Source organism: Aliagarivorans taiwanensis DSM 22990 (assembly GCF_000429505.1).
GTDB classification, from domain to species: Bacteria; Pseudomonadota; Gammaproteobacteria; order Enterobacterales; family Celerinatantimonadaceae; genus Aliagarivorans; species Aliagarivorans taiwanensis.
In genome coordinates, this window is the sequence record NZ_AUBZ01000013.1 from 1 (window position 1) to 57,671 (window position 57,671).

Genomic DNA, 57,671 nt, shown 5'->3' on the forward strand with positions numbered 1-57,671 from the left:
TTAGACACAGCGACTCCGGGTTGGCTGGCAAGTGAAGCAGCTAGCGATATAAGCCTTTGAGTACGTCTGGGGTCATTGAGCTCTGCCTGACTAAACTGCGCTTGTGCCCACTCCATTGGGTTTGAACTGTCCATCGTAACCATCTCATTGAGAAATCTAAATGATCTGATCACAAGGTGAGGATTGAGTTCAAAAAAAATCCCCGAACGATGTTCGGGGATTTGTGTATAAGAGACAGGCACAATGCAGCCTTTTTCCATGGTTGTTTGCGGCGTTACTTTGTTCAATTAGTTCGGTTTCATGAACATTGGTCATTGCAGCATCAAAAAAATGTATCTATATGATAAATTTAAGAATAATCCTGAACTCAGGTTTGTTTGCCATACCTACTTTCGATAGACTCGCCGCTGCAAAGCATTCATCTTGAACTATCGTGGTGAACGCATGATGAAAAGTAACTTAAGTAAGGAATATGCAATGAATTTGCTACGTTGGATTATGAGCTGTTGTTTGGTTGTCGTATTGAGTGCCTGTGGTGGTGGGCATGGTTATGAAGGCACCTATCAAAACAACATGCTGGGTATCGTCTCTGAGTTGGAGATCGGTAAAAATTATCTGATGTCCGACGGCGAAAAGCAAAAGGTGGACAAAATCTCAGTCGAGAAACGCGGCGGAGATGAGTACTTGGTTTTTGTTACCGACGGTCAGCGCGAAGAAATGCGCATTGCTGACAGGAATACCTTAGTGATTGATTTGGGTATTGTTGAGATGGTCTGGACGCGGACCAAGTAAAAAGCCTTGTTACTGCTCAGAATGATTGAAATAGCGCCACTTTAGAGTGGCGCTATTCTGTTCAAGGCGGCGGTCAATTGTTAAGCTATCAACGCATAACAAGGAGAGACTATGCAGCTTTACATTGGTAACCAGAACTATTCGACGTGGTCGCTGCGACCGTGGTTGGTGATCCAACACTTCGGTTTGGACGTGGAAACGGTCAAGCTCAAGCTGTTCAGCGAGCAGTTTTACGCCAAGCTTGCGGAGCTGGGCGCAGCCGCCAAAGTGCCAACCTTGGTGGACTATGACTTGGTGGTATGGGATTCGCTGGCGATCTGTGAATACCTTAACGAGACCTACCTTGAGGGCAAGGGCTGGCCAAGTGATCCGAAGGCCCGCGCCAAGGCGCGCTCGTTGGCCGCCGAGATGCACTCAGGCTTTGGCGCGCTGCGCAGCCAGATGCCGATGAACTGCCGCGCCCGCCGCTTTGTAAAGCGCACCGAGCTGCTTAACCTTGATATCACCCGCATCGAGCAGATCTGGGCCGAGCAGATGGAGCTCTACCCCGGTCGCTGGCTGTTCGGCGAATGGTCGATTGTCGATGCGATGTTTGCCCCAGTGGTACTGCGCTTTATGACCTACCAAGTCGAGCTAAACTCCTACGCCCGACTGTATATGGAAAAGACCCTGTCTTCCCCGCATATCCAGCAGTGGCTGGCGGAAGCGGCCATGGAAACCGATGTGGTTGATGAGGCAGAGGTAGGCGAGCAACTCTAGCTCGCCTGCTATCGCGATATCTTAAGGCGGCCCAAGCGCCGCCTAGCGAATCAATCCCTCTTGATACAAGTGCTCGAACAGCTGCTTCACCACCAACGAGCAGCGTGGCAGATCGTCATAGCCCAACCAAGCCAACTCTTCGATCTCTGAATCCACCGCCAGCTCGCCTTGGTAATCCGCTTGATAGCAGGTGATCTGCACTTGGGTACCATCGTCTTTGCCGTCGGCTTGGTCGATAAAGGTGCCAAACAGCGCCAGTGATGTTGGCTCCAATGCTACGCTCAGTTCTTCTTGGATCTCCCGGCACAGCGCCTGCTGGTCACTCTCGCCGGGGTCGCGCTTGCCGCCGGGGATGTAAAACAGCTGCTTGCCTTTGGAGCGCACGCAAAGCACCTTGTGGTCTTCGATGCGCAGCCACGCTAGTTTGTCGATGAATTTGCTCATGGTTGTTACCTTGTTCGGTGTAGCCGCTTATTCCGCTGCTTTATAAGCACTTGACCTAAAACAGTATTAAAGAGACTCGCAATTGATACGGTGGTTGAAGTGTGACAATTACAATCGAAACCGGGGAGGGACACAATGCTAATCAACCACCGCGACGGCGAAATCTCGCCGGCCAATGCTGAAGGCTGTCAACTAGACAGCCGCATTGGTGTGTTTACCCTTACCGAGTTGCTGGCCAGAGGTAAGTCGGCCTACTCCTATCTGGCGGAAGGGCCGGAGGGGAGTGCCGTGGTCAAGCTGATGCATCACGAGCCGTGCCCGTACTATGATTTTGGCGACAACAACAAGGTGGATCTAGAAGTCGCCGCCTACCAGCGCTTGCAGCAGTTAGGGATCGCGGTACCCGAGTTGTTGACCCACGACCGTGAACATGGCTATTTAATCAAAACCTTCCTTGATGGCCCAACAGTGAGCGAGCTGGTGATTGCCCAAGCGTTGAACGAGGCCTGCGTTGCCCAAGTCTTCACCATGGCCAACAGCCTGAAATCGGCGGGATTAAACATCGACTACTTCCCCGATAACTTCGTTTGGCTGCAGGGGCGCTTGTTTTACGTTGATTACGAGCACAACCCCTATGACAGCCACTGGGATCTGCGCAACTGGGGGCTTTACTACTGGGCCAACAGCGAGGGCATGAAGCGCTTTAAGCAAAACGGTCAGGTCGATGCGATTAACATCGCCATAAATAGCGGCGAGCCGATTAAAGCACCGTTTGAGGCGCAGGTAGCTGCTTGGGCTAGCAAGTATGAGTAGTGGCCGGTATAGGAGTTATGTGTGGCTGTCGGCTTAAAGTGGTTCTTGTAATCACCACCCAACAGCCTATCAGCTAAAAGAAAACCCGCTTGCGCGGGTTTTTTCTTACTTACGTGATTCGCAATCCCTCGCGACCCAATTCACAGTGTTTTAATCGCGTTTAAGGGCGCTCGCCTGCGGCGATACGGCGCTCGATATCGGCCACCACTTCTGGGAAGTCGGCGATGGTATCAATCATATAATGCGGCTTGCTGGCAGAGAGTTTTTCGCGAGCGGTGGCGCGGGCTACGTCCAGTGCGGCTGGTGCGGCGTTTTGGTACTGCTCGAAGGTAAGGCCCGCTTCGTTGCCGGAGAGTAGCAAGGCGACAGTCCACATGCCGGCGTTGTGGCCTTCGGTAATGCCCGGGGCGGCGTCATCTACCTTGATGCAGCGGCGCACGTCGCTGACTTGTAGCTCGAGCAGGTTTTTCAGCGCCATATGCGCTGCCGGGCGGCCGCCTTGGGGCAGGTCGTCGGTGGCCACTACACAATCTGGCTGGTAGCCGTAGTCACGGGCAGCGGGGATCAGCACGTCCATTACCTCGCGCGGGTAGCCCGAACACGAGCCAATCTTAATGCCCTTGGCTTTCAGCCCATCCACCACCTCGATGGTGTTAAGGATCGGCGCCGCATGGTCGGCCACCTTGGCCTTTTGCAGCGGCATAAAGGCGGCGTAGATGGCGTCGATATCCGCCTCGTTCATAGCGCGGCCAAACTGGGCCTGCCAGCGTGCATCCACCGAGGGCAGCTTACCCACCGCTTGAATATGGTCCCACTTGCCAAGGCCCATCGGGGCGCGGGCTTCTTCAAGGTTTATGTCGAAGTCGAAGCCTTGTTTAAACGCTTCAACAAAGATGCTGGTGGGGGCGAAGGAGCCGAAATCGACAATGGTGCCGGCCCAATCGAAGATAACCGCTTGTACAGAAGAAGACGTGGTCATGCTTTTACCTCGTAGTTGTAATCGTGACTGACCTGAGCGATGGCGCGCTCAAAGATATCCAGCGCTTCGCAAAGCTGCTGGCGGGAAATAATCAGCGGCGGACTGAGCTGGATTACGTTGCCCTGCGACACCTTAAAGCTCAGCCCGTCGTTGAGGCATTGGTAGAGCACCGCTTCGGCTTCATCCAGCGCGCGCTGTTTGGTGTCTTGGTCAGTGACCAGCTCCACGCCCCACAGCAGGCCGATGCCGCGCACATCGCCGATAAGCGGGTAGCGGGCCTGCATGGCGTGCAAGCGTTCGGCCACATAGCGGCTGTCATCGCGGGTTTTCGCTAGCAGGTTTTCTTGCTCAATCGCTTCGATGGTGCCGAGTGCTGCGGCACAGCCTAGTGGGCTTTTCTCGTGGGTGTAGTGGCCCAGCGAGACCTGTGCCGCGCTGTTGTACTTGTCTTTGGTGACCATGGCGGCAATCGGCACTAAGCCGCCGCCCAGGCCCTTGCCGATGCACAGGATGTCGGGCTCGATATCGTAGGCTTGGTAGGTAAACCATTCGCCGCTGCGGCCCAGGCCGTTGGGGATGTCGTCGATAATCAGCAGCACATTGTGCTTGTCGCAGATCTCGCGGATGCGTTTCCAGTAGGCCTTGCTTGGCACTTGCACGTCGGTGTTGCGCACGCTCTCGGCGATAAAGGCGCCGATACCGCCTTCTTTCTCAATCACGTATTCCAGATAGTCGGCGTAGTGCAGGTCGCTGCCATCGGGCGAGGGCAGGGCGCCACGGTAGCTCACCGCCGGTGGAATCCGCTCGACCCCGGCCATCAGCGGGCCCATGCCTTCACGGAAGCAGGCTTCGCCGCCCACCGAGATGGCATCGAGCGATGCGCCATGGAAGGAGTCCCACAATGAGACCACCTTGTAGTTGTTGGTAATAAAGCGAGCCAGCTTAAGCGCCATGCCCACCACCGAGGTCCCGCCGGGGGCGAACAGTACCCGGTTTAGCTCGCCGCCGCAGATCTCGCTCAGCTTCTCGGCGCAATCGATGGCGACCTCGTTGGTAAAGCGGCGCGGTGAAAACGGCAGGCTGGCCATCTGCTCACTCACTCGCTTGACTACCTGAGGGTGGCCATAGCCAAGCTGGTGCACGTTGTTGCCGTGAAAGTCCATATAGCGCTTGCCGGCGCTATCGACGATGTAGATCCCTTCGGCGGCCTGCAGGCTATCCAAACAAGGCGTCGACATCGCTTGATGTAAGAAGATGTTGGCATCACGCTCCAGCAAGGCTTGGGTCTTGGGGTGCTGGATATTGCTGTTCCACTGCTGGCGGGCGGCGGTGGTGTTCACGTCGCCTTCGCTGCGTAGGTGCTGCTCACTGTTGGCTTTAGTGCTGCTTAGCTTATTGCTGTCCACGCTTAGGCCTCCCAGTACATGCTTTGCTGCACGGCGGCAATCAGCCGCTCGATATCAGCCGGGTAGACTTCGCCAATGTTACCGATGCGGAAGCAATCGGCGTTGGACACCTTACCCGGGTAGATCACAAAGCCGCGCTGCTTAAGGTTGAGATAGAAGCGCTTGAAGTCGTAATCGCTGTGCTCGGGCGAGTAGAATGAGGTGATAATCGGTGAGTGAAGCGACTCATCCAACAGCGGGGTGAAGCCCAGCGAGCGCATGCCCTGCACCAAGACCTTTTGGTTCTCTTTGTAGCGCTTGTGGCGGGCGGCAATCCCCCCTTCAGCTTCCAGCTCAAGCAGCGCTTGGTAGAAGGCACGTACGGTATGCGTGGGGGAGGTAAAGCGCCACTTGCCGTGATTCACTTCCATGCAATGCCATTGGTCATACAGGTCGAGGCTGAGCGAACGCGCCTGCCCCTTGCATTTATCCAACTCACTTTGCTTGGCAATCACAAAGCCAAAGCCCGGTACACCCTGAATACACTTGTTGGCCGAGCTAATCAGAAAATCGATACCCAGCTCGCCCACGTCCATTGGGATACCGCCGAAGCTCGACATGGCATCGACGATCATGGTCTTGCCATGGTCCTTGGCCAGCTTACAGATGGCCTCGATGGGGTTGAGTATGCCGGTGGTGGTTTCGCAATGCACCGTTGCCACATGGGTGATGCTGTCATCCTGTTTAAGGTGTTGGGCAATGGCGTCCAGCGATGGTTGGGCCGTCTCGCCCGGTGCGACCACTTTACAAGGGATGTTGAGGTAGCTGGCAATCTGGGCGATACGTGCGCCATAAGCGCCATTGTTGACCACCAATAGTTTGCCCTGCGGGTCAATGGCGCTGCCGATGGTGGCTTCCACCGAGGCGGTGCCGCTGCCTTGCATCAGCACGCTGGTATAGCCGGGCTGGTTGGTAGCCAGTGCAACTAGTTTTCCGCGGATAACTTCGACGATGTCTTTGTTGTAATCATCGTCCCAGGTGCACCAGTCTTTTAGCATGGCGACCCGCACCGATTCCGAGGTAGAGAGCGGGCCGGGCGTGAGCAGTAGGTAATCGTTTTTCATATCAATCAATTTGGACTATACCAGAGTTGCTGCAGACTCTAACAACCCGCTATGGCGCGGTAAATAGCTCTCCAACCAGTGTCATAAAAGATTCACGGGTAGTTTTGCTCATCCATCGCAGACGAGCACGATTTAGAAAAACTGACATTTTTCGTTCATGCAAACGTCATATATCCCGCCTACCTTAAAAATCACCAAACTGGTACAGACCAAAAATCATGAATTTGGAGATAATCATGCAAAACCGTTTTGCTTTAGGAGCTCTGGCTGCCGCAGTCGCTTTGATGAGTAATGCCGCTGTGGCTGCTCAAGAGGTGACGGTTTACACTGCGTTTGAAACTGACATCCTGGCTAAATACAAGAATGCTTTTGAAGCTGAAAACCCAGGGATTACCATTAAGTGGGTACGCGACTCAACCGGCATCATGACCGCTAAGTTATTGGCAGAAAAAGCAAACCCACAAGCCGAAGTGGTTTGGGGCCTGGCGGGCTCTTCCATGGCGCTACTGAAAAACGAAGGCATTCTTCAGCCCTACACCCCGCAAGGTCTGGATCAGCTGCGCGCTAGCCTGAACGACCCACAACAGCAGCAAGCATGGTACGGCAACGACGCGTTCTTCAACGCAATCTGCTTTAACGAAGTCGTTGCGCAGCAGCATAACTTGTCTAAACCAGAGTCTTGGGAAGACCTGACCAAGCCCGAGTACCAAGGCCACATCGCCATGCCAAACCCTGCCTCTTCAGGCACCGGCTACATGCAGGTATCTGCGTGGCTGCAAAACATGGGCGACGAGCAAGGTTGGGACTACATGGCCCGCCTGGATGACAACATCGCTCACTACACCCACTCTGGCTCTAAGCCTTGTGTACAGGCTGCGATGGGCGAAGTGGCAATCGGTATCTCTATGGCTAGCCGCGGCGCCAAGCTGAAGACTCAAGGCGCACCGATTAAAGTGATTACCCCTGAAGGTATTGGCTGGGAATCTGAAGCGGTTGGCCTAGTTAAGTCATCTGAAGCCGCGCAGCGTGTGGTTGACTGGTCTATCTCAAAAGCGGCGAACGAGCTGTACGTTGAGATGTACCCAGTGGTTGGTCACGTTGATGTGAAAGCGGAAGTTGCTAACTTCCCAGATGTGGAAGCGAAAATGGCAGAGATGGACTTCGCGCGTATGGGCGATGAGCGTGCCGTTGTCCTAAAAGATTGGTCTGACCGCTTCGATGCGAAATCAGAGCCGAAGTCTTAATTCGCGATTTCTCTAGATAGCTCCGCTATCTAGCTACCTGAACGGCTGAAGCTTGGTATGTCATTGCTTCGGCCGTTTTTTTTTAGCTCTTCAGCACCTTTTTAATCTGAGCCTTAACCTATGAACGATCAACAAATCAGTCGCGAACAGGGCGATGTTAACCTGTCCGAGCAGCGTACGCAGTTCCAACAGCAACACCTCGACCCTCGCTCCCGCGAACTGGTGGAGAAAGACCAGCAGCTGTTTTTACACCAGAGCCTGAGCACACCGGTGCTGCATGCACTCAGTCATTCCGAAGGCGCTTACATTGTCGATATGGCGGGCAAGCGCTATCTGGACTGCCACGGCAACGGGGTACATGCCGCTGGCTTTAACAACGACTATGTGTGTGAAAAGGTGGTGGACGCACTGCGCAGCAAGAACACCTTTACCTCGCGCCGCTACACCAACTCCAACATTGTTGGCTTGGCGGAAAAGCTGATTGCGGTGACCCCTGAAGGGCTGGATCGGGTATCGTTCTGCCCGGGCGGCTCCGAGGCTATCGAGCTGGCGGTGTCGATCGCCAAGTCTTACACCAACAAATGGAAGACCATCTCGTTTTGGGACTCCTACCACGGCAATGGCTTTCAATCGGCCAGCCTGGGCGGCGAGCGCCTGTTTAAAAAACGCCTTGGGCCGATGGTGCCGGGCGCACTGCATGTGGACTTCCCCAACTACCAAAACAACCCTTGGGGCTTTACCGATCAGCGACAAGTCGATGATGAAATCCTTCGTCAGATGCGCACCTTGTTTGAAAAAGAAGGTGATATCGCCTGTGTGGTGGGCGAACCGATCAGTGCCACGCCGGTGATGCCGACGCGCTATTTCTGGCAGCAGGTGAAGCTGTTATGTGAAGAGCACGGGGCGCTGTTGATCTTTGATGAGATCATCGAGGGCTTCGGTCGCACCGGCAAGATGTTTGCCTGCGAGCACTATGTGACCCCCGATATCTTGGTGCTGGGCAAGTCGCTCGGCGGCGGGCTGATGCCGTTTGCAGGCGTAGTGGTTAACGAGAAGTACAACGTGTTGGAGACCCAGTCGGTGGGCCATTACACCCACGAGAAAAACGGGCTATGTGGCGCGGCAGGTCTGGCGATGATTGAGTATCTCGAGATGCATCAACTGGTGGAGAACTCCGCCAAGTTGGGTGAGTACTTGATGGAACGCTTCAAGCAGATGCAAACGAGCTACCCCATCGTTGGCAGTGTCGATGGCATCGGCCTGCATATCGGCCTTGAGATCCTAAGCGCTGATGGCAGCGGCCAGCGTGGGGTCGAAGAAGCGGAGCGGATCATGTACCAGTGCTTCGAGAACGGCTTGGCGTTTAAATTGATTGAGAGCAGCATTATTACCCTGCGCCCATCGCTGGTGATCACCTTGGAAGACGCCAAGTTTATCGCCGACACCATTGAGGCGGCGATTGTGGCATAGCTGGCGTAACGGCGCGGTGTCGTATTACCAGAGTCGCTGCTAGACGCGTTGCCAGAGAGGCATAGCAGTTTATAATCAAGCGATTAGTAAACTGCATGGTTATTCCTATGAGCCTGACCAGCCTCTCTCCTTTCCCCTTACTCTATCAACTCAACACCCGAGTCGAGCTGCGAAAGCTCAGCGAACAGCTCGGCCGAGCCGCTACCCTCGATGATATTGATGACGCCTTGTTAAAAGCACTTCGCGAGCAAGGCTTTCAGTGGCTATGGCTGCTGGGCGTGTGGCAGACCGGGCCGCTTGGTCAGCAGATCTCGCGCCAACACCCCAGCTGGCAGGAGGAGTTTCGCCACACGCTGCCGGATCTAAGCGATGACGATATCCCCGGCTCATGTTTTGCGGTGTATGACTATCAGGTGCATGGCGAACTCGGTGGCAATGCCGCGCTGCTAAGGCTTCGCAAACGGGCACATGCCGCGGGGCTGCGGGTGATGCTGGATTTTGTCCCCAACCATATGGCGCCGGACCACCCGTGGCTGGAGTCGCATCCGGACTACTTTATCCAAGGCGATCAGGCGCTGCTTGAAAGCCAGCCAGATAACTATTATTTGCTTGGTGAGAGTGCGCTAGGCGAGCCTGCGCGCATTGTCGCCCATGGCCGCGACCCTTATTTCCCCGGCTGGCCCGATACCGCTCAGCTTGATTACGCCAACCCCGAGTGTCATCAGGCGATGCTGCAACAGCTATTGCGGATCAGCGAGCTATGCGACGGGCTGCGCTGCGATATGGCGATGCTACTCGAGCCGCATATCTTTGAGCAGACCTGGGGGCGAGCGTGCGCGCCGTTCTGGCCAGAGGCGATTGCCCGGGTCAAACAGGCCCATCCCGCGTTTACCTTTATGGCCGAAGTGTATTGGGGGCGTGAGTGGGCGATGCAGCAACAAGGCTTTAATTTCGCCTACGACAAGGAGCTGCTGGATCGCTTGATTGCCGGCGACGCCGAACATATCACCGGCCACCTGCGGGCCGAACCTGACTACCAACATCGTCTGGCGCGCTTTTTAGAAAACCACGATGAGCAGCGCGCCGCCAAGGTGTTTTTTGATAAGCAGCATCAGGCAGCCGCCTTGCTGAGCTACCTAAGCCCCGGGCTACGCTTTTTCCAGCACGGCCAGCTTGAAGGTTGGCGTACCCATATTCCTCCGCACCTTAATCGCGGCCCGCAGGAGCAGACTAACCCTGAGCTTGCAGAATTTTATCGCGACCTGTTGGTGGTGCTCGGGCGCGAAGTGGTTCATCGCGGTCAGTGGTGCTTGCTCGACACCAAGTTGGCCGCGCCGTTAATCGGCATTCGCTGGAGAGGGGAAGGGCACCAGCCACTGCTAGTGGTGGTCAACTACAGTGCGCAATCGAGCGCTAGCGAGCTTGATGTCAGCGCTCTACTTGAGGCGTCTAAGCCGCGTGTGTTAATGCAACAGGGTGCTCAGCTCGCCTCTGATAAGTTTGAGAAGTTCACGTTAGGGCCTTGGGGCTATGTGATTGTGGAAGGGGAGTCGGTTCGCTAGCCACCGCGCTTACTCAAGGCACGAATATAGGCAAAGATATTCTCCGCATCTTGCGGGCTGAGGATCGTTTTAAATGCTGGCATCCCTTGTTCCGGCTTGCCGCTGAGCACCACTTGGTGGATCAGGTAGGTATCGTTGGTAAGCGGATTGCGTAGGGTTTGCACCAGGTTGGCCGGGGGGCTGAGTTGCTCGGTGGCTACCGGTCCCTTGCCTTGCGCATATTTGCCATGGCAGCGCATGCAGTATTCAAGGTACAAATCTTTGCCAAGGGTGGGATTGCCGCCTTTGGCATCGACCAAATTAATTGAGATAAACACAATGACCAGAATCGCAACGATGGTCATTAGCACGGTTGCAAAAGACTCTATCCCACTGTTCAAACAGACCTCCAGAGAGCGCTATGCTGCCTTTACGTCTGGCTTTGAGCGTAGACCAGTGGTGGCTGTTCTTCCTGACCTCAAGGCGTTTTCATGGCGCTGTTAACATTTCACGCCTGCGGAAAAAGGATCATTTGACGATCGCTCGCTGTTGGGCTTATCCACTGCAGCGCTAAACGTTCATCGACTGTCTTGTTCCACTATCGCTCGCTGCAGTTGGGGGCGATGAGATCTACACGTCGTCATCTTATTGCAATAGTTGCCCTCTACTCTTTGGACTATACCAATATTTAGGGCTGTTTCGCAGTTATGAGCACTTCTGAACATTATCTGGTGATTGACCGTCTGGCCAAGCAGTTTGGCCAGTTCACCGCACTCAAAGAGATTTCACTCCATATCGAGAAAGGCGAGTTTGTGTGCTTTCTTGGGCCATCGGGTTGCGGCAAAACCACCTTGCTGCGAGCGATAGCGGGTTTGGACCTGCCAAGTAGCGGCAAGATCACCCAGAACGGCGCGGATACCACCTTCCTGCCGCCGGAGAAACGTGACTTCGGGATTGTGTTCCAGTCTTACGCCCTGTTTCCCAACCTGACAGTGCAAGAGAACATCGCGCTGGGGCTGAAAAATCAGGGCATGTCGACCCAAGACGCCTTGGGCAAGGTTGATGAGTGGCTGGCGCTGATTGGCCTGCCGGGTTCGGGGCACAAGTTCCCGAATCAGCTCTCGGGTGGTCAGCAGCAGCGAGTGGCTTTGGCGCGTGCTTTGGCCTTGTCGCCGGGCTTGCTGCTGTTGGATGAGCCGCTTTCGGCGCTGGATGCCAAGGTGCGTACCCATCTGCGTGACGAGATCTGCCAGCTGCAACGCAAATTGGGCATCACCACCATTATGGTGACCCACGACCAAGACGAAGCGCTCACCATGGCGGATCGCATTGTGGTGATGAACCACGGCGTGATTGAGCAGGTGGGGACTCCGCAGGAGATCTACCAGCAGCCCGCCAGTCGTTTTGTGGCCGAGTTTGTCGGCAAGATGAACTTTATCGAGAGCTCGGTTGTGGCCAAGCGCCAACTAAGAGTCGCCGAGTCTATCTTCGATTCGCCGGAGCTGAGTAACCACCAACCCGAGGTGGGCGAGCTGCTATCACTGGCGGTGCGCCCTGAGCGCGTACGTTTTGTGGACGCGTCAGAGCAAAGCCTGCCAGTGAAGGTCTGCAGCCAGGAGTTTATGGGGGCCTTCTACCGCGTTGAGTGCGAGCTGCTAAACGATAGTGAGGCTGAGCTGGTGATCGCCGATATCGGCATTGAGGCGCACACCAAGCTGGCGTTGCAAGATGGTGATGTTCGCCATATCGATATCAGCAGCTGCGGCATGCTGGCCTATCCGTCGGCGCTAGCCAGCTAGGAGAGCACAATGACCACCTTAACCCTGTCCAATACCGGCGGCTCTTGGCTCGAACAGCTACTGCGCCGACGTGAACGCTTGAGTCGTGACAACCTGTTGCTCGGCGGCTTGCTGGTGTTGCTGTGCGGCTTTATGGCGATGTTTGTGGCGCTGCCGCTGTGGGCGATGTTCAGTAAAAGCTTGCAGAACCGTAGTGGCGAGTTTGTGGGTCTTGAAAACTTTGCCAACTACTTCGCCTCTCCGGCGCTGTGGCAGTCGCTGACCAACACCCTGACGCTGGGGCTGCTGGTGACTACGATTGTCACCACCTTAGCGTTTACCTACGCCTATGCGCTAACCCGCTCGTGCATGCCACTAAAAGGCCTGTTTCAGGTACTGGGCACTGCGCCGATTCTGGCGCCCTCGCTGCTACCGGCGATTAGCCTGATTTTCTTGTTCGGCAACCAAGGGGTGGCCCGTGAGCTACTTGGTGGCAACTCGGTCTACGGCTTGGTGGGCATCGCCATGGGCTTGGTGTTCTGGACCTTTCCCCATGCTCTGATGATCCTGAACACCTCGCTGCGCACCTCGGATGCACGCCTGTACGAGGCGGCCAAGGCGCTGAAAACTTCGCCCTTTAAAACCTTTATGATTGTCACGCTGCCAGCGGCCAAATACGGCCTGATCAGCACGCTGATCGTGGTGTTCACGCTAGTGGTCTGTGACTTTGGTGTGCCCAAGGTGATTGGTGGCAGCTACAACGTGCTGGCCACCGATATCTTCAAGCAGGTGGTGGGGCAGCAAAACTTCTCCATGGGCGCGGTGACCAGTATCTTGCTGTTGGTGCCTGCCTTGCTGGCCTTTGTGGCCGACCGCTGGGTGCAGAAAAAACAAAAGAGCCTGTTCGATACCCGTTCGGTGGCCTATCAACCAGAGCCCAACAAATTGCGCGATGGCCTGTGCCTGCTGTACTGTGGCGTGATTTCGCTAGCGGTATTAGTAGTGCTGGGCATGGCGGTGTATGGCTCCTTGGTCACCTTCTGGCCGTGGAACAAGGCACTGACCCTGAACAACTACAACTTCGCAGAGATGAGCACCTACGGCTGGTCGCCGTACTTTAACTCGCTACGCCTTGGTGGCTGGACCGCGCTGTTTGGCACCATCATTATCTTTATCGGTGCCTACGCGATTGAAAAAGGCCGCTCTTACGCGCCAATGCGTCAGGCGCTGCAGATGTTCTCGGTGGTGCCAATGGCGGTGCCGGGGATGGTGCTAGGCTTGGGCTATATCTTCTTCTTTAACGACCCGGCCAATCCGCTCAATGTGATGTATGGCACCATGGCGTTCTTGGTGGTCAATACGGTGGTGCACTACTACACCGTTGGACATATGACCGCGCTGGCCGCGCTAAAACAGTTGCCTGCGGAGATTGAGGCTACTGCCGCCTCGGTGAAACTGCCCCAGTACAAGCTGTTTTTTAAGGTGACGGTACCGGTGTGCCTGCCGGCGATTCTGGACATAGCCACCTACATGTTTGTCAATGCACTGACAACCACCTCAGCAGTTGTGTTTTTGTATGCAACCGATACTATTCCTGCTTCAGTGTCGGTGTTGAACATGGACGATGCCGGTCAAACCGGTGCTGCCGCCGCGATGGCGGTAATGATTATGCTCTCGGCGGCTGCGGCGAAACTGCTGCACATGCTGATAGCGAAGTTGCTGGAAGGCAAAACCCAAGGCTGGCGTAAGCGTTAATACAGGAAAGCACGTTGCAATATCTAAAAATCAAAGATGCCATTGTTGAGCAGATTGAAGACGGCATGCTCACCGCTCGCCAAAAGCTGCCCGCCGAACGTAAGTTGGCGGAGGCCTTCGATACCACCCGAGTCACCTTGCGTGAGGCCTTGTCGATGCTCGAAGCCGAAGGGCGGGTTTATCGGGAAGACCGTCGCGGTTGGTTTGTCTCACCCGAGCCGATGTCCTACGACCCAACCCAAACGCTCAACTTCACTAATATGGCCTTGGCGCAGCAGCGCCAGCCGCGCACCGAGCTGCTAGCCGCCAAGCAGGTATTGGCGAGCAAGCATGCAGCCAAGAAGCTCGAGCTGCCGCCGTTTTCCGATATCTACCGGATTGACCGGGTGCGTTACCTCGAAGAGCGGCCGGTGCTGTATGTGACCAACTTTATCCGCGCTGAGCTATTCCCCGATCTGCTGGAGCGCGATTGCTCACAAAACTCGCTGACCGATATCTATCGCGAGCACTATGGCGTGGAATACCAGCGCATCCGCTATCGCATTACCACCAGCTCCTTGCAGGGCGAGATCGCACAGGTGCTGCGGGCCACCGCTGGCACGCCGGCAATGGTAGTGGAGCGTATTAACTACAGCCAAACCGGCGAGCTGATCGATTGCGATATCGAATACTGGCGTCACGATGCCATCTCCATCGACTCCATTGCTGAGTTAAGCGTTTAAGGTTTTCTTTCTCTGATGGGCCCAGCCGGGCCCATGTGGTACCGCTATGTCTTTTTTTGCCGCTGCCTTAGTGGTGTTCTCCGCGTTATTGCATGCCGGATGGAACCTGCTGGGCAAATCCAATCAAGGTGGGGTGATCGCTTACGCCCTGTTAGCCGCTCTCGCCGGCTTTGCCTTATTGAGCCCCTTTATCGCGTGGTATCTATTGGTGCTGGATATCACTGCCGTGCCGATGACCTTTTGGGCCTTAATTGGCGTAAGTGGCCTGTCGCAGGCTATCTATATTGCCGGTTTGGGCATGGCCTACAAGCAGGCTGACATTGGTTTAGTCTATCCAGTGGCGCGCGCCATGCCGGTGCTGCTGGTGGGCATGGTTACCGTATTGCTGGGGCAGCATCTAAGCAGCGCAGCGTGGTTGGGCTTTGGGCTGATTACCGCGGGCTGCGTACTGGTACCGCTGCAGCGTTTTAGCCAGATCAGGCTCTCCGCCTACCTGAACGGTGGCATGCTTTGGGCGATTGTTGCTGCGCTGGGCACGGTCGGCTACTCAGTGGCAGATAAGCAGGCGCTGGATGTGCTCGGTGGGCTGCCTGACAGCCACTTTGCTGATTGGCAGCATGCCCTGTTCTACGTGGGCATCCAGTTTGGGGCGATGGCTCTGCCGCTGGCGATAATGCTGGCATGCTTGCGTACTGATAACGGCTTTGTCGCTGCTTGGCGCTGTCGCCGAGCCGCAGCATTGACCGGATGGATGATGGCCGCCACTTATGGCATCGTGCTGTACGCCATGACCATGGTTGAGAACGTCAGCTATGTGGTGGCGCTGCGCCAGATCAGTATCGTGTTTGGATTGGTGCTAGGCGTGTGGATATTGAACGAACGTTGGTATCACACCCGCGGCGTTGGCGTGCTACTGATCATCGGTGGTTTGGTGCTGGCGCTAAGTTAACGAGGTTTGCTCTGCCAATAGGCACAAAAAAGCGCCAATCTGGGATTGGCGCGAATTGCACTTACATTACTAGGATGTGTTGCGAGAAAAGCGTTAATTGGTAAAGACTGGTCCGGTACCCGTTGACCACAAGATCACGGTGGAAATCATGATACACACAAGCATCACCAAGCCCACGGTGACCAAGCTGCTGGCATAAATAAAGCCGCGCTCTTCAGGGATGTGCATAATGATCGGCACCCCGGTGTAGAGCAGGTAGACCGCATAAGCCACGCCCACCAGACCGGCCAGCATCACAAACCATGGTTCTGGATACAAAGTGGCAAAGCCCACCATAAACAGCGGTGTGGCTACATAGGCTGACAGCTCCAGAGTTTGCTGGTAGGTGGTATCGGCATTAAAGGTTTTGGCCATCCACAGCGCCGCATAGGCCAGGCTCATTACGCCGATGGTTAATGCTCCGTACATCGCAACCGACATATACAGCGCGCTACCTGCGGTTAAGTAAAAGCGGTTGTCACCGACATGCCAGCCGATGTGAACGGTAGAAAAGTAGCTGCAGATGGCAGGAATTAGTGCCACCAACAATAGGTGTAACAGACTGGCACCGATGCCCTCGTGGTGCTGATCGATGTCCTTCCATTCTTCTTTTGTGTGTGAAGCGAGTCCCCAAACATGACTAAAAAGCATTGCTGATCCCTCAATCAAAAGTTAACAACTGTGTAACATCGTTTATCTAGTAATGAACGAGGAATGCGGGGGAGTCAAGCCTGTAGAGCGGAACTTTTTATGGCACGTGGTTGTTGTTTGAGGCAGTTAATCGCTTAATAAACAAACGATTAAGTGAATGGCAGGGCCTAATCGGCGGCGCTGCCACAACACAGTTTATTGAGCTTGATCAAGCTCCAGTTGCTCGCCGTTGGCTGTTAACACAATAGTCTCAGGGGTCACTTTGAGCACGCTGCTTTGGCTGTACCAGTCGCCCAGTACGATGCGCTGGCCATGCTTACCGTTGTCGCGTGGGTGGAACGCCGGGCGATGGGTGTGGCCGTGGATCATGTAGTCGAGCTTCATACGGAAGAAGCGCTGTTCCACCTCGTCGGCATTCACATCCATGATTTCGAAGGTTTTTCCCTTCTTGGAGCGTTTGCTATTACTGCGAATGCGCTCGGCAATCTTCTCACGCACAAACAGCGGCATAAGTAAAAACAGCCGGCGTAGCCAGGGGCTTTGGGTTTTGCGGCGGTACTCTTGGTATTGCACATCGTCGGTACAGAGGGTGTCACCGTGCAGGATCAGCACCTTTTTGCCGTAAAGATTCAGCAGGTGCTCTTCTTCGAGCAGCACCATGCCACAGGCCTTGGCGTAGCGCTTGCCCAACATAAAGTCGCGGTTGCCGTGGATGTAGTAGCAATCTACACCTTGCTCGCTCAGCGCTTTGAGCTTGTCGGCCACATCGCGGGTGAGGGCGGAGGTGTCATCATCGCCAATCCAGTATTCGAACAGATCGCCGAGGATATAGAGGGCGTCTGCGCCGGGGGCGTCCTTGCTGAGAAATTCCAGAAATGCCCCGACGATGTCGGGGCGTTCCTCACTCAGATGGAGATCGGAAATAAAGTAACTGTGCACGGCTTAGTCGGCAACGGTCACTGATTCGATCACAATCTCTTCCAGTGGTACGTCTTGGTGAACGTAACCAAAGTTACCGGTGGCGACGCCTTTGATCTTGTTCACTACGTCCATGCCTTCGGTCACTTTACCGAATACACAGTAGCCCCAGCCTTCGGTGGTTTCTGCTTTGAAATCCAGGAAGGTGTTGTTGTTCACGTTGATGAAGAACTGGGCAGACGCTGAATGCGGGTCCATGGTACGCGCCATAGCGATGGTGCCAGTCTCGTTAGACAGGCCATTGTTGGCTTCGTTTTTGATCGGAGCGCGGGTCTCTTTCTCTTCCATACCAGAGGCCATGCCGCCGCCCTGAACCATAAAGCCATCGATTACGCGGTGGAAGATGGTGCCGTTGTAGAAACCATCGCGCGCGTAGGTCAAAAAGTTAGCCGCGGTTTCTGGTGCTTTTTCAGCATCCAGGCTTAGGGTGATGTCGCCCATGTTGGTGTGTAGAGTAACCATCGTGTTTCCTTAAACAGTCTGTTTGTCGTTGAGCCCCGATTCTAAACGCATCCACCGAGGAAATCAGCTGTTTATTCCGAGACACGGTGCTAGAATACGGGCCTTTATATCAGTACTAATCAGTAATCAGGAAGCTTGTCGATGTTGCAAATCTACAACACTCTCACCCGTAAGAAAGAAGTGTTTAAACCTTTAGTTGAAGGAAAGGTGGGAATGTATGTCTGTGGTGTCACCATCTACGATTACTGTCACATCGGCCATGCTCGCACCTTTGTCTCTTTTGACACCGTAGCTCGCTACCTGCGTTGGTCTGGCTACGACCTGACCTATGTGCGCAACATCACCGATGTAGACGACAAGATCATCAAGCGCGCTGCCGAAAATAACGAGAGCTGCGATGCACTTACCGAGCGCTTCACCAAGGCGATGCACGAAGATTTCGATGCGCTGAATATGATTCGCCCCGACATCGAGCCTACCGTGACCACCCATATGGATGAAATCATCGCGATCATCCAAAAGCTGGTGGACAAGGGCTACGCCTACCAAGCTGACAACGGCGACGTGCTGTTTGAAGTAAGCAAGTACGACGAGTACGGCAAGCTGAGCCAGCAAAACCTCGAGATGCTGCAAGCCGGTGCCCGAGTCGAAGTCGAGCAAGACAAGCGCGACCCGCTGGACTTTGTACTGTGGAAGCAGGCCAAGCCTGGTGAGCCAGACTGGGACAGCCCATGGGGCAAAGGTCGCCCGGGTTGGCACATCGAGTGTTCAGCGATGAACATGAAGCACTTGGGCGATGTGTTCGACATCCACGGCGGTGGCTCGGATCTGGCCTTCCCGCACCACGAGAACGAAGTGGCGCAGAGCTGCTGTGCCCACGACACCAACTACGTTAACTACTGGATGCACTCCGGTATGGTGCAGGTGAACAAAGAGAAGATGTCCAAGTCCTTGAACAACTTCTTCACCATCCGCGATGTATTGGAAGTATACGACGCGGAAACCGTGCGCTACTTCCTGCTGTCGGGCCACTACCGTAGCCAGCTGAACTACTCAGAACACAATCTCAAGCAAAGCCGGGCATCCTTGGAGCGCCTGTACACGTCCTTACGCGATGTAGCGCCTCAGCCGGTATCCGATGAGCTCGCCGCGCCTTACCGCGAGCAATTCAAACAGGCGATGGACGATGACTTCAACACCCCAGAAGCCTTCCCGGTATTCTTCGAACTGGCCAAAGAGATCAACCGCCTGAAGAGCGAACATGCCGCTAAGGCTGGCGAGTATGCCCAACTACTACTGGAGCTAACTGCAGTACTGGGCATCTGTCAGCAAGAGCCTGCCAGCTTCTTGCAAGGCGACCAAGGCGGCGATGAAGCGGCTGAGATTGAAGCGCTGATTAAAGCCCGTAACGAAGCTCGCGCAGCTAAAGACTGGGCAGCGGCCGATGCAGCGCGTGATGCCTTGAACGCCCTTAATGTGGTGCTGGAAGATGGCCCGCAGGGGACCACTTGGCGCAAAGCCTAGGCACTCGCTGCTAATGTGAGTAATTGAAAAAGCCACAACCTCGGTTGTGGCTTTTGTTTATCTAGATGTTTTAAGCTCTTAGCTTCGGGCTTCGGGCTTCGGGCTTCGGGCTTCGGGCTTCGGGCTTCGGGCTTCGGGTTTCGGGCTTCGGGCTTCGGGCTCATTATTGTTGTGGTGGTCTAGTAAGGGGAAGGTTTGCGGGTTATCCAAGGCATCATCGAGTTTGTTCAGTGTAAGCGCGCGTTGGCCAGCTATGAGCAACAGCGCAAAGGCTCTCAGCAACAGGACAAGGGTTTTGAGCAGCAGCGCAATGGTTCTCAGAAACAGCATAATCGCTTTCCAGACCATCCTCTTTCTGCCGCGCAGCGCCAAGGGCTTAGCGATTGGCAGGTATTACGCAGCTGGCGCGCTCAAGCGAATAGTTCTTTGTTAAGCGGCGCTCCGTTACTAAACCGTGTCTCTTTGCATTGGTTTAGCCTGCTGGGCGCTCTGCTTGGCATTACCACCATGTTTGGTTTGCTTTCCTACTCGGGCCAACAGCCCATCAACCTTCTTTACTTGCTACTGGTGTTTGGACCGCTGCAGTGGCTGATGATGGCGCTCTCCTTATTGAGCTTACGCGGGCAGGGCATCGCTTGGGTGAAGCTAATGCTACGCAAGCTGCCGGTGGAGGGCTTGCCCTCGCAAGTTAGGCGCTGGGCGCTGTTCTATCTCTCCCATTGGACTGGCCTGTGTTTTGCCATCGGTGCTGCGTTGTGTTTGCTGGTGATGGTGCTGGTACAAGATCTGGCTTTTGTCTGGGCCACCACCATTGAGGTGGGCGCGCAGGGGCTAAGTGCGCTACTGGTAAGCTTGTCTGCACCATGGAGTGCTTGGTGGCCAGCTGCCGGTGTCGACCCGCAACTGGTGGCGGATACCCAGTTTTTCCGTATGAGCGGCGCTAACCAACTGGTGAACGCCAGCCTGTATGGCCGCTGGTGGCCATTTGTGTTGGCCTTTGTGCTGTTTTACTGCCTGCTACCGCGAGCGGTATTGTTTGCCGTGGGCAACTGGCGCTGCGCCAAGTTGTTAGATGGCCTACCTGCCGCCGATCCGCAGATAGCGTCCTTACTGGCGCACTGGCGTGCCCAACAAGTTGATACCAGCAGTGCAGTGGAAGATGCCCATGTCGCGCTTGACTCAAATACGTCAGGCGACGCTATCCAGGTGCTGACTGAGCTGCCAAGCCCGCTGCTTTACTGGGGGCTGGAGCCGCACGAGCTAGGAGCACTCAGCCCGAATGACGGCGAGCGGCGGCCGCTCAGTCAAGCCCGTGGCAATGAGACTATGTTGCTGGTCCCCGGCTGGGAGCCGCCCTTGGGCGCACTGGCGGATAGCCTGGCCAGCCCCGTGGTTGAACAGCTTAGCTTGGTATTACTGCCGCTGGATGGGGCGCTCAGCGATGCCGATATTCAGAGCTGGCTGCTGTTTGCTGAGTGCCAAGCGAAGCTAAACGCGCTTTACTTGCTGGAGGGGAAGCATGCCTAAGTTTGTAGTGGTCGGTCACCCCAATAAGGGTAAGTCCAGCCTGGTGGCAACGCTGGCGCAGAACGATCAAATTGGTATATCGGCGCTCTCTGGCACCACGGTAAAAGCCACTCACTACGCGATGCAAGCCTCTGGCAGCCTCTGCTACGAGTTGGTCGATACCCCCGGCTTTCAGCGGGCAGAAGCACTGCTGGCCATCTTGCGCGAACAAGCCGATGACGCAGCTCGCCGCGCTGAGGCGATAACTAGCTGGCTGGCCCAAAGCGGCGATGACTTCCCTGACGAGCGGGCCTTGCTGGCGCCGGTGATGGATGAGGACGCTGCGCTCATCTACGTGGTAGACGGCGCCAAGCCCTATCGCAGCCACTATGAAGCGGAGATGGAAATCCTGCGCTGGACCGGGCGACCGCGGCTGGCCATTATCAACCCGATCAACGGCAATCGCTATGCCGAGCAATGGCGCAGTGCGCTCGACCAATACTTCAGCTTGGTGGTGGACTTTGACCCCTTACAGGCCAGTTTCGAGCAGCAACTGGCCCTGCTACGTAACTTCGCCACCCTAAAACAGAGCTGGCAACAGCCATTGGCCCATGCGATTGATGCGCTACAGCAGCAACGCGAAGACAAGGTGTCAGCGGCCCTCAATCAGTTGCAATCTGGTCTAGAGGAGCTGCTGAACTTCCGCTTGAGCAGTCCGGTGGGCCAGCAGGATGAGGCAGCCAAGCAAAAGTTGTTCACCGACTATCAGCATGCCTTGCTGCAGCACGAACGCGCGCTGCGTGAGCGGCTGCAAGCCAGTCTGTCCCACTATCACTACCAGCAACCCGACGAGCAGATGTTGCTCGATAGCAGCGAGCTGTTCGACCCCAAGCAGTGGCAACTGTGGGGGCTGCCACGCAAGCAGCTTACCTGGCTGGCGGCGGGCTCCGGCGGTGCGGCTGGTGCCATGGTAGATTTGGGGCTTAGTGCGGGCACCTTTATGCTTGGCGCTGTGGTGGGCTCGGTGGCCTCGGCTGGCAGTGTTTGGCTGTGGGGCGACAAGCTGGCCAAGGTGTCGAACAACAACAAACAGCAGCAGCTGACCATTGGCCCGGTAAAGAATCTGGCATTCAGTTGGGTGTTGCTGGCTCGTCAGCTGTATCTCATTGACAGCCTGCTGGGGCGCAACCATGCCCGCCGGGATGTGCCCAACTTGGAGCAGCTTGCGCAGGCGCAACAGCAGACCCGAGCACGCCTGGAGGCCTTGGGGCAAAAGGAGAAGCTACAGATAAGTCTTTGGCTACAAGGGCGAAAAGTGCCGGGAAATCAGCAGAAAACACTGCAAATACTAAAAACTCTTCTTGTTTATCGCTAACTCCGTGCTACAAAGCACGGCCGTTTGTGATACCGCTCAAGCATAGTGTGTTAACAATGTGATCTATTGAGCAGGTTGACAATACATTGCTTGTTGTTTGCTTCCCCCTCATTGGATGATGGCCGTGGCTGTAGATCAAAGGATTGATTGTTTGCCAATCTGGATTGTACCTGCCGATTATCAGGGATGCTTAATCATAATAACCGCGACCGTAATCGGTGTGATCTGCTCTGTTTGGCTAATACAGAGCGACCCCAAACCAGGAGCCCGCGCATAGACGCAAGCTATAGCTCAGGTCACAGCCCGTAAGTCCGAAGAGACACATAAAAAATACGGGAAAGTACAATGACAACAGTAACTAAAACCGCCGCCAGCTTGCTGGCCGGCTTGGCGCTGGGCTATGCCTCCAGTGTCAGTGCAGTGCCGCGTACCGCCTTTGTTCACTTGTTCGAGTGGAGCTGGGAAGACGTGGCAACCGAGTGTGAAACCTACCTTGGGCCAAAAGGCTTTGCTGCAGTTCAGGTTTCTCCCCCTAACAAACATATCGACGGTGGCCAGTGGTGGACTCGCTATCAGCCAGTCGGCTACTCCTTTGACAGCCGCAGTGGTAACCGCGGTCAGTTCCAAAACATGGTGCAGCGCTGTAAGGCAGCGGGCGTCGATATCTATGTTGACGCGGTGATCAACCATATGGCGGCCTGGGATCGCACCTTCCCTGAAGTGCCTTATGGCTCAAATGACTTCCACAACTGTACCAGCGACATCAACTACGGCGACCGTTGGCAGATCCAAAACTGCGACCTCTCTGGCCTGAACGATTTGAAAACCGAGTCGGATTACGTGCGCCAAAAGATTGCTGATTACATGAACGATGCCATCAGCATGGGCGTGGCGGGCTTCCGGATTGATGCCGCTAAGCACATTCCTGCAGGCGATATCGCCGCCATCAAGGGCAAGCTCAACGGTAATCCTTACATCTTCCAAGAGGTGATTGGCGCCGGTGGCGAGCCGGTTCGCCCAACTGAATACACCTACATCGGTGATGTGACCGAGTTTGGTTATGCGCGTTGGCTTGGTCCGGCCTTCCGTGAAAGCAATATTGCCCAGCTCAAAGACATCGGCACCTCAATGGAGCTGGCCAGCTCCAGCGCGGTACCGTTTGTTACCAACCACGACGAAGAGCGCCACAACCCCAATGGCCCTATCTGGCATGGGGTGCAGGGCAATGGCTACTTCCTGGCCAACGTATTCATGCTGGCCTATCCCTACGGCTATCCGAAGGTGATGTCGGGCTATTACTTTAACGGTGACTTCGACATGGGGCCGCCAAGCTCGGGTATCCACACCGGCAATGCCTGTGGCTTTGATGGCGGCAGCTGGGTGTGTGAACACCGCTGGCGCGGGATTGGCAACATGGTGGCGTTCCGTAACCATACTGCCGATGCCTGGCATGTGTCGGATTGGTGGCAAAATGGCAACGACCAGATTGCCTTTGGTCGCGGCGGCTTAGGCTATGTGGTGATCAACAAGCGTTGGGGCGGCGATTTGAACCAAAGCCTCAACACCGGTATGCCCGATGGCGAGTACTGCAACATCATCGAAGCTGACTTTAACGAGTCGACCGGTGCCTGTGTACTAGGCGAAGGTGCAAGCGGCCCTGCCACGATTACCGTGAGCGGCGGCTATGCCAACTTCAGCGTTGCCGGTGATAGCGCAGCGGCGATCCACGTAGGCGCTAAAGTGGGTGCCGGCTGTGGCAATGATTGTGGCGGCGGCGGAGGCGGCGGTGAGCCAGATTCTCCAGTATCCGCAAACTCAATCTGTGTTGATGGTAGTGCCGGGCTGCAAACCCTTTACTACTGGGCTGCGCAGCCAAGCGGTGCACTGGCCAATGCTACTTGGCCGGGTGTAGCTATGACCCAAAACGGCGGCTTCTACTGCCACGACCTTGGTGTCGAGCTAACTAGCATCAACGTTATCTTCAGCAACAACGGCAACGGTCAGACCGATGACCTAACAGCCCCGGGCGCTGGCTGTTATCAAGGCGGTAGCTGGAAGACCCTGCAAGATTGTGGCTTCGAGGTTAACGGCGATGGTGGCGACGGCGGTAATGGCGGCGGTGGCGGCACCACTGGCGATAGCAAGGTGTGCTACGACAACCAAGCCAACTTCAACAGCCCAACCATCTACTACTGGGCGGTGGAAGCAGAAACCGCGGTTGCAAACGCTCAATGGCCTGGCGCGGCGATGACAGCAGAGGATGGTCACTACTGCTACGACTTCGGCACGCCGTTGGCTAGCCTGAACGTGATCTTCTCCGATGCTGGCGCTAACCAAAGCGCTGATCTAAGTACCACTGGCGCTGCGCTGTGTAACAAGCTGGGCAGCTGGGTAGCACTGACCAACTGTATCAGCGGTGGCGGCAATGGTGGTAATGGCGGCAGCGGTGGTGATGAGAGTTGGTACTTCCGCGGCACCCCTAATGGTTGGGGCACTACCCTGTTGGAGTACGATGCGGCTTCGGGCGTGTACTTCACCGTGCAAAGCTTCAACGGCGAAGAGAGCCCAGCCCGCTTTAAGATCGATGATGGCAGCTGGAGTGATTCTTATCCAGCGGCTGACTACCAAGTCGATGATTTTGCGACCTATCGCATCACCTTTGACAGTGCAAGCAAAGCGATTGGCGTAACCCGCCAGTAATCTATTCCATCTGTCTCTTCCATCCATCTTTGCCCGGCTTAGGCCGGGCCTTTTTATGCCTGCGAAACAGACTCTAGAAGCTGGTTGGCGAGCTGCAGGCTCTCGTCGATCAGTGCATCGTTGCAGCTCAGATAGTTAGCGGGCTCACACAGCGCAGAGATCTCCTCGGCGCTGAATAGGGCGGTGAGCTCGGGGCTGGCGAGTAGCATCTCTTCGAGCTGCATATTGCTGCTGGCTGCCGTATCGATAATCCCTTTAACCAGCGCATAGCCTTGATTGCGCCCGAGTTTGTCTGCCACCGCCATCATCACCGCTTCTGACATGATCAGGTTGCGTGATGCGGCGAAGTTGCGACGCATGTTGTGGCGATTGACCACCAAGTTGTCGAGCAGACCTTGGGCGCGCTCCAACGCGGTGGACAGTGCCAGACAAGACTCGGGCACCAGCGACCAGTTGAGCATGCGCATCGAGGCGGCCCGCACATCTTGCTGGCGCGTGGATTGGACTTGTGGGGCATGGTACTAGAACCACCGCCGCCTTCGCCCTCTTGGGCCTCGGCAAGTGCGGCGCGGCCCATCAGCTCGATATCGTTGGCGATCCGGCACAGGGTGCCATGAACAATGGCAAAGCTCTGAATCGCCTCGACCACGTTATCCATACTGGCATTCCACAGCCCCACCGGCTGACTTAGCCCCAGCTTATCCATCAAGCGGTTGCGCAGCGCCAGCCCTTGCTCGCCGATAGAAGAGAGATTACCCACTGCGCCGCCGTACATTCCGGTGATGGCTCGCGGAGTCAGTTGATCAAGGCGCTGTAAGTTGCGGCACATCTCACTCAGGTATGAGGCAAGCTGCAGGCCCCAGGTGGTGGGAAGGGCATCTTGCGAGTTGGTGCGCGCTACCATCACGCTGTCGCGGTGCTGATCGCTGAGCTCGGCCAAGCGCTCAATCAGGCCAAGCATCTGTTTGCGCAGCAGTGTCAGTGCGTCTTTCAGGCGCATCGCTTGCCCAGTATCGAGCAGGTCTTGGGTGGTGCAGCCCCAATGCAGGTAGCGCTTGACCAAGGGATCGGCCGCCTCGCTGATCTGATCCACCATCGGTTTAATTGCCAGCCCAACCCGTCGGGTGTCCTCGGCCAGACGTTGCCAGTCGATGGCCTCGGGCTTAGCTGCTGCTGCGATAGCGTTGGCCGCTTGCGGTGGGATAATCCCCAGCTCGGCCTGCACGGCGGCGATCTCGCTTTCAAAGCGGAGCCAGCATGCCAGCAGGTGTTGCTCAGACCAGATCGTTTTCATCTGTGCTTGGGTGAACAGCGGCGAGTACAGTGTCGAGTCAAACACTGAAACATTCTCTGAATTCATCTCGTTTCCTTTAGTGAAAGAGTTGCAAAGCCAGCAAAAAGGGCTGCAAAGCAGCCCTTAACGATTACGCGTGTAGCAAGGCATTATGCCCAGTCAGCTGTGACGACAAGAAAATTGCGCTTATAAGAACACTTTACTTATAAGAACACTTTACCTACAGGAACAGGGCACTCATCGCAATCAGCGCCACAATACCGCCAATCATCGGAATCAGGGTACGCTGAACTACCGCAACTGGAGATACGTTGGCCGCGCCAGCACAGGCAATCACCACGCCTGCCACTGGTGAGGCTGAGCGGAAGATACCTGCTGCCAGCTGCATTGGCAGTGCCAGTGAGGCCGTGGTTACTCCCACGCTAGTGGCCACTTCAGGAGCCAGCGGTGAGAAGCTGAAGAAGGCCGCGTTACCCGAGCCGGACAGCAGCGCAGTCAGGCCGATAATGGTCACCATCACCACCAGCATACCGATGTAGCCTAGGCCTAGGTTGGCGCCAGTGCCCAGTAGCAGGTCGATAAAGCCCATTGCTTTTAGGCCTTCTACAAACACGTTGGCCGCAATAATCAGTGCCACGACGCTCGAGAAGGTGGTGCCCATGCCTGACAGGAATACCTTGAGTGAGTCGGCCACGCCTTTGAGGTCTTTGCTATGAACAAGATTGGCCAGCATGGCTACTGCCAGGCTAAAGAACATCGCAGAGATTACGTCGACCTTGACTGAGCTAATCAGGAACTCACTGAACACCAGTAGCAGCGCCAATGGCAGTACCGGTAAAATAGCGAACCACTTCGGCGCATCGTTTTGCGCTTGTTCATCGATGCTCAGGGTCTGTGCTTCAACACCGTTGGCGGCATCGCGCTTGTCGAAGTAGCGCTGACAGAAGTAGTGCAGTACCGCGATAACAATCATCACCACCGGCGCAACGACCATCTGGTTGGCGAGGAAGTAGTTGGCCGCATCGATACCGATAACCTCGGCAGCGCGGTTAGAGTTACCCGAGCCTGGGCCCAAGTCCAAGCAGGCGGTGGTCGCCAGTACCGCAGCGGTTGCCGCAGGGGTACAACCAATGCGCACCAGTACCGGGTACAACGCAACCAACAGCAGCAACGCCAGGCCAACAGCACTTGGGATAAAGATGTTGATCAGCTGACCGATGATGTAAGTCAGTGCTAGTACCACATAGGGGTTTTTGAATACCGACAGTGGCTTGGTCACCACATTCACCATAGCATTGGCTGCGCCGATATGGTTCATGTATTTGGAGAAACCGCCCACCGACATAATGATTAGGCCGAGGTTAGCCAGAGTCGAAGAGGAGAGGGCACTAATCACCACAAAAAAGTCAAACACTACTGCGCCACTGGAAGAGGCGTTGCCGGGGATGAAGTCGCTGTTGCCGCTAAGCGCACCCAGCGCTAGCATCAGGATACCCGCAGTGAACAGTGCAGCTTGGGTGTTATACTTCTTCACAATGAAGTAGCCAGTAGCGATAACTATCGGAATTGCAATAAAAGAGAGCGTATATGGCTCCGAAAACAAATTGCGGCGGCATAAAATGCTGCTTTGGTGTTATTTTGAATGGGAAAGTGCTTTTCCCGGCGAACAGTTTGGTTTAGATCATATTTCGCTAGACTTAATCAACGCACATAGACTAATTGTCATTCCGTCACACTCAGGCACCACCAACATCGGTACTTTGCATCATGAGCCAAGCCCTAACCCCCGAGACACTCGCTAAACTCGTTGAAAATGCCGCGCCACTGCCCAACGCTGAGCAGCGGGTGGCCGATTTTGTGGTGAGCCATTTTGAGCAGATCCCTTACTTGGGGATTGAAGAGCTGGCTAAGCGCAGTGAGTCGAGCAAAACCTCGGTGGGGCGCTTTTTGCAAAACATTGGTTTTCAGGGTTACAGCCGCTTTAAACAGGCGGTGGTAGTGCAAATACAAGAAACCCAGCTAGTCACGCCGGCGCGGATTGCCTCGCGCTTGTCGGAGCCGAGCGTTGATGCAATCAGTGGGCGGGGCTTTATCAAAGAGCTGGCGGAGAGCTTTCGGCTGTTCTCTGAGGTGTTCGATGAACAAGCCTTTGCCCAAGCCATCGAGTTGATGGCCGATAAGCAGCGCACCTTATACGCCTTCGGCCCGGCCTCATCCAATGGCTTGGTGACCTACTTTATGATGCTGTCGCGCTATATCCGCAAGAACACCTATCACCTAACCCCAGATGTGTCTTTGCTACCCCATCACTTATTGGACATGCGAGAAGGCGATGTGCTGTTTGTGATCTCTTACTATCGATACTCCGATTTGGCGGTGCGCTTGGTGGAGTGGTTCCACCAACGCGGCGGCAAGGTGATTGTACTCACCAACAACAGCGTCAATCCTTATCTGCCGTTTAGCGATGTGCAGATGGTGGTCAAGAGCACCAGCAGTGGAGTGTTCCAAAGCCGTATCACCGGTTTTGCCTTGGTGGAGGCCTTAGTGAATGCACTTACACAGCGGATCGGCGTGCCGGGGCGCTTTGAGTCCCTGGAGCAGATCCTGACTGACTTCGATACCTTTCACTCTTAGTCGATGGCGATATACCTGCTTGTCTGTGGAATACAACGACTTCTGCTATGCGCTCTTCGCGACTACCCAGAAGTCGTTGAGATTACCTTGCTTTAGCAGTGGCTATGGCAACGCAGGTTTGTAGGTGTTGCCGGTGAGCGTTAGCGCATAGAGTGCCGACAGCGCCATGCCATAGTAGTCGTTGTTGGCGTTCTCATAGCCATTGGCGCCAATGTTCCATGGCAAGCTGCCGTTGAGGGTCTCATCGACCCAGTGGCTGGTGTAGTTTTCAACATTGTCGGGGTACCAGTTGTACAACATGCTGGCCACAGTAAAGCCGCCGGAGAAGCTGCGCCCGTTGTAACCGCTGCTGTTCCCGCTGGCGCGGTCGATATCGGCGAGGATGCCGCTTAGCTCGCCATTGTTCGAGTTGTTCACCAGATCGTTGATCAGGCGGCGGGTCCAGTCGCGGGCCGGCTCACTGCCATACCAGGCATAATCCATGGTCACTCGCCAAGGGATGCGCGATGCATCGGAGCCATAGTTGGTGGAGCGGCCGGTTACCGCTGTGTCATCGAGTTTCATCCAGTCCGGCACAAAGGTCTTGTCGCTATTGGGGCCGGCTTTTTGCTTATCCAGAATATCTTGGTAGAGGTCGCGAGCGGCCGAATCCCAGCGCTGGTTTTCATTGCGGATCTCGCTGCTCTGGGCGGCGGCTTCGGCAAAGTAACGGAAGAATGCCGGGATCGAATAGGATGGGTCAAACTCATCGCTGCAGGGGTTAAAGCTGCTGCTTTGATAGGGCTTAACCACCCAAGTACCCCCATTGTTGGGGCACCAAGATAGCCAGTTGTCGTGCAGCTCGTTGACGATATGGATGGCCTCTGAGCGGTAGTCCAGGCTGGAGTTGGGCCACTTGTCGGCTGCCACAAACAGCGCCATTGCGATATCGATGTCGCCATCGGTGGCCGGGCCTCCGCCGCCCGCGCCAAAGCACACTTGGCTTTGACCGACGATGCCATAGCAGATGTCGTTGGTAACCGGGTAGCCGTTGCTCCACACCAGCCACGGCATCAGCGCACTGTTGTTTTGCGCCATCACCTGTTGATAGAAGCGGAACAGCTTATCAAAGCGGGTTTTATCGTTGCCATAGGCGGTAATCAGCATGCCATAGCCCATGCCTTCGGACGCAGTGGCGTAGGCGTCTTTCGATACCTGACCGTTCTCATCGCGCAGCGCGCCACCGGAGCCCCATTTTACCCGGGCCATATTGGTACCGGCATCGACGATGTAGTTGTCGACAAATCGCGAATAGATGCTTTGCAGCTCGCTGTTGCTGATGGCTTGGGCGCTCGGCATCAGCATGCCGCCCCAGTAGCCCGATTGCTGAGCGCTCTGCCGGGTAGGGGCGGCATTGACTGTCAGGCTTAGGCCTAGCAGCAGTGCTGCGCCAACCTTGAGTGGACTGGGTATGCCCTGATTGGTGAGATTATTCATTGTCATTCCTTTGCTCAAATTATGTTTTTAATCTTTATGCGGCTGAAAACTTCAGCAGCAAGCTAAGCAAAGACAGTTGGTTAGTGTTTTGCTAATTAACAAAAGCGAGTTTTAACTTACGAAAAAACGTAAATTCTAAGTGATTGGAAAGTTCTCAGGAAACTGTATGCGGAGGTTTTCAACGGGGCGCTGAATCTGTGATCGCACAGGCGTGGCAGAAAACGCCTTTCGGTGTCAGTAAAAGCCACTTGAGCCTGCAGCACTGTGGTAAGTAAAACAGGCCCAAGTTTGTGTTAGCGACCCCGCGCTAACGATAGGTTTAGGCCAGTTTCAATTGATGGTGCTGGCGGTAGGCAACGATATCTTCGATGGTCAGCACTGGCATCTTGTGCTGCTTGGCAAAGGCGACGATCTCGGGCGTTTTCGCCATCGTGCCGTCTTCATTGGTCAGCTCGCAAAGCACGCCTGCAGGGGACAAGCCGGCCATTTGCACCAGATCGACGGTGCCTTCGGTATGGCCGCGACGGCTTAACACGCCGCCGGAGCGGGCGCGCAGCGGGAATACGTGGCCGGGGCGGGCCAGGTCGCTGGGCTGGGCATTTTTAGCAATCGCAGTCTTGATGGTGGTAACCCGATCAGCGGCAGATACGCCGGTGGTCACGCCATGCTTGGCTTCGATGGACACGGTAAAGGCGGTTTGGTTGGCGCTGGTGTTCTCGATCACCATCGGCGGCAGTGCCAGTTGGCTGGCTTGCTGCTCGGTCAGGCACAGGCACACGATGCCGCTGCACTCGCGGATCATTAGTGCCATTTGCTGGTCGGTTAAGGTCTCGGCAGCGTAGATAATATCGCCTTCGTTTTCCCGGTCTTCATCGTCGAGCAATAGCACGCCTTGGCCTTGTTTTAAGGCGGCTAGCGCCAGCTCTACACGTTCTAGTGGTTGGCCGAATTCGGCTAATAGAGAAGTCTGATTCATGGTGTACTCCAACATAATCGTTACCAGAATCAGGGCATAAGTAAGAGCGATCAACAACACGCACGCGCTCAGCGATGCTTTGACAGGGTTAAACCCATACGACAAAGCCGCATCAATCGGTGCGGTATCAATCGATAGATAACAGCGAGAGGGCTCGCTGGTTCACTCTCTCCCATCCGGACTATGACCGTCGGCTCTGGAGTCTAACCAGATCTGCTGACCCTGAATCGCTATGCGATTCAGGCGCTCGCGGGCTTAATAAACGGCTGCGGGTGCAGCGCCTAATTTACCGCCGGTGGGGAATTTCACCCCGCCCTGAGAATAATGCTTTGAAAAGCTTGGCTATATTAACGCTTTTTGCGGGGCAACAGAAGCATCAGCAGACTATTCCCAGGTGCCAAGTGGCTTGGTGTCGGCGAAGTAACCGGTTTTGTCGGCCTCGGTAATGGGGCGGATCACCTTACAGGGCACACCAGCAGCAATTACGTTGGCGGGAATATCCTTGGTGACCACACTGCCAGCGCCGATGATGGTGTTATCGCCGATGCTCACTCCGGGGTTAATCGACACATTGCCGCCTACCCACACGTTGTCGCCAATGCGGATCGGCAGGGCATAGCAGCCGCCCATATTGCGCTCGGCGGCGTCGATGGCGTGGTTTGCACCAAACAGGCCGACCCGCGGGCCGAACAGCACGTTGCTGCCAATGCTGATCTCGTTGCAATCGAGCATGATGCAGTCCCAGTTGATAAACACGTTATCGCCGAGGCTGATATTAAAGCCAAACTCGCAGCGAAAGCCCGAGGAGATCGCCACGTTTTTGCCTACCTTGGCAAACAGCTCATTCATCACCTGTTGCTTCTCTTGCTCGCTGGTCGCGCTGTGGTAGGCATTGACCTTTTTCGCTGCTGCCACCCGCGCCAGGTGGCAGGCCTCGCTGTAATCGTTATACATCTCGCCGCTGCACACCATCTTCTTCAGTGCGGCTTGGGCGGCTAATTCGGCTGGGGTCATACTGCTGTTGCCTTATTGGGGTAAATAGGTCTCCACGCTAGCAAAGTCGCTATGCGTCAGCCAGTTAGCTGCATAGGGAATGTGAAAGAGGCGGGGTTATTCTCTGCCCCTTGCTGCATGTTTCAGCTAACGCTTACTGCTCTTCACACAGCGAGAACTGTTGGCGCTGCAGGGCCTCGATACAGCGGATAAGAAGCGGGGCTCGCTCCATCTGCAGTAGATGCCCTTGGTTGTGTAGGTAGAGGAAGTGGCGCTTATCCTCAGGCAAGTACTGATAGACATACTCCCCTTGGCGCGGGTCCACCAAGCTGTCGGTGTCGCCTTGGATCACGATGGTAGGCACATCGATTTGTGCAAGTCGCGCTGGGCTATCCGCCAGCCCGGGCTGCAGGGCATACATCTCGAGGTTGGAGTGGCTAAGCTCGCGACCAATATTGCTGTAGCTCATCACCCAGCGGCTCAGCTGCCAGCTGGCCAAGCGATTGTACCAGCGTGGCGCACCCAGGCTTTGGCTGTGCACCCCGGCCAATAGCATCATTGCATCAATATCATCGGGAAGCGCTTCATAGAGCATTGGCGCAAGCGAGGCGCCCCAAGAGTGGCCGACCAGAATCAGCGGCAGCTCGGGATGTTCACGCTTTAGCTGGGTCAGCAGTGGGCTAATCAGCTCGACTTGCTCAAACATGCTGGGGACCGGGCGCGGCTGGTCTTGATACTGGGAGTTGCCCCAGCCGGGGCGATCGAGGCTAACAAACAGAAAGTCGGCGGTGAGCGCCTCATCGGCAATCAGGTAGGCCGCATCGGTCCAACTGCCGGGGGTGCCATGCACCCATACCACCACCCCGAGATTGGGTATGCCTCTGGTTACGTAATGCAGGTCAAACTCGCCATGGTGCAAGTGATGATGCTGGTAGGCCGGATTATCCATCAAATGGCTGGTGACAAACTCGCGTTGTTGCTGCAGCGAGTCGGGGAGGGGCTGGCAGGCGCTAAGCCCTAGCAACATTATCATTAACGTAACAAGAAAGGCGTACTTAAGGGTGTGTGCAAGAGTCATGGAGTAGGTCACTTCGTCTGAGATCGGTTGGCCACATTCACTATGCCGCTATAGACCGAAGAGAAATCAATTTTTGTTCAAGTGTAGTTTAGAAAAACGCCGACATAAGGGGCTTATGCATCGCGCATCTTCTGCCGCTGGCCATAGTAAACGCGCAGGCATTGCTCAATTGGCTACTCGAACCTCATTTATTACTGCTTGTCTGCGAGAAAAGGGCTGTTTTTCATCCAAATTGAAGGTAAAAACAGCGCTTAGTTTTAGATGTCATGAATGTGACAAATATCTTTCATAAGGTGCTGGCTCATAAGGCTTTATTACTTGATGGTTTTGCCACTAAGGGGTAGAGTTTTGACTCTTTAAATAATCGAAAAGTAGTTGAATTAAGCCATGGGCGAGTTCTGGCATCACCTGACGTCTTATCCTGTTGTTCTGTTTTCCCTACCGTTTGCAATTCTCGCTGTCGTAATGCTGCTGGATCTGCTGTTTGATCTCTCCGATGGTGGCTTGGGTGATACCGACGCTGGCCAAGTTGAGGCAAGCTGGGTGACCAATTTTTATCTTCCGCCGATTCTGAGCAAGGTCCCGTTGCCGGTGGCCTTGTGTATTGCGTTCTTCCTCGCCATGGTGGCGATGTTTTACATCGAGACTGAGCTGCTGTCACTGCTCGGTGGCCTGCTTCGGCATGGGCTGACGGTGGGGCTACTACCGATTGTTTTATATCTTTCACTGCTTGCTACCTCGTGGCTTGTCAAACCACTGGCACCGCTGTTTGACCATAACAACAGCTTTGCGGCCATGGAGTTTGAGGGGATGCGCGGCCAAGTGCGCAGTAATGAAGTGAGTGACGAGTTCGGTGAAGTCGTCATTGTAAAGGATGGCAATGAGGTCCAACTCGATGTCTTCCAGCAAGGAAGCCTTCCCATCGCCTATGGCGATGAGGTGGTGATTCTGGCAAAGGATGCAGCTAAGAACCGTTATCTGGTTTCGAAAATCTAAATCGTCAACTTGATCCAAGGATTAAAAGAATGATCAAAGTAGGAATGTTCTATTTTACCCCTATCGTGTTTTTTGCATTTGTCGCGTTAGGTCTGCTGTTAGTGGTACTGCTGTTTTTAACCTCCCGCTACAAAAAAGTGCGCCATGAAGGTGAAGCACTGATCATCAACGGCGTTGAGCGCACCCGCGCTTCACTCACCGGCTCCTTTGTGTGGCCGGTTATCAACCGCGCCGAGTACATGGACATTACCCGTAAGAAGATTTCGGTAGTACGTAGTGGCCGCAAAGATCAAGAAGGCGAAGAGTACGAAGGCCTGCACTGTAAAGACAACATCCGTGCCGACCTGCAGGTGGATTTCTACATTGGTGTGAACCACGAAGAAGATGACATTGTGCGCGTGGCCAAGCTGATCACCGCCAAAGGGGCATCGAACATTGAGCGCCTTAAAGAGCACTTCCAGCCAAAGTTCTCAGAAGCACTGAAGACTGCCGTAAAACAGTTCTCGTTTGAAGAGCTGCTGACTAACCGTCGCGCCTTCCGTGATGCGGTGGTACAGGTAATCGGTTCAGAGATGGACGGCTTCAAGATCTACGATGTGGTTATCGACAAGGTTGACCAAACCGCGCTGGATGCCCACGACCCAGATAATATTTTGGACGTAGAGGGTATCCGCAAGATCTCGAAAATTACCGCCGAGAAGAACATCGAAACTAATGCGATCCGCCAGGATGAGCAAACCTCGGTGAAGAAAAAGAACGTAGAAGCCGAAGCCAACCGCTTGCAGCTGGATAAGCAAGAGCAAGAGAGCATTGCCCGCACCCAGCGTGAGATTGAGATCATCCGCGCCCAGGAAGAAGCGCTGACCGAAGAGAAGCGCCAAGAGTATGACCGCGTCGCTAAGATGTCGGCGCTGGAAACCGAGGAAGAGCTCGGTAAGAAGAAAGAAAGCGTGGACATGGAAGTGGAGATGACCCGCATCGCCAACCAGCGTCAGGTCGAGATCCAAAAAGAAGACCTTAACCGCGCCATCGAAACCGAGCGCGTGCGCACCGAAACCGAAGTGGTGCAGCGCACCATGGAAAAAGAGAGCCTCACCGAAGAGTCGCTCAAGTCAGTATCGGAAGTGCGCTCTCAACGTGTGGAAATCGAGCGTAAGATTGCCCGCGAAGAAGAAGAGACTCACAACCTGCGCGCCACCGAACAAGTGAACCGCGATAAAAAGGTGCGTCTGGTACAAGCCGAAGCCGAGGCCGAAGCCCAGCAACTTGAACTATTGGTTATCGCCAAAGCGGAGAAAGACGCCGCGGTTGAGCGCGCTGAGCGCACCCTTATCGAGAACGAAGCCGAGCTTAAAGTACGTACTCGCACCGCCGACAACGAGCTGACCGTGAAGACCCGCCAAGCTGAAGCGGACTTCCAGGTGACCTCGAAAGCGGCTGAAGCCGAGTACATCGCTCGCGATAAAGAAGCGGCCGCCAAAGAGCGTCTGGCACTGGCCGAGAAAGAGTTCATCTACTCAACCGGTCTGGCAGAGGCTGAAGTCGACAAAGAGCGCGCGGTAGCCTTGAAAGAGACTGGCCTTGCAGAAGTAGCGGTTGAGAAAGAACGTGCGCTGGCTATCAAGCAAACTGGTGATGCCGAAGCCCACAACACCCAAGCAGCCGGTGAAGCGGAAGCCGAAGCGATGCGTGCCAAAGGCCTGGCAGAGGCCGAAGCGCAAACCGCGCGCTTTGAAGCCGCCCGTCAGTACGACGACCAAACCCGCGAGCACGACAAGTGGGTTATGCAGCTTAACCAACAAAAAGATCTGGAACTGGCTCGTATCGCAGCCCAGCAAGAAGTGGCTGGCGAGAACGCCAAGGCGCTGGCTCAGGCATTGGCATCGGCCGATATCAAGCTGTTTGGTGGCGAAGGTATGGAGCAGATCCGCCGCACCGTTATCGATGCAGCCAACATGGACAGCCGCTTCAAAGAGTCTGAGGTAATGGGCCCACTGGTATCTGAGTACATCAATGGCGACCGTAGCCTACCGCAGGACATCAAAGACATCCTTGAGAAAACCGAAGTGAGCAGTGGCGACCTGAGCAACCTGGCGCTGGCCAACTTGCTGACCAACAAAGGCAACGTTAGTGAGTTGCTGGAGTCGCTAAAATCCGCCGTTAGCCCAGAGAAAGAACCGTCTTAAGTTACCGGCTTGCACCACTTGTTCTATCTGCCTGTCCTCGCTTGAGGGCAGGCACTCTAAGGATGCGATTACGTGACTGATACAACATCCAACTCTATTGATCAGGCCGTCAGCGAAGGCGGAGCTTACGAAACGCTCAAGGCGCGCCTCGGTCAGCAGGGTGATACGCTAAAGTCGCTGGCTCAGCAGTTTAACCACAAACGTCAAGAGACCTTCGGCGGCAGCGAGATTGCACTGGTTGGCAAGGCCAACGTACAGACCGATACCCGCTGTATTCCGGTGGATATGGCCCAAGTGAATGGCCAGCTGCTGTTTGGTTACCAAGTCTATGTTGGGCTCAAATCAACCCCGTCACTGAGTGACGTGTTTGGCTTGTATACCCTGCAAGACCACGAAGGAACCTACCGAGTCGACCCGGTCAAGCTCGAGGACTCCTTCCTCAGCGATGCCCGCTTTAACCATGAGTTCACCGAACTCTTCACCTATTACAAAGACGCCCGCCTGTCGCAGATCTCCCGTCAGGAAAGCATGCTTTATCTGGCTTTCCAGATCGGCTCGCGCGCAGAAGACCGCAAGGTATTTCGCTTTGAGATCCGCAAAGACGGCGTGGTCTACCTCGACAGCCAAGGCCGATTGGAGCTTAGCGCTGCCCAGCAGCACGACTTTGAATGGATCGATACCACCCGCGACGACCATATCGCCGGTGACCATCCCCATGTGTCGATTCAAGATACTCTGTTTGTCGAATGTGTCGGTGGCGATCTAACCATCAAGGTTGAGAACAACACCCAAGAAGGCAAGGGCATCTACAGCGAGCCAGTGGAAGATGCGCACCAGAGCGTGGCGGATGCACAAATCGCCTATGCCTTGGTGGGTGATCTTATCGTGCTTCGGGTATTGCCCAACCGCGAAAAAGCGCAGCGCTATTTTATCTACAACCCACTCAATCAACTGGTGGTGCGCGCCGACGCCTTGTCGGTGAGTGCTAAGGCCTTGCCGGAAGGGCACGGCGTGCTCTACTCCAAGGGCTATGTGCTGTCTGGTGGTGAGCATAAGCAGTTTGATGGCGATTGGCAGGGGCTGGAGTTCTTCCAGAAGATGTCCTCGCCGAATGGCGAAGATGAGGTCTACATCTTCTTCGATGTGAATGCCGGCTACTACGTCATCTACATCTACAACCTAATTGAAAAGTCCTTCACCGCACCGATGACCAGCCACGGCGTCAGCCTCTATCCTGACGGCCGGATGATGATGTTCCGGGTGTCGGAGAACGCCGAAGCCTCTACCATTCACCCACTGCGGATCTGGCAAACCCCGTTCTCGGTGGCTGAATACTATTTGCAGCAACAAAGCCAGAAAAGCGGTGGCGACAGCTTTATCTCCAACCTGGGCAATGCCGAGTTGGTGCGGGCGCTGTCATCGTTGCTGACCATCTGTCAGCTGGCCTCCAGCGATGAGGTGTCACAAGCCGCTTTCGAAGCCCTGCTTAAGGTCTGTCAAACCACCCTTGATACCTACGATTGGCTGGCCGATCCACGTACCGAAGGGCTAGGCGATGCCGTAACCAGCCTGATGGGCACCGCCGATGCGATCATCGACGAGTTCGCCAAGGTGCGCCAGCTACAGCAACACGCCGTGGTTGAGCTAAGCGCCCAGCAAGACTCGGTCAAGCAGCTGGTGGGTAAACTCAAACTGGCCCCGAGCGATGAGGCCAGCGCACTGTTGGCGCTACTAGCCGCGCTTAAATCGGAAGTTGGCAAGGTGATGCAGCTCAAGGCGCTGCGCTATATGCCGATGCCGCCGGTACAAGCGATGCTCGATGAGCTGGCTGGCGAGCGCGAGCAATTGAACCTGCGTTTGGTCACCCTGCTGCAGGACGAAAAATCCTACCGGCCTTACAAAAAGCGTATCGAGGCCATTGAGGCCAAGCTGCCGGAGGTGGAAAAAACCACCGAGCTGGCCAAGTTACAGGAAGAGTGCGACACGGTTCGTACCGAGCTGGGTCTGGTCACCGAAGAGGTGGCCGAGATTGAAACCGACGATCCGACCCAAGCCACCCGCATGCTCGATCTGACCACTGAGGTCAGCGCCATGCTCAACGCCACGTCGGCGCGTTTGCGCCAGCGCCAACAAGCGCTGCGCGGCAACGAAGCCAAGGCGGAGTTCAGTGCCCAATTTAAGCTACTGGGGCAAGCGGTCAGCAGCGCCATGGAGCAGGCCAGTACCCCCGCTCAGTGTGATGAGCAGATGGCCAAACTGGTGGGCTTGGTGGACAAGCTGGAGTCGCGCTTTGCCGACTTCGATGAGTTCCTAGGCGAGATCTACGCTAAGCGCGAAGAGATCCAATCCAGCCTGGAAGGCCATAAGCAGCAGCTGATCAGCGCCCAGCAACGCCGGGTGCAAAACCTCAACCAAGCCGCTGAAGTCACCTTCAAGAGCATCGACAAGCGGCTTAGTCGCTTTGAAGACCCGGCTGAGCTGAGTAGCTACTTTGCCACCGACGCCATGGTGCTTAAGCTGCAGCAGCTGGTGGGCGATATCCGCCAGCTCGGCGATAGCGTTAAAGCCGATGCATTGGACGCCAAGCTAAAGGCTGCCCAAGATCAGGCCCTGCGCGCGCTGCGTGACAACAAAGATATCTTTGAAGAGGGCGGCAAGGTGCTGCGCCTTGGTAAGCACCGTTTCAGTGTTAACCAGCAGGCGCTGGACCTGAGTATGGTCAATCGCCAAGGCGAGCTAAGCCTGCACATCACCGGTACCGAATACTACGAAGCGGTGGATAACCCCGAGTTCCTCAAGCTGCAGCAATACGCCCAGCTGGATGTCACCTCGGAGACGCCCGAGCTGTATCGCGCCGAATACCTGGCTTACTCGGTGCTGCAAAGCGCTCAGCGTCAGGAGAATGAGCTGTCGATGACGCTGTTGGAGCAGGCGCATAAAGATGGCCAGTTGGCCAAGCTTATCCAAAAATTTGCCGCGCCGCGCTACCGCGAAGGCTACGTGAAAGGCGTGCATGACCATGATGCCGAGAAGATCCTCCGTGCTATCTTGCCGTGCTTTCAACAAGCCGGGCTGCTGCGCTTTGGCCAGTTAGAGCGTGCCAGTGCGCTGTTGTGGTTGAGCCAGCTAGATGGCGAGGCGCGCAGCGAGTGGTACCAACACGCCCACAACGCTGCGCTACTCAAAGAACATCTCAATGCCCATGCTGCCTTTGATGCGCTGTGTGAGCGCTTGGCTGGTGAGGTAAGCGCCATTGACGGCGCCGATATCCGCAATACCTGCGAGTATCTGGTTCGGCTACTGGCGCGCCAGGCCGATGCCGGCATGCTGGAGGTGGAGTGTGGACGCGATGCCCAAGAGCTGAAGGACAGCTATCTGTCGTTCCGCCGCGGCCTCGGTTGGCGGGCTACTGGGCTGGTGGATATCCACGAGTACCAGTCCCATGCTCAATGGTTGGCAGCCTATAGCGCCAAGCATCAGCCGCAAGCACAGGCCTTTGTGGCAGAAGCGGCGCTGCTGGCCACCTTGCAAGAGTGTCAGGGCATCAACTTTGTGGCGCTGGACTTCTCCTTGCAGGTTGAGGTGAACGACTTGCTGGGCGATCACCGCTTGGTGGAGCAGGGCTCGCTGAGCATGGTGCTGGACGAGTTTTTGGGGCGCTGTGGCCATCACCATAGCGATACCATCCCCAACTACGAGGCCTACCTGCAGCAACGCTCTGAGCTACTGAATAGCACCAAGGCCAACCTGCGTCTTGATGAGTTTAAGGCGCGTCCGCTGACCTCGTTTGTGCGCAATATGCTGATCTCCGAGAGCTACCTGCCGCTGATTGGTGACAACTTGGCCAAGCAGATGGGCACGCTGGGCGATAGCAAGCGTACCGACTTGATGGGCATGCTACTGCTGATCTCGCCACCGGGTTACGGTAAGACCACCCTGATTGAATATGTCGCCCACAAGCTGGGACTGGTATTTATGAAGGTGAATGGCCCATCGATTGGTCATCAAGCCACCTCGCTTGACCCCAGCGATGCGCCAGACCAAAACGCCGCCCGCGAGATTGAGAAGATCAATATGGCCTTCGAGATGGGCAACAACGTGCTGCTCTACCTCGATGATATTCAGCATACCAACCCTGAGTTCTTGCAGAAGTTTATCTCGCTGTGTGACGGTACCCGTCGCATTGAGGGTAGCTGGAAGGGCCAGACCAAGACCTATGACATGCGCGGCAAGCGCTTTGGCGTCGTGATGGCCGGTAACCCTTACACCGAAACCGGTGAGATGTTCCAGATCCCCGATATGTTGGCTAACCGTGCCGATATCTACAACCTGGGTGATATGCTGTCAGACCAGAAGCAGGCCTTCGAGCTGTCGTTTGTCGAGAACTCGCTGACTTCAAATCCGATCCTGGCACCGCTGGCGACCCGTGATTTGAATGACCTGTACAAGCTGATCGCCATGGCACAAGGCGACAAGGTAGCCTTGAGCGACCTGAGCCACCCATACTCTGCCACCGAAGCCAACGAAATCGTGGCGGTGTTGCAGAAGCTATTGGTGGTACAGCAAACGGTGTTAAGGGTGAATCAGCAGTACATCGCCTCGGCGGCCACCGCCGACGAGTATCGCACCGAGCCGCCGTTCAAGTTACAGGGCTCCTACCGCAACATGAACAAGTTGTCGGAGAAGGTGTCTGCGGTGATGACCGAAGATGAGCTGCAAACCTTGATTCAGGACCACTATCAGGGCGAGTCGCAAACCTTGACCGCCGGCACCGAAGAGAACCTGCTTAAACTCGATGAGTTGCGCGGTGTCCTCGACGGTGACAAGGCGCTGCGTTGGCAGGAGATCAAGGCGCGTTATTCACAGAAGCAAGAGCTGGGGGATAGCGAGGACCGCGCTGCCCAAGTGGTTCAGCAGCTTTATTCCATTAATCAGAGTATTGGCAAGGTCGCCAAGCAGTTCTCTGGAGAACAGGAGCTGGTGTAAATCCATGGGCGGCGTGTATAAGCGCCGCCCTTGTTTTATTGCCAGCCACAGATAGTTAGGGATCGTTATGAGCGAACAACATACCCCGGAACAACATGCCCCGGATCAACTTACCTCGGCAGCACGCCAAGCACCGATCGTGGGTGCCGAGAACGCGACGATTGCCGAGCCATCGCTTGGCCAGAGTGATAGCGCCCTCAGCCGTGTGGATGTCAGTGACAGTCGCGTGATTGAGATGGCCAGTGGGATTGACCCCTACAACAGCGTGTCGACCATCAGCTTTGGCCAGCCAGCGCTTCAAAGCATTACCGACTTCTCCGATAAGGTGCTCTCGGAGGTGAAGACCACCGATGCCGGCGAAGCGGGCACTTTGCTCGAGAGCATGGTGCAGTCGATGAGTGGCTCTCAGTTCGGTGAGCTGGGTAAGCAGAGCCTGCTGGAGCGCCTGCCCATCATTGGCGAGATGTTCAACACCTTCAATAAGTTTGTGGACAGCTTTGATTCAATCAAAGACAAGCTCGACAAGCTCGCGAAGGGGCTAGAGGGCCATCAAACCAAGCTGGCCTACGACCTGCAGCGCCTCGATGGCTTGTATCAGGAAAACCTCAGCTTGCTGGAACAGCTGGATGTGTATATCGCCGCCGGTAAGCTGCGCCTGAGCCGGATGCAGCAAGATGAGCTACCCGCGTTCAAGGCCACCGCCGACAAAACCGGCGATGCCTTGGATGCCCAGCACTACCGGGATGCGTTGCAAGCCTCGGCCCGCCTCGAGAAACGCGTGCACAATCTTGAGATCACCCGCTTGACCGCGATTCAAGCCGCCCCGCAGATCCGCCTGTCTCAGGAAGGCAATAAGATCCTGATGGAGGATATTCAAGATATCGTGCACAGCACCTTCCCACTGTGGAAGCGCCAGTTTGTGATTGCGGTGTCCAACTACGAGAAAGAGAAGGCGCTCAAGGTCACCAAGGTAATCAAGGACTACACCAACCAGCAGTACAAAGAGAATGCCGATAAGCTGAAGTATCTCGAAGAGCAGCTGGCCGAGAACTATCAACGCGGCGTGCTGGATGTCGAAGCGCTTGAGCATGTTAACAAGGTCACCATTGAGACTCTGAACAATACCTTGACCCGGATGAAGCAAGGACAAGAGCAACGCCGCCAGGCCGAGCTGGTGCTGCAAAAATCCGAGCAAGAGCTTAAAGATGCACTGCGCGAAGGGATGGAGCAGGGCTAAGGCGCTGCAGCTTATCGCGTCAAGCACCACTGCAAGTCGCGTTTCCAACAGGCTCAATGTCGAGAATCGTCATTGGGCACCTGCCGACAGGCGTGTTAGCCCACGCCTGTTTCTCTTCAATATAATGCAAGTTATTACTAAACTGAGGGCATTGCCTTATACGCCAGTAGGTGTTTGTTGATGCCACCTTGTCCGCTCTGCCCCTAGCCATGTTGCGCTGCGATACATGCCTAGCAAGGGCTTTACCATGGTAGAGCTGACCGTGGTGGTGGTGATACTTGGGGTTATTGCCGTGTTTGCCCTGCCACGTTTTCTTTCGTTCTCCCGCGACGCCCAAATCAATGCTAATCAAGCCACCGCCGAGGCCTTCGAAGCGGCGCTCGACAGTGCGCATTTAAAATGGCAAACCGAAGGGGCGCCCGGTCGGATACAAGACCTTGATGGCACCATAGATATGAGTAGCCTTGGCTGGCCAATAGGTACCAACAAAGGTAGCGGCAACGACAATGTTGGTCGTGGTGCTGCGGGGTGCTATCAGTTGTGGAACTACTTGATGAACGATTCGCCTAGTGCAATTAACAACGCGAGCGCCGATTACCAAAGTTACCGTCGGGCGGGGGGAAGCGCCTGCACCTATATCTACCGAGCCGGTGGCGATGAGTCGGGGCGCGGTCAGGCCGATTTAGGGATCTACTACAACTCGCTTGATGGCAGCGTGACAACCTGTGGGCAATGGTTGGGGGAAGGGTGTAACTAAACGCGCCGCCCGCTAATGGATTGAGCGGCGTGTAGCAGTGATAGCTCGGGACTAGTCGTTGTCGCTAATGATCACTTCGGCATAGCTTTGCGCGCCTAGCTCGGCGCCGCGCGACCATAGCAGGTAGACATGGAAGCTTTCCTCACTTTCTACCCGGCGATCATCGCGGATGCGCGCGTTCAGATAGCGGCTACCCGATTCGCCTTCGCGCCAGCTTAACAGTTGGATGGGCGCGGCGCGGTAGTCACGCCAAGAGGCGGAGCCGGGCAGGATCAGAGCCCACACTCGGGTGCGCTCGTTGGCTGGGCCATTGAGCTCAACCGGGATCTGGATGCGGCGAGCACCTTCGTCGAACACAAACTCTGTGGCCGGGAAGTTCACCGCCAGTGGGGTGCTGTCTTCAATCAGCAGGTCGACTTCCTGCTCAGCGAGTTTCGCACTCCCTGATACCACGCGCAGCTCAAGCTCGGCGCGCTCTTGCTCTTCAATAAGCGAGTCGCTGTATGCGCCAATATTGAGCGTGTAAGGGCTTTGGTCACCATCGCCCCAAACCAACTCGCCTGACAGCAGTGGCAGATCGCTCTCATCGGCGCTGTCAGCCACGATTTGGTAGCTGATCACCACTTCACCAAAGCTGCCGCCGCTGCGCTGGAACACCAGCTCTGCGGTTTCGCCTTCGACGATGGTCAGCGAGGGCGCTACCTCGATGCGGCCTGCGCTGCGCATATCCAGTGCCAGTACCACAGGGTCGTGGTCTGAGGCGCGATAGGCGCTCGGGGCGTAGTAGTCGACGATTTGTTGCTCGGTTTTGTACTCGGTGTTGTAGTCCAGCCCACGTGGCTCGTCGGCGTTGATATGCCAGTCGGTGGCGGCCACTACCCGGCTTAGCAAGGCAGAATCGGCCAAGGCGTGATCGAGGCTGCCGGCTTCTTCGTCGAAGTAGTAGGAGTAGCTGCCTTGCTCGAACAGCGGTACCACGTTGGTGAAGCCCGCAGCTTCAAAGGTCAGCATCGGGTCTTCTTTGGCGTAGGCGTTGAAATCGCCCATCAGCAGCACCTGAGTTTGCTCATCGAAGTATCCGCTAAGGGTTTGCGCTGCCAGTACTCGCTGGCCGTTACAGTTACCTTGGCCGTCGTTCATATCCGGGTCGCCCAGTGCGTCACAGCAGGAGCCTTTCGATTTGAAGTGGTTGACGGCAACGCTAAGCTGCTCGCCGCTGGCTAGCACTTCAAAACGCTGGATAAGCGGTACCCGGTGTTTAGCGGTGGCGGCATCGAAGGGGTAGGCCTCCAGCAGCTCAGCCTCGCCGGCGGTTGCTACCACTGCTGGGCGGTAGATAAGGCCCACGGCGATGGCATCGTTACCCACCAGACCAGCTGCTGGCGCGACAAACGCGTAGTGTTGCTGCTCGCTCAGTTCTGCGTTCACCGCATCAACCAAGTTGGCAATGGCGCTGTCGTCGCTAAAGCCGTTGTTTTGGATCTCCACCAGGCCGACGATGTCTGCGTCCATAGCAACCAAGGCGGCAACCAGTTTGGCGCGCTGGCGTTCAAACTCTTCGGCGGTATTGGCGCCGCGGTAGAGGTCTTCGCCCAAATCGAGGTCGGTGAAGAAGTTGAGTACGTTGAAGCTAGCTACTTTAAGGGTGCCTTGACCGTTCCCTTCATAAACGAGCTGAGGCTCGGCGCTGCGCGGGTTGGCGTCGATAAAGTTCGGCTGTGAGGTGGACTGAACGCGGTAGGCGCTAAAGGCATAGTTGAGCACGCCTTCAACACCGCTGACCTCGCTACCCGCACGCAGGCTTAGCTCGGCGGATAGCTGAGGGAAGTAGCTGATCTCTGGTGGGTTCTGGGCGCTTACCCCATCGTCTAGCAACAAGCGGTTGAGGATATTGGCCTCAGCCACTGCGAAAGCCTCCGGAGTGCCCGCAGGATAAAGCTGGGTAGACTTGTAGCGTTTACCCAAGGACAGCACCGTCTCACCGTAGCGGTTGAAGTTGTAGCGTGGAGTGGCGTGCAGGGTTTGTGGCAGGCTGACGCGCATACCTTCCAAGTGTCCCAAATCGGTGTCCGCCAATGGCAGGGTGATGGGCGTGGCGCTCGGTAGTGGCTCTTCGCCACATACGCTCAGCCCTTCAACGCTGGTCAGTTGATAGCCGCCGCTGTAGCTGTCGAAGGTTGCCAACACGCGCACGCGCTCGCCTAGGTTGACTGCATCACGGAAGTGGTAGACGAACACGCCTTCGGATGTAGCATCGTCACTATCTTGGTTGGCATCGGCATGCTGTAAGAAGAAGCCCGATAGCTGATAGTTGTCGCCCACGCCTTGGAAGTCGCCAACCACAACCGCTTCGACCACGACGCGTTGGCCTAGCATGGCTTGCGCGTTTGACAAGCTACCACCTTGCTGGCCGCGTAGCGCGTGAATGGGGGTGCTGTCTTCGCCACAGAGGCCAAGTACCAGCTCAGGGTCGGTGGGTTCGCCGCCGCCATCGCCAGAGCCATCGCCACCAGAACCATCGTTAGAGCAGGCATCCACGCCGATACAGCCGAGGCCATCAACGGTGTTTTGGGCGAAGTTAAACCAGCGTGCTGCCAGGTTGAATTCCGACTCGTTGTTGTTGTCTGCATCGCTGCCGGTGATGCGGCGCAGCGTCATATCTTTGGTGCTGCCACCGCCACCGGTCCAGACCTGACGCACGCCGATCTGACCGATTCGGTCGACCAACACACCATTAAAAAACAAGCCAACGGCATCGTCGCCGTTAAAGTTCACCACACTGGAGGCGCTGCCAATACCGGCGGGGATAACCGCGTTGTCGTGATTGCCGATCACGCCTTGGTTGTTGACTAATACCAAGGTTTCACCGGCGGCCAGCGAGCCGCTTAGCTCTTGGGTTGGCGCCGTTGGAGAACAGTCTTACCTCGTAGCCGCTTAGGTCTACGCTGCTGTCGCCATAGTTGGCAATCTCCAGCGCTTTGTTAAAGCTGCTGCCTTCGACGTACTCGCTAAATAATACGTCGGCGTGAAGTGGGCTACTTGCAGCACTTGCTGCCAATAGCCAGGGGATCAGTTTCATAGTTAACGTCCTTGTTGAAAGTAGCGGTGTTGCAAACGCAAAAACGGCAGTGGATAGACTGCCTAGGCAATCCAGTGTGGATGCGCTAAGTGACAGAAAACAAGGATTTTTAAGACAAAAGAGTGAAGCTTTGATGACCAGATAGCGGGGCCGACAATGTGGCTGCTCGCTCGTATACCCTAACAACAAATCGGGTCGTGATAAAAACGTGATAACTTCGTGAACCTGTCGGGATATCCGCTACCTAGCCTTGAGAGTGATTAAACCATCACCCTTCAAGGAGAGAACCATGAAACGCACACTCGCCGCACTACCGCTGATCGCTGTGGCCGGATTTACTCACGCTGCCACCATCGACGTAACCGTTAGTAACCTGACGCAGGCGATTACCTTTACCCCCCTGCTAGTGACTGCGCACAGCAGTGACAGCTACCTGTTCCGTCTGGGCGAATCGGCATCTCCCGAGCTGCAAGCCATGGCCGAAGGTGGCGACATCAGCGGGCTGAATACCTTGGCCGATAGCATTGGCGCCTACAGCGTGGCAAACCCGGCTGAAGGCCTGTTGATGGCCAACGGCAGCACCATGATCAGCGATTGGGATACCGGAGAGAACACGCAACTGACCATCGTTGCAATGTTGCTGCCCACCAACGATGGCTTTGTCGGGCTGGATTCGTGGAGCATTCCGGAAACCCCGGGCACCTATACCTTGTACCTCAACGGCTACGATGCCGGTACCGAGGCCAACGATGAGATCATCAACGGCGGTGGCGCCAGTGGTGTACCGGGTATCCCTGCTAACCCAAGTGGTATGGGCGGCGAGAATGCCACCGGTGTGATTGCAACGGAAGTGAACGACCGAGTGCATATCCACCCCGGTAACGTTGGCGATACCGATCCCGATGGCGGCATCAGTGATGTGAACAGCCGGGTACACCGTTGGCTGAATCCGGTCGCCAAAGTTGTGGTTGTGGTTAAGTAGGGGGCGATGATGAATAAACTCACAGCAATCAAAGCCGCCGTGCTCGGTGTGGCGGTGCTCGGGCTAGCCGCCTGTGGCGACGATGATGACCCTGTTGTCACCACAGCCGAGTACATGCTAACCGTGCACAATAACACTGCAGCCCAGCCGTTCTCTCCGGTACTCGCTGCGCTACATAACGATAGCGCGATGCTCTGGCAACTTGGTCAGCCGGCCTCTGTGGCGCTAGAAGTGATGGCGGAGGGGGGCAATAACAGCCAACTGATGACGGCGCTGGCCGATCAATACGCCGTTGCCAGTACGGAAATGGTGCTGATGCCGGGCAACAGCGATGAGCTGAGCCTGCAAGCAGAGCTGAAATCGGGTTTGCTGTTATCGGTTGCCACCATGCTGGTGAACACCAACGACGCCTTCACTGGCGTGATGCAAATCGATGTGAGCGGCCTGGAGGTGGGCGAGAGCATGCAGCTAAACCTACCCATCTATGATGCGGGCACCGAATTTAATTCGGAAGCAGTTGGCAGTATCCCCGGTCCTGCTGATGGAGGCGAGGGCTACAACGCCGCGCGACGATGTGGCGGATGCGGTCAGCCGCCACCCGGGTGTGGTATCCCAAGCCGATGATGCTGACTCGGTGCTGTTGCCACAACACCGCATCAACAACCGAGCAGGCTCAGTGGTCGTAACGCGTATCAACTAAGCTATTGTTGTATTGAGCAGGTTGTATTGAGCATAAAAGCGGGCCAGCAGTATCAGTGCCCGCTGTTCAGTTTAATTGGGGACGTATAGCTTTCGTTAAGCCATCTAGGAGGGATGATGAGTCAACGGATACTGGTGATAGAAGATGATGCCGATATCAATCAACTGATTACCATGAATCTGCAAGATCAGATGTATCAGGTTGAAAGCTGCCGCGATGGCCAGCGCGGGTTTCAACTGGCTTGCGGTAGCAGCTTTGATTTGATCATTCTCGATCTCACCTTGCCGCTGATGGATGGGTTGGATGTATGCCGCCAATTGCGCGCCGAGCGCTCTATCACGCCTATCTTAATGCTCACTGCACGCGACTCGGAGGCCGACCGCATCGTCGGTTTGGAGATGGGCGCGGATGACTACCTGACCAAGCCTTTTAGCGTGCGAGAGCTGCAGGCGAGGGTAAAGGCGATGCTGCGTCGTGTTCAGATGCTCAAGCAACCTGAGGCTGCCAGCCCTAGCTTGCAGTTCGGCGCCTTGCAGATTGACCCGGAGCGGCGTCAGGTGCATTTGGAGAGTGACCCGGTTGAGCTCACTTCCACCGAGTTTGACCTGCTGTTTCATCTGGCATCCAAGCCGGGGCAGGTGTTTAGCCGGGCGGCACTGCTCGATCAGGTTTGGGGCTACAGCCATAGCGGCTACGAGCACACCGTGAACTCCCATATCAACCGTTTGCGCACTAAGCTTGAGCATGACCCGTCGAACCCACAATGGGTGCTGACCGTATGGGGCGTGGGGTACAAGTTTAATGAGCTTCACTAAGTTTCGTCCGTTTTATAGCAAGCTGGTGCTAGCGGTATTGGGCTGCTTCACGTTGGTGGGGGGGCTGCTGCTCGGCTTGGGTCACAAGGTCTCTATGGACTACCAAAACGAAGTGGAGCAGAAGCTGCATCTGGACTTGGCGGCCTATCTAGTAAAAGAGAGCGACCTCTATCGCGATGGCGAACTTAATCACGCCGCCATCACCCATGCCTTTCATACTATGATGATCCTCGGCCCCAGCTTTGAGTTTTACATCCTCAGCCCGCAAGGGGATCTGGTGACCTACTCGGCCAAGGCCGACAAGATAAAACGCCAGCAGGTAGACCTAGCCCCAATCCAAACCTTCTTAAGTGGCGATCAGGCGATGCCGATAGTGGGCGATGACCCGCGATCCTTGACCAAGCAAAAGATCTTCTCGGTGGCCGAAATCCGCAACAGCCAACAGCAGTTGGTGGCATATCTGTATGTGATTATCGGCGGCGAGATCTACGATGACGTTGCGCAGCTTTTGCAGGGCAGCCATATCCTCAAACTAAGCTCGCTGGCGCTGCTTGGTATTCTGGGCTTTAGCTTGCTGTTGGTAAGCCTGGTGTTTGCCTTTCTCACCCGGCCCTTGCGCAAACTCTATGACGAGATGCAGCAGTTCCAACGCCAAGGGTTAGAGCAGGCAGCGCTACCCGAGAATCGCTGGCGACCAGAATCGGGCGATGAGATCCAAGGTCTAGGCGATGCCTTCCATCAACTGGCCGCCAGCTTGCAGGAGCAGTATCAAAAGGTGAAAGACACCGACCAGCTGCGCCGTGAGCTGGTCTCTTATGTCTCCCATGACCTAAGAACCCCATTAGCGGCCTTGCAAGGTTACTTAGAGACATGGCAGCTCAAACACCAACAGCTCGATGAGCAGCAGTCCTGCCAGCTTATCACCACGGCGCAGGCCAATGCCGAACGCACAAGTCGCTTGGTGGAGCAGTTGTTTGAGCTGGCCCATCTCGACTCGGCCGATACCAGTCTGAACCTTGAGCCGATGAACGTTGCTGAGCTGGCCTTCGATGTGGTGCAAAAGCTCGCCTTGCAAGCCGAAGAAGCAGGCGTGAGTCTAGCGGTGAAGGCCGAGCCGCAGCAGCGCTTAGTTAGTGCCGATATACAACGCTTGGAGCGAGTGTTTACTAACCTCTTGGAGAACGCCATTCGCCATAGCTTTAAAGGCGGCGTGATAACGCTGGAGGTAACAGGCGACACTGACAGCGACAAAGTACAGGTGTGTGTAAGGGATCAAGGCTGCGGTATTCCTGCCAGCGATCTGCCGCATATCTTCGACCCGCATTATCGCGCCGCCAATCAGGTCAGCGATCAGCGTAGCCATGGTGGATTAGGCTTGGCCATCGTTAAGCGGGTGATAGAGCTGCACCATAGCGAAATCACCGTGCACTCCCGCTTAGGTGAGGGGAGTGCATTCGTATTTCAGCTCAACGCCGTGTAGTTTTCGCTTGTTAGTAAAAACGTTGCGTACTAGAAACGCCATGCCAGTGTCAGGTTATGGGTGTTCAGGCGTGGGTTTGCATCGTAGATCCCAGCATTCGACATATGTTGGAAACGATACCCCGCCACCACCTGAGCGATGGGCACCAGCCAGTTAACCTCGAAGTTGTAGTTAAATTGCAGGTTGCCGCCAAAGTCTTCGAACTCCCCGGTGCGGGCCTGCAGCCGATACTCCTCAAGGTAGCTGATACCGCCAAACATGCGGATCTGCCAGGCATAAGCAGGCATATAGCGAAATCCCAGGCCTGATCCAAAGGTGGCCGACTCAGCTGCCGTAGCGCTTAAGGTGCCGACACTGCCGGTGACGTCGAGCGAGAAGTTGTCGAATTGATAGAAGGGATGTTGGTACTCAATGCGGTGGGTCGATAACTCACCACTTTCTCTTGATACGGGCGTGCCGTACTCATATACCAGACTTGGCTTAGCATGTGTCACCGGTAAAGGGCCAGCGTAAGCAAGTGGTAATAGTAACAGCAACAGCACGAACACAATGGTTCTCATGCCGTCCTCCATGTTTCTGCTTGTCAGTTAGTTTGTCTTTGGCCAGAAGGCCTTGTATCTACCGTGTTTCTTGTTCTGGCTCGGCGCTTTTGATGGATCCACAGTGATCATTGGTGCCACTTTGATGGGATAAATCAGCGTTTGATTGAGAGCTCAGGCTAGCGCAGCAATCGCTGACTAGCCTGACTACTATATCGTGTTTTTAGAAAAAATCTTAAGTAACAACCAAAAACGAGCTTTGAGGCTGCTTTATTTTCACATCGAATGTGGTTTCTTACCTTTTTAAGGTCGATGGTTAATATTACTTGCAAGTGAGAAGAGCCTACTGCTATTTATTGTTTAAATTTTTAATCACTCGATCAAATGTCTAGTTGTCTAAAAGTTACCTGCTTTTTGTGGGGATTAACATTGCTTGGCTGCAGCGCCCCAACTCACCGCCAGCTCCCTCAACCCTTGGTCAGCTCAGTCGCTCTCCCTCATGGAGAATCGCTGCGATTTTGGGGCGATGAAGACGACTTTCTGCATAAGTTGATTGAGCTGGAGGGTATTTGGGCGCGCCAAGACGCCTCTGGGCTGATGTTCGATGAGGAAGGGGAGCTTAAGCCTGCCAACTACTTGGCTTTGTCGGGCGGTGGTACGGGCGGGGCTTTTGGTGCCGGGGTGTTGAATGCCTGGTCTGATTTGGGGACTCGGCCGACGTTTAATGTGGTTACCGGGATAAGCACCGGGGCAATTATTTCGGTGTTTGCTTACTTGGGCTCGGAATATGACTATCTGCTGGAAGAGTTTTATACCGGCGTGGGGGATGATCAGCTTTACCGTGTGCGCTTTTGGTCCATCCTTTCGCAAGCCTCGCTATTAAACACCCAAGGCTTTGAGGAGTTGGTGCGTGAAACCATCAGTAACGAGGTGATGGACGCGGTGAGCGATGCCTATAGCGAAGGCCGAATGCTGTTTATCGGTACTACTAACCTCGAGACTCAGCGCTTGGTTATCTGGGACATGGGTAAGATTGCGTCCTTGGGTACCCCAGAAGCTCAGCGCTTATTCGAAGACATTGTTATTGCCTCCTCGTCCATCCCCGGGGTGTTTCCTGCCGTTCAGTTTGAGGTGGAGCATGATGGGCAGACGTTTGATGAAGTACACGTCGATGGTGGAATTAGCCGTCAGGTGTTTCTGTTCCCTGATTCGTGGGACTTTTCATCGGTCAGTGGCGTGATGGGGGAGCGTGAGCGGCGGGTATATGTGATCCGCAACGATGAGTTCGTACCTAAATGGCAACAAGTGCCCATCAGTCTATCTGCCCTTACCGTTCGCTCGATTCTAACCTTGATTAAGTATCAGGGTAGGGGGGATGTGCTGCGCATCTACCAACAAAGCCAAGATGCTGGCATGGACTTTAAGCTTGCGTTTATCGACGTTGATTTTAACGAAAAGCCCCGCGATGGGCGGCCCTTTGACGAGCAGTATATGGCCAAGCTTTTCCAATACGGCTATTCACGTACCATCGGTCATCAGGTGTGGCGCGACGAGGTGCCGGAGTTTGACAGCCTAGCCTTACCGGAGCTATTTATTAACGAGTAGCGATTTCTCTTAAGGTGTTGATTTAAATGCACGTTCCTCATCATCCAGACAACCACCGGGCGATTGGCGCGATGGACGTTGCGATGGCCTTTCTCTCTTTGTTGTTGGTGCTGGGTGGTTTGGTGTCGCTGACTGGCGATCGCGATAATGAGTTCCACCGCGCGGTGCTTGGGCTGGATACGCTGATTTGCTCGGTGTTGCTGTTGCATTGGTTTTGGGGCTTGTTTACTGCGCCGCACAAGCGCAGTTATCTCAAAGAGCGCTGGATTGATGTTATCGCCTCCATTCCGATGCTAGAAGTTACCCGGCCACTGCGCCTGCTGCAGATCTGGCGAGTCATCTCGGTGTTTCGTCGCCATCATCGGGCGCTGGAAGAGATTCAGGACGAGCCCTTAGAGATTACCCTAGCCCTGGCGGTGCTTGGGGTGTTGCTGGCGATTACGGCCAGCACACTGGTGATGGTGCTGGTTGAGATCCCCGATCCTAACAGCCCTTTTGAAGGTGCCGCCGATATCATCTGGTGGAGCGTGGTGACACTCTCTACCGTGGGTTATGGCGATTATGTGCCCACATCGATGGCCGGGCGGGCGGTAGCCAGCATCGTGATTTTGGCAGGCGTATCGGTGTTCGGTGCGTTTACCGCTTATGTGACATCGCTGATGATGAGTGCCAGCCGCAACGCCCATGAACGTGAGCTATTAACCCGGTTAGAGCGCTTAGAGCGCAGCCAGAAGCAAATCTTGGAGGAGCTAAGGCGCTTGGGTCGGAACAAGTGAGTTGCACCCTCATTCTTGCTGGTTAAAATCATTGATGACAGCGTCAACGCTTTTGTAATTAGTCCACTAGTTACGGCAAGCGCCTCCTCGTCCTCAATGATTTTCCCTGCGCAATACCTGATCATTAACTTATCCAGATTGGTTAACGCCCCCAGTGCGTAGCGCTCAAAACATGCAGATACAAAAAACGCCCCAATTGGGGCGTTTTTGCTTAACCAGCGAAAGTCTTAAGCAATCGCTTGTTGCAGCGCACGTTGGGTGCGAACCACGTAAGCCTTCATCACAATCGCGATGGCCAAGGCAACCGACAGTAGGCCAACCAAGATATACATGGTCATGGTGTAGCTACCGGTCTGCTCGCGCACGTAAGATGACAGGCTAGGGCCAACCACACCGGCCATTGCCCATGCAGTTAGGATGTAACCATGGATGGCGCCAAGCTGTTTGGTACCGAACAGGTCACCGATGTATACCGGCAGGCAAGAGAAGCCGCCGCCGTAACAGGTGATAACGATGAACACCAGCAGCTGGAACATAATCGCATCGGTCATCATCGGCAGTAGCAAGAAGGCCACAATCTGAATCGAGAAGAACGCCAGGAAGGTGTTTGGGCGACCCAGGTAATCAGAGCCAGTCGACCAAAGCAGACGACCCAAGCCGTTTAGCACGCCAATTACGCCTACCATAGCAGCCGCTTCCATCGCGCTCAGGCCTGCAATCTCCTGCGCCATTGGCGAGGCGGCATAAAGGATAGACAGACCGCAAGTAATGTTGATGAATAGCATTAGCCACAGGCCCCAGAATTGTGGGGTACGGATCGCATCGTTTGCGTTCTGTTGGCTCAGATCGCCAGTGGCTTGCTTGCCTTCTTTCTTGGCCGCTTGCTCGTTTTCTAGCATACCGGCTGGCTTCCAACCCACAGGAGGGCGCTCCAGATAGCTTGCTGCCAAAATCATAACCACAAAGTAGCAGCCGCCCATGATTTTAAAGGTGGCCGATACGCCATGGCTCTCAATCAAAAGCTGAATCACCGGGCTGGCAATCATCGCGGCGAAACCAAAGCCCATAATTGCCAGGCCAGTCGCCAGACCACGACGGTCAGGGAACCACTTGATCAAGGTTGATACTGGGGTCACATAGCCCATACCCAGACCAATACCGCCGATTACGCCATAGCTAAAGTAAAGTAGGTACAGGCTTTCAATACTGGTAGCAAAGCCTGCACCTGCTATACCTGCGCCAAAGAAGCAAGCAGCAAAGGTGCCGGTAAAACGAGGGCCGTGTTTCTCTACAACCTGGCCCATCACTGCAGCCGAGGTACCCAAGAAGAAGATGGCAATACCAAAGGTCAAGCCGATCTGCTGTGAGTCTTTGCCGAGAAGCTCCATCAGTGGGTTGGAGAATACGCTCCAGGCGTAAACAGATCCGATAGAGATGTGGATTGCCACTGCGCACAGTGCGATCAGCCAGCGGTTTTTGATTTTTTGCTCATTCATAGTGGAATGCATACCTAGTCAAGATTGAAACCATATTCGGTTGTTGCCTTGTCGACCCATGTGCCCGATTGAATAAGCGGTATATCTTCCGTGATGAGCTCTGAAACGCGCGTAAACGACGCATTTTCGAGGGCCTGTCGACCGAGAACAGTGCAGCGCCAAGCCGCAGTGAACGCGCGAACAAAGCAACATGAATGCATACCTATTCGCCAAGGCGAAGGTAGATGGTCAAACTAGCGACGTCGCGGGCAGTGCGGCAGGAGTATTACCTACGAAGGGACTGCAACAAGCTCGGGCGATAGTCGATCCTATGGCCCCACTTATTTATAGGGGCGTATTCTGCTCCTAAAGAGGTGAGATTCCAATCTTCGCTGACAAATTATTTGGGTGAACTGCGCTTACCTTGCGTCACATCAATTTTTGTCCATGACTAATTATGCTGACAACGCTTTCTGGCGAGTCTCGCCCTTAAGCCCGCGTTTCATCGCTCAAGTTTGCAGCAACGTGTGCTATTAGGTGCGGCGTTTTCAAGCGAAGAGCGCTAGCAGGTGCTTACCTTAGTGCCGCTAAAAGGCGGTTGTAGCGCGTATTTTCGCAAAAAGCTCACGCTTTTTCGTCAATTCCGCAGGGATTACACTCCAGAGTCTCGACCTTGCCAAAAAGCGCAGCTATAATGCGGCGTTTTCAAATTATGGGTAACACCCAGACAAGGATTTAGTGGGTCGCCACAGCGGCGGCTGCTTTCCCATTGGTTAGCAAATCGAGTCGGGCAAGCCCGACTACAACCGAGGTAAAAAAATGCAGGTTTCAGTAGAAACAACTCAAGGTTTGGAGCGTCGCGTTGCGATTTCTATCGACGCTACCGAAATCGACAAGCAAGTAGAGCAAGCGCTTAAGCAAGAGTCAAAGCGTGCTCGCATCGATGGCTTCCGTCCAGGCAAGGTTCCAGTTTCTGTAATCAAGAAGCGTTACGGTGCTGCTATTCGCCAAGACGTTGAAGGCCAAGCTATGCAGCGTGCTTTCTACGAAGCGATCATCCAAGAGAAACTGAACCCAGCCGGTGCGCCTGCTCTGGAAATCGGTGAGCGTAAAGAAGACGAGTTCAACTTCACTGCCACTTTCGAAGTGTTCCCAGAAGTTGAAGTGAAAGGTCTGGACGCAATCGAAGTTGAGCAAAAGACTGCTGAAGTGCAAGACAAAGACGTTGACAACATGATCGACACTTTGCGTAAGCAGCAAGCGACTTGGAAAGAAACCAAGGGCATGATCAAAGACGACTTCCGCGTAAACCTGGACTTCCTGGGTAAAGTAGATGGCGTTGAGTTCGAAGGCGGTAAAGCTGAAGGCTTCGACCTGACCATGGGCGCTGGCCGCATGATCCCTGGCTTCGAAGATGGCCTGATGGGCAAGAAAGTGAAAGAAGAATTCACTATCGACGTAACCTTCCCAGAAGATTACCACGCTGAAGCCCTGAAAGGTAAAGCTGCTACCTTCGAAATCAAGGTAAACAAAGTAGAGAAGCCTGAGCTGGCCGAAGTTAACGAAGAGTTCGTTAAACTGTTCGGTATCGCTACCGGTGAGCTGGATGAGCTGAAAGCTGAAATCCGCAAGAACATGGAACGCGAGCTAGAGCAAACTCTGAAGACTGGCGTTAAAGAGCAAGTTATCTCTGGCCTGCTTGAGCAAAACCCAGTTGACGTGCCAAAAGCACTGATCGACCAAGAAGTTGAGCAACTGCGTCAGCAAGCGCTACAACGCTTCGGTGGCGATGCGAGCAAAGCACCTGAGCTGCCAGCTGAGCTGTTCAGCGAGCAAGCTGAGCGTCGTGTACGTGTAGGTCTGCTACTGGGCGAAGTAATCAAGGTTAACGAACTGAAAGCTGACGACGAGAAAGTTAAAGCTCACATCGAAACCATGGCTTCTGCCTACGAAGATCCAAGTGAAGTAGTTGAGTACTACGCGAAGAACGAAGAGTTGATGAACAACGTTCGCAACGTCGTTCTTGAAGAGCAAGCGATTGAATTCGTTAAGGCTCAAGCAAAAGTAACCGAAACTTCTGTTGCTTTTGATGAAATCATGAACAACCAAGGTGCGTAAGTAAGTCCTTATTTGACTTATTTCCACTAATCTTGGATATAATGGCTCGTATGTTCCCATACGAGCCATTTTTTTAAGGAAGAGAGCAGTAAATGTTAAATAAAGATAACTCATTTGATCCGATGGCCGCCTTAGTTCCCATGGTGGTAGAGCAAACGTCTAAGGGCGAGCGCTCGTATGATATTTACTCGCGTCTGCTAAAAGAGCGACTGATTTTCTTGACCGGCCCGGTTGAAGACCAAATGGCCAACCTGATCGTAGCCCAGCTACTGTTTCTTGAGTCGGAAAACCCCGAGAAAGATATCTTCCTTTACATCAACTCGCCGGGCGGCTCGATTAGCGCCGGTATGGCGATCTACGACACCATGCAGTTTATCAAGCCGAACGTCAGCACTGTGTGCATGGGTATGGCGGCAAGCATGGGTGCTTTCTTGTTGGCCGGTGGTGCAGAGGGCAAGCGTTACTGTCTGCCTAATGCCAAGGTGATGATTCACCAACC

Annotated in this window: 48 protein-coding genes and 1 riboswitch (1 of these 49 running past the window's edge); of the genes, 28 read left to right on the plus strand and 20 right to left on the minus strand. The window is 55.1% G+C overall.

Features of this window, described 5'->3' with window-relative positions:
- On the minus strand, window positions 1-287 hold a 287-nt coding region (locus G462_RS24910; RefSeq protein WP_245579543.1), incomplete at its 3' end, for an IS4/Tn5 family transposase DNA-binding protein.
- 190 nt (window positions 288-477) lie between these two features.
- On the opposite strand from G462_RS24910, the gene G462_RS0108660 reads away from it, so the two are divergent.
- Together G462_RS0108660 and G462_RS0108665 are read left to right on the plus strand one after the other, a co-directional pair.
- The gene (locus G462_RS0108660; protein WP_026958652.1) at window positions 478-792 is read left to right on the plus strand and encodes a hypothetical protein; all 315 of its coding nucleotides are present in this window, start codon (window positions 478-480) and stop codon (window positions 790-792) included.
- A 111-nt stretch (window positions 793-903) separates the two neighbouring features.
- Window positions 904-1,551, plus strand: coding sequence for a glutathione S-transferase family protein (locus G462_RS0108665; RefSeq protein WP_026958653.1), 648 nt, complete (start codon window positions 904-906; stop codon window positions 1,549-1,551).
- Between the two features lie 42 nt (window positions 1,552-1,593).
- Here G462_RS0108665 and G462_RS0108670 read toward each other — a convergent pair whose 3' ends face one another.
- Complete coding sequence (locus G462_RS0108670) at window positions 1,594-1,995, minus strand: NUDIX hydrolase (protein WP_026958654.1); 402 nt, start codon at window positions 1,993-1,995, stop codon at window positions 1,594-1,596.
- 135 nt (window positions 1,996-2,130) lie between these two features.
- On the opposite strand from G462_RS0108670, the gene G462_RS0108675 reads away from it, so the two are divergent.
- Entirely contained in the window at window positions 2,131-2,808 is a 678-nt protein-coding gene (locus G462_RS0108675) for a protein kinase family protein (protein WP_051326626.1), read from the plus strand.
- 160 nt (window positions 2,809-2,968) lie between these two features.
- Here G462_RS0108675 and phnX read toward each other — a convergent pair whose 3' ends face one another.
- Genes phnX through phnW form a run of 3 tightly spaced genes read right to left on the minus strand, consistent with a single transcriptional unit; the run spans window position 2,969 to window position 6,296 of the window.
- A complete protein-coding gene (phnX, locus tag G462_RS0108680) occupies window positions 2,969-3,787 on the minus strand; it encodes a phosphonoacetaldehyde hydrolase (protein ID WP_026958656.1) in 819 nt (272 codons plus the stop codon).
- Window positions 3,784-5,193: an aspartate aminotransferase family protein gene (locus G462_RS0108685; protein ID WP_026958657.1), complete on the minus strand. Its 1,410-nt coding sequence runs from the start codon at window positions 5,191-5,193 to the stop codon at window positions 3,784-3,786. The genes phnX and G462_RS0108685 overlap by 4 nt, the downstream gene beginning before the upstream one ends.
- A gap of 2 nt (window positions 5,194-5,195) precedes the next feature.
- Window positions 5,196-6,296 carry a 2-aminoethylphosphonate--pyruvate transaminase gene (gene phnW, locus G462_RS0108690; protein ID WP_026958658.1) on the minus strand — a complete coding sequence of 367 codons (1,101 nt, stop codon included), beginning with the start codon at window positions 6,294-6,296 and terminating at the stop codon, window positions 5,196-5,198.
- A gap of 236 nt (window positions 6,297-6,532) precedes the next feature.
- Between phnW and G462_RS0108695 the strand changes: the two genes are divergently transcribed.
- The 3 genes from G462_RS0108695 to G462_RS22195 all read left to right on the plus strand — a co-directional run bounded on the left by G462_RS0108695 (window position 6,533) and on the right by G462_RS22195 (window position 10,572).
- Window positions 6,533-7,540, plus strand: a complete 1,008-nt coding sequence (locus tag G462_RS0108695; protein WP_035477333.1) for a putative 2-aminoethylphosphonate ABC transporter substrate-binding protein — start codon at window positions 6,533-6,535, stop codon at window positions 7,538-7,540.
- 120 nt (window positions 7,541-7,660) lie between these two features.
- A complete protein-coding gene (gene pbfA, locus G462_RS0108700; RefSeq protein WP_026958660.1) occupies window positions 7,661-9,010 on the plus strand; it encodes a (R)-1-hydroxy-2-aminoethylphosphonate ammonia-lyase in 1,350 nt (449 codons plus the stop codon).
- A gap of 107 nt (window positions 9,011-9,117) precedes the next feature.
- Window positions 9,118-10,572, plus strand: coding sequence for an alpha-amylase family glycosyl hydrolase (locus tag G462_RS22195; protein WP_051326627.1), 1,455 nt, complete (start codon window positions 9,118-9,120; stop codon window positions 10,570-10,572).
- Here the strand turns inward: G462_RS22195 and G462_RS22200 are convergent.
- Entirely contained in the window at window positions 10,569-10,952 is a 384-nt protein-coding gene (locus G462_RS22200; protein ID WP_157360310.1) for a c-type cytochrome, read from the minus strand. The genes G462_RS22195 and G462_RS22200 overlap by 4 nt on opposite strands.
- 306 nt (window positions 10,953-11,258) lie before the next feature.
- Between G462_RS22200 and G462_RS0108715 the strand changes: the two genes are divergently transcribed.
- The 4 genes from G462_RS0108715 to G462_RS0108730 are packed head-to-tail and all read left to right on the plus strand — an operon-like array spanning window position 11,259 to window position 15,755.
- Complete coding sequence (locus G462_RS0108715) at window positions 11,259-12,350, plus strand: putative 2-aminoethylphosphonate ABC transporter ATP-binding protein (protein WP_026958661.1); 1,092 nt, start codon at window positions 11,259-11,261, stop codon at window positions 12,348-12,350.
- Window positions 12,351-12,359: 9 nt separating this feature from the next.
- On the plus strand, window positions 12,360-14,084 hold the full coding sequence (locus G462_RS0108720) for a putative 2-aminoethylphosphonate ABC transporter permease subunit (protein ID WP_084404989.1): 1,725 nt from the start codon (window positions 12,360-12,362) through the stop codon (window positions 14,082-14,084).
- 14 nt (window positions 14,085-14,098) lie between these two features.
- Window positions 14,099-14,806, plus strand: coding sequence for a phosphonate utilization transcriptional regulator PhnR (gene phnR, locus G462_RS0108725; protein ID WP_026958663.1), 708 nt, complete (start codon window positions 14,099-14,101; stop codon window positions 14,804-14,806).
- Between the two features lie 46 nt (window positions 14,807-14,852).
- The gene (locus G462_RS0108730) at window positions 14,853-15,755 is read left to right on the plus strand and encodes an EamA family transporter (RefSeq protein ID WP_026958664.1); all 903 of its coding nucleotides are present in this window, start codon (window positions 14,853-14,855) and stop codon (window positions 15,753-15,755) included.
- Between the two features lie 93 nt (window positions 15,756-15,848).
- On the opposite strand, the gene G462_RS0108735 is transcribed toward G462_RS0108730, so the two are convergent.
- From G462_RS0108735 to G462_RS0108745, 3 genes are all read right to left on the minus strand, one after another.
- Window positions 15,849-16,445 (minus strand): Yip1 family protein, encoded by a 597-nt coding sequence (locus G462_RS0108735; RefSeq protein WP_026958665.1) that lies wholly within the window; start codon window positions 16,443-16,445, stop codon window positions 15,849-15,851.
- Between the two features lie 195 nt (window positions 16,446-16,640).
- Window positions 16,641-17,384: a UDP-2,3-diacylglucosamine diphosphatase gene (gene lpxH, locus G462_RS0108740; RefSeq protein ID WP_026958666.1), complete on the minus strand. Its 744-nt coding sequence runs from the start codon at window positions 17,382-17,384 to the stop codon at window positions 16,641-16,643.
- Window positions 17,385-17,387: 3 nt separating this feature from the next.
- Window positions 17,388-17,885: a peptidylprolyl isomerase gene (locus tag G462_RS0108745; protein WP_026958667.1), complete on the minus strand. Its 498-nt coding sequence runs from the start codon at window positions 17,883-17,885 to the stop codon at window positions 17,388-17,390.
- A 141-nt stretch (window positions 17,886-18,026) separates the two neighbouring features.
- On the opposite strand from G462_RS0108745, the gene cysS reads away from it, so the two are divergent.
- From cysS to G462_RS0108765, 4 genes are all read left to right on the plus strand, one after another.
- Window positions 18,027-19,409: a cysteine--tRNA ligase gene (gene cysS / locus G462_RS0108750; RefSeq protein ID WP_026958668.1), complete on the plus strand. Its 1,383-nt coding sequence runs from the start codon at window positions 18,027-18,029 to the stop codon at window positions 19,407-19,409.
- Window positions 19,410-19,604: 195 nt separating this feature from the next.
- On the plus strand, window positions 19,605-20,936 hold the full coding sequence (locus G462_RS0108755) for a DUF2868 domain-containing protein (protein ID WP_026958669.1): 1,332 nt from the start codon (window positions 19,605-19,607) through the stop codon (window positions 20,934-20,936).
- Window positions 20,929-22,290 carry a GTPase/DUF3482 domain-containing protein gene (locus tag G462_RS0108760; RefSeq protein ID WP_026958670.1) on the plus strand — a complete coding sequence of 454 codons (1,362 nt, stop codon included), beginning with the start codon at window positions 20,929-20,931 and terminating at the stop codon, window positions 22,288-22,290. The genes G462_RS0108755 and G462_RS0108760 overlap by 8 nt, the downstream gene beginning before the upstream one ends.
- Window positions 22,291-22,635: 345 nt before the next feature.
- The gene (locus G462_RS0108765; protein ID WP_026958671.1) at window positions 22,636-24,990 is read left to right on the plus strand and encodes a starch-binding protein; all 2,355 of its coding nucleotides are present in this window, start codon (window positions 22,636-22,638) and stop codon (window positions 24,988-24,990) included.
- Between the two features lie 53 nt (window positions 24,991-25,043).
- Here the strand turns inward: G462_RS0108765 and G462_RS24755 are convergent, their stop codons facing one another.
- From G462_RS24755 to dcuC, 3 genes are all read right to left on the minus strand, one after another.
- Window positions 25,044-25,349: a lyase family protein gene (locus G462_RS24755; protein WP_211234198.1), complete on the minus strand. Its 306-nt coding sequence runs from the start codon at window positions 25,347-25,349 to the stop codon at window positions 25,044-25,046.
- Window positions 25,316-26,350 carry a lyase family protein gene (locus G462_RS22205; protein ID WP_211234199.1) on the minus strand — a complete coding sequence of 345 codons (1,035 nt, stop codon included), beginning with the start codon at window positions 26,348-26,350 and terminating at the stop codon, window positions 25,316-25,318. Before G462_RS22205 ends, G462_RS24755 begins: the two co-directional genes overlap by 34 nt.
- 154 nt (window positions 26,351-26,504) lie before the next feature.
- The gene (dcuC, locus tag G462_RS0108775) at window positions 26,505-27,887 is read right to left on the minus strand and encodes a C4-dicarboxylate transporter DcuC (protein WP_035477340.1); all 1,383 of its coding nucleotides are present in this window, start codon (window positions 27,885-27,887) and stop codon (window positions 26,505-26,507) included.
- Between the two features lie 164 nt (window positions 27,888-28,051).
- Here dcuC and G462_RS0108780 point away from each other — a divergent pair, with 164 nt between their 5' ends.
- The gene (locus G462_RS0108780; RefSeq protein ID WP_026958673.1) at window positions 28,052-28,918 is read left to right on the plus strand and encodes a MurR/RpiR family transcriptional regulator; all 867 of its coding nucleotides are present in this window, start codon (window positions 28,052-28,054) and stop codon (window positions 28,916-28,918) included.
- Window positions 28,919-29,020: 102 nt separating this feature from the next.
- Here G462_RS0108780 and G462_RS0108785 read toward each other — a convergent pair whose 3' ends face one another.
- The 4 genes from G462_RS0108785 to G462_RS23885 form a co-directional block, all read right to left on the minus strand.
- Window positions 29,021-30,394: a glycosyl hydrolase family 8 gene (locus tag G462_RS0108785; RefSeq protein WP_026958674.1), complete on the minus strand. Its 1,374-nt coding sequence runs from the start codon at window positions 30,392-30,394 to the stop codon at window positions 29,021-29,023.
- A gap of 319 nt (window positions 30,395-30,713) precedes the next feature.
- Window positions 30,714-31,370 carry a 3,4-dihydroxy-2-butanone-4-phosphate synthase gene (gene ribB, locus G462_RS0108790; protein WP_026958675.1) on the minus strand — a complete coding sequence of 219 codons (657 nt, stop codon included), beginning with the start codon at window positions 31,368-31,370 and terminating at the stop codon, window positions 30,714-30,716.
- Between the two features lie 160 nt (window positions 31,371-31,530).
- Window positions 31,531-31,697, minus strand: a riboswitch (FMN riboswitch).
- A gap of 57 nt (window positions 31,698-31,754) precedes the next feature.
- Window positions 31,755-32,384, minus strand: a complete 630-nt coding sequence (locus G462_RS25045) for a sugar O-acetyltransferase (RefSeq protein WP_157378588.1) — start codon at window positions 32,382-32,384, stop codon at window positions 31,755-31,757.
- 133 nt (window positions 32,385-32,517) lie between these two features.
- On the minus strand, window positions 32,518-33,441 hold the full coding sequence (locus tag G462_RS23885) for an alpha/beta fold hydrolase (RefSeq protein WP_084404991.1): 924 nt from the start codon (window positions 33,439-33,441) through the stop codon (window positions 32,518-32,520).
- A 465-nt stretch (window positions 33,442-33,906) separates the two neighbouring features.
- On the opposite strand from G462_RS23885, the gene G462_RS0108805 reads away from it, so the two are divergent.
- The 5 genes from G462_RS0108805 (at window position 33,907) to G462_RS25050 (ending at window position 43,603) form a co-directional block, all read left to right on the plus strand.
- Window positions 33,907-34,437: a hypothetical protein gene (locus G462_RS0108805; protein WP_051326628.1), complete on the plus strand. Its 531-nt coding sequence runs from the start codon at window positions 33,907-33,909 to the stop codon at window positions 34,435-34,437.
- A 29-nt stretch (window positions 34,438-34,466) separates the two neighbouring features.
- Window positions 34,467-36,623: a flotillin family protein gene (locus G462_RS0108810; protein WP_026958678.1), complete on the plus strand. Its 2,157-nt coding sequence runs from the start codon at window positions 34,467-34,469 to the stop codon at window positions 36,621-36,623.
- A 72-nt stretch (window positions 36,624-36,695) separates the two neighbouring features.
- On the plus strand, window positions 36,696-41,609 hold the full coding sequence (locus tag G462_RS0108815) for a DNA repair ATPase (RefSeq protein ID WP_026958679.1): 4,914 nt from the start codon (window positions 36,696-36,698) through the stop codon (window positions 41,607-41,609).
- 67 nt (window positions 41,610-41,676) lie between these two features.
- Window positions 41,677-42,846, plus strand: coding sequence for a toxic anion resistance protein (locus G462_RS0108820; protein ID WP_084404992.1), 1,170 nt, complete (start codon window positions 41,677-41,679; stop codon window positions 42,844-42,846).
- 226 nt (window positions 42,847-43,072) lie between these two features.
- Entirely contained in the window at window positions 43,073-43,603 is a 531-nt protein-coding gene (locus G462_RS25050; RefSeq protein ID WP_084404993.1) for a type II secretion system protein, read from the plus strand.
- 51 nt (window positions 43,604-43,654) lie between these two features.
- On the opposite strand, the gene G462_RS22225 is transcribed toward G462_RS25050, so the two are convergent.
- Window positions 43,655-46,462, minus strand: a complete 2,808-nt coding sequence (locus G462_RS22225; protein ID WP_051326630.1) for an ExeM/NucH family extracellular endonuclease — start codon at window positions 46,460-46,462, stop codon at window positions 43,655-43,657.
- Between the two features lie 4 nt (window positions 46,463-46,466).
- The gene (locus G462_RS23890; protein ID WP_051326631.1) at window positions 46,467-46,682 is read right to left on the minus strand and encodes a lamin tail domain-containing protein; all 216 of its coding nucleotides are present in this window, start codon (window positions 46,680-46,682) and stop codon (window positions 46,467-46,469) included.
- Window positions 46,683-46,971: 289 nt separating this feature from the next.
- On the opposite strand from G462_RS23890, the gene G462_RS0108835 reads away from it, so the two are divergent.
- The 4 genes from G462_RS0108835 to G462_RS0108850 all read left to right on the plus strand — a co-directional run bounded on the left by G462_RS0108835 (window position 46,972) and on the right by G462_RS0108850 (window position 50,659).
- Window positions 46,972-47,664: a spondin domain-containing protein gene (locus G462_RS0108835; RefSeq protein WP_026958681.1), complete on the plus strand. Its 693-nt coding sequence runs from the start codon at window positions 46,972-46,974 to the stop codon at window positions 47,662-47,664.
- A gap of 6 nt (window positions 47,665-47,670) precedes the next feature.
- Window positions 47,671-48,288, plus strand: coding sequence for a spondin domain-containing protein (locus tag G462_RS22230; RefSeq protein ID WP_051326632.1), 618 nt, complete (start codon window positions 47,671-47,673; stop codon window positions 48,286-48,288).
- 192 nt (window positions 48,289-48,480) lie between these two features.
- Window positions 48,481-49,179 carry a response regulator transcription factor gene (locus G462_RS0108845; protein WP_026958682.1) on the plus strand — a complete coding sequence of 233 codons (699 nt, stop codon included), beginning with the start codon at window positions 48,481-48,483 and terminating at the stop codon, window positions 49,177-49,179.
- Entirely contained in the window at window positions 49,166-50,659 is a 1,494-nt protein-coding gene (locus G462_RS0108850; RefSeq protein ID WP_026958683.1) for a sensor histidine kinase, read from the plus strand. The genes G462_RS0108845 and G462_RS0108850 overlap by 14 nt, the downstream gene beginning before the upstream one ends.
- 29 nt (window positions 50,660-50,688) lie before the next feature.
- Here G462_RS0108850 and G462_RS0108855 read toward each other — a convergent pair whose 3' ends face one another.
- Entirely contained in the window at window positions 50,689-51,219 is a 531-nt protein-coding gene (locus tag G462_RS0108855; RefSeq protein ID WP_169720154.1) for an acyloxyacyl hydrolase, read from the minus strand.
- Between the two features lie 408 nt (window positions 51,220-51,627).
- Here G462_RS0108855 and G462_RS22235 point away from each other — a divergent pair, with 408 nt between their 5' ends.
- Window positions 51,628-52,803: a patatin-like phospholipase family protein gene (locus G462_RS22235; RefSeq protein ID WP_051326633.1), complete on the plus strand. Its 1,176-nt coding sequence runs from the start codon at window positions 51,628-51,630 to the stop codon at window positions 52,801-52,803.
- 26 nt (window positions 52,804-52,829) lie between these two features.
- Window positions 52,830-53,579, plus strand: coding sequence for a potassium channel family protein (locus G462_RS0108865; RefSeq protein ID WP_026958685.1), 750 nt, complete (start codon window positions 52,830-52,832; stop codon window positions 53,577-53,579).
- 227 nt (window positions 53,580-53,806) lie between these two features.
- On the opposite strand, the gene G462_RS0108870 is transcribed toward G462_RS0108865, so the two are convergent.
- Window positions 53,807-55,075: an L-lactate MFS transporter gene (locus tag G462_RS0108870; RefSeq protein WP_026958686.1), complete on the minus strand. Its 1,269-nt coding sequence runs from the start codon at window positions 55,073-55,075 to the stop codon at window positions 53,807-53,809.
- A 798-nt stretch (window positions 55,076-55,873) separates the two neighbouring features.
- Here G462_RS0108870 and tig point away from each other — a divergent pair.
- Window positions 55,874-57,172: a trigger factor gene (gene tig / locus G462_RS0108880; protein WP_026958687.1), complete on the plus strand. Its 1,299-nt coding sequence runs from the start codon at window positions 55,874-55,876 to the stop codon at window positions 57,170-57,172.
- A 92-nt stretch (window positions 57,173-57,264) separates the two neighbouring features.
- Window positions 57,265-57,671: the 5' portion of an ATP-dependent Clp endopeptidase proteolytic subunit ClpP gene (clpP, locus tag G462_RS0108885; RefSeq protein WP_026958688.1), read on the plus strand. It continues 211 nt past the right edge of the window; the window shows 407 of its 618 coding nt (coding positions 1-407); it begins with the start codon at window positions 57,265-57,267; the stop codon falls past the right edge of the window.

Excerpts from the sequence above, each read along its gene's own strand:
- G462_RS0108785 (WP_026958674.1), bottom strand. The coding sequence starts at position 30,394 with ATGAATAATCTCACCAATCAGGGCATACCCAGTCCACTCAAGGTTGGC.
- phnX (WP_026958656.1), bottom strand. The coding sequence starts at position 3,787 with ATGACCACGTCTTCTTCTGTACAAGCGGTTATCTTCGATTGGGCCGGC.
- G462_RS23885 (WP_084404991.1), bottom strand. The coding sequence starts at position 33,441 with ATGACTCTTGCACACACCCTTAAGTACGCCTTTCTTGTTACGTTAATG.
- G462_RS22195 (WP_051326627.1), top strand. The coding sequence starts at position 9,118 with ATGAGCCTGACCAGCCTCTCTCCTTTCCCCTTACTCTATCAACTCAAC.
- G462_RS25050 (WP_084404993.1), top strand. The coding sequence starts at position 43,073 with ATGCCTAGCAAGGGCTTTACCATGGTAGAGCTGACCGTGGTGGTGGTG.
- ribB (WP_026958675.1), bottom strand. The coding sequence starts at position 31,370 with ATGAATCAGACTTCTCTATTAGCCGAATTCGGCCAACCACTAGAACGT.
- G462_RS0108845 (WP_026958682.1), top strand. The coding sequence starts at position 48,481 with ATGAGTCAACGGATACTGGTGATAGAAGATGATGCCGATATCAATCAA.
- G462_RS0108850 (WP_026958683.1), top strand. The coding sequence starts at position 49,166 with ATGAGCTTCACTAAGTTTCGTCCGTTTTATAGCAAGCTGGTGCTAGCG.
- tig (WP_026958687.1), top strand. The coding sequence starts at position 55,874 with ATGCAGGTTTCAGTAGAAACAACTCAAGGTTTGGAGCGTCGCGTTGCG.
- G462_RS0108745 (WP_026958667.1), bottom strand. The coding sequence starts at position 17,885 with ATGGTTACTCTACACACCAACATGGGCGACATCACCCTAAGCCTGGAT.
- G462_RS22230 (WP_051326632.1), top strand. The coding sequence starts at position 47,671 with ATGATGAATAAACTCACAGCAATCAAAGCCGCCGTGCTCGGTGTGGCG.
- G462_RS0108870 (WP_026958686.1), bottom strand. The coding sequence starts at position 55,075 with ATGAATGAGCAAAAAATCAAAAACCGCTGGCTGATCGCACTGTGCGCA.
- G462_RS0108735 (WP_026958665.1), bottom strand. The coding sequence starts at position 16,445 with ATGCTTTTTAGTCATGTTTGGGGACTCGCTTCACACACAAAAGAAGAA.
- phnW (WP_026958658.1), bottom strand. The coding sequence starts at position 6,296 with ATGAAAAACGATTACCTACTGCTCACGCCCGGCCCGCTCTCTACCTCG.
- G462_RS0108820 (WP_084404992.1), top strand. The coding sequence starts at position 41,677 with ATGAGCGAACAACATACCCCGGAACAACATGCCCCGGATCAACTTACC.
- G462_RS0108675 (WP_051326626.1), top strand. The coding sequence starts at position 2,131 with ATGCTAATCAACCACCGCGACGGCGAAATCTCGCCGGCCAATGCTGAA.
- G462_RS0108660 (WP_026958652.1), top strand. The coding sequence starts at position 478 with ATGAATTTGCTACGTTGGATTATGAGCTGTTGTTTGGTTGTCGTATTG.
- G462_RS22205 (WP_211234199.1), bottom strand. The coding sequence starts at position 26,350 with ATGAATTCAGAGAATGTTTCAGTGTTTGACTCGACACTGTACTCGCCG.
- G462_RS0108760 (WP_026958670.1), top strand. The coding sequence starts at position 20,929 with ATGCCTAAGTTTGTAGTGGTCGGTCACCCCAATAAGGGTAAGTCCAGC.
- G462_RS0108855 (WP_169720154.1), bottom strand. The coding sequence starts at position 51,219 with ATGAGAACCATTGTGTTCGTGCTGTTGCTGTTACTATTACCACTTGCT.
- G462_RS23890 (WP_051326631.1), bottom strand. The coding sequence starts at position 46,682 with ATGAAACTGATCCCCTGGCTATTGGCAGCAAGTGCTGCAAGTAGCCCA.
- G462_RS0108715 (WP_026958661.1), top strand. The coding sequence starts at position 11,259 with ATGAGCACTTCTGAACATTATCTGGTGATTGACCGTCTGGCCAAGCAG.
- G462_RS0108665 (WP_026958653.1), top strand. The coding sequence starts at position 904 with ATGCAGCTTTACATTGGTAACCAGAACTATTCGACGTGGTCGCTGCGA.
- G462_RS0108780 (WP_026958673.1), top strand. The coding sequence starts at position 28,052 with ATGAGCCAAGCCCTAACCCCCGAGACACTCGCTAAACTCGTTGAAAAT.
- G462_RS0108805 (WP_051326628.1), top strand. The coding sequence starts at position 33,907 with ATGCTGCTGGATCTGCTGTTTGATCTCTCCGATGGTGGCTTGGGTGAT.
- cysS (WP_026958668.1), top strand. The coding sequence starts at position 18,027 with ATGTTGCAAATCTACAACACTCTCACCCGTAAGAAAGAAGTGTTTAAA.
- G462_RS0108810 (WP_026958678.1), top strand. The coding sequence starts at position 34,467 with ATGATCAAAGTAGGAATGTTCTATTTTACCCCTATCGTGTTTTTTGCA.
- pbfA (WP_026958660.1), top strand. The coding sequence starts at position 7,661 with ATGAACGATCAACAAATCAGTCGCGAACAGGGCGATGTTAACCTGTCC.
- G462_RS25045 (WP_157378588.1), bottom strand. The coding sequence starts at position 32,384 with ATGACCCCAGCCGAATTAGCCGCCCAAGCCGCACTGAAGAAGATGGTG.
- G462_RS0108670 (WP_026958654.1), bottom strand. The coding sequence starts at position 1,995 with ATGAGCAAATTCATCGACAAACTAGCGTGGCTGCGCATCGAAGACCAC.
- G462_RS0108865 (WP_026958685.1), top strand. The coding sequence starts at position 52,830 with ATGCACGTTCCTCATCATCCAGACAACCACCGGGCGATTGGCGCGATG.
- G462_RS0108765 (WP_026958671.1), top strand. The coding sequence starts at position 22,636 with ATGACAACAGTAACTAAAACCGCCGCCAGCTTGCTGGCCGGCTTGGCG.
- G462_RS0108835 (WP_026958681.1), top strand. The coding sequence starts at position 46,972 with ATGAAACGCACACTCGCCGCACTACCGCTGATCGCTGTGGCCGGATTT.
- G462_RS0108720 (WP_084404989.1), top strand. The coding sequence starts at position 12,360 with ATGACCACCTTAACCCTGTCCAATACCGGCGGCTCTTGGCTCGAACAG.
- G462_RS0108695 (WP_035477333.1), top strand. The coding sequence starts at position 6,533 with ATGCAAAACCGTTTTGCTTTAGGAGCTCTGGCTGCCGCAGTCGCTTTG.
- G462_RS24755 (WP_211234198.1), bottom strand. The coding sequence starts at position 25,349 with ATGCGTCGCAACTTCGCCGCATCACGCAACCTGATCATGTCAGAAGCG.
- G462_RS0108730 (WP_026958664.1), top strand. The coding sequence starts at position 14,853 with ATGTCTTTTTTTGCCGCTGCCTTAGTGGTGTTCTCCGCGTTATTGCAT.